The 57,401-nt window shown below is 70.3% G+C and carries 44 protein-coding genes, 1 tRNA gene and 1 pseudogene; 22 read left to right on the top strand and 24 right to left on the bottom strand.

Annotated elements, in window-relative coordinates:
* The 9 genes from rho to argS all read right to left on the bottom strand — a co-directional run.
* The coding region (gene rho / locus BKH28_RS00215) for a transcription termination factor Rho (RefSeq protein WP_075416940.1) at nucleotides 1-1,921 on the bottom strand (1,921 nt) is incomplete at its 3' end.
* 377 nt (nucleotides 1,922-2,298) lie between these two features.
* Nucleotides 2,299-3,084, bottom strand: a complete 786-nt coding sequence (locus BKH28_RS00205; protein WP_081379969.1) for a CE1759 family FMN reductase — start codon at nucleotides 3,082-3,084, stop codon at nucleotides 2,299-2,301.
* Between the two features lies 1 nt (nucleotide 3,085).
* Nucleotides 3,086-4,234, bottom strand: a complete 1,149-nt coding sequence (locus BKH28_RS00200; RefSeq protein WP_075416939.1) for a CE1758 family FMN-dependent luciferase-like monooxygenase — start codon at nucleotides 4,232-4,234, stop codon at nucleotides 3,086-3,088.
* Nucleotides 4,235-4,462: 228 nt separating this feature from the next.
* The gene (thrB, locus tag BKH28_RS00195) at nucleotides 4,463-5,365 is read right to left on the bottom strand and encodes a homoserine kinase (RefSeq protein WP_075416938.1); all 903 of its coding nucleotides are present in this window, start codon (nucleotides 5,363-5,365) and stop codon (nucleotides 4,463-4,465) included.
* Between the two features lies 1 nt (nucleotide 5,366).
* Nucleotides 5,367-6,695, bottom strand: a complete 1,329-nt coding sequence (locus tag BKH28_RS00190) for a homoserine dehydrogenase (RefSeq protein WP_075416937.1) — start codon at nucleotides 6,693-6,695, stop codon at nucleotides 5,367-5,369.
* 268 nt (nucleotides 6,696-6,963) lie between these two features.
* Entirely contained in the window at nucleotides 6,964-7,131 is a 168-nt protein-coding gene (locus BKH28_RS13485; RefSeq protein ID WP_178388793.1) for a hypothetical protein, read from the bottom strand.
* A gap of 255 nt (nucleotides 7,132-7,386) precedes the next feature.
* Nucleotides 7,387-9,240: a DUF5979 domain-containing protein gene (locus BKH28_RS00185; RefSeq protein WP_075416936.1), complete on the bottom strand. Its 1,854-nt coding sequence runs from the start codon at nucleotides 9,238-9,240 to the stop codon at nucleotides 7,387-7,389.
* 482 nt (nucleotides 9,241-9,722) lie between these two features.
* Nucleotides 9,723-11,183: a diaminopimelate decarboxylase gene (gene lysA / locus BKH28_RS00180; RefSeq protein WP_075416935.1), complete on the bottom strand. Its 1,461-nt coding sequence runs from the start codon at nucleotides 11,181-11,183 to the stop codon at nucleotides 9,723-9,725.
* Between the two features lie 6 nt (nucleotides 11,184-11,189).
* Nucleotides 11,190-12,866 (bottom strand): arginine--tRNA ligase, encoded by a 1,677-nt coding sequence (gene argS, locus BKH28_RS00175; protein ID WP_075416934.1) that lies wholly within the window; start codon nucleotides 12,864-12,866, stop codon nucleotides 11,190-11,192.
* Between the two features lie 132 nt (nucleotides 12,867-12,998).
* Here argS and BKH28_RS00170 point away from each other — a divergent pair.
* Nucleotides 12,999-13,074: transfer RNA gene (locus BKH28_RS00170), tRNA-Arg, on the top strand.
* Nucleotides 13,075-13,215: 141 nt separating this feature from the next.
* Here the strand turns inward: BKH28_RS00170 and BKH28_RS00165 are convergent.
* The 5 genes from BKH28_RS00165 to BKH28_RS13605 form a co-directional block, all read right to left on the bottom strand.
* Nucleotides 13,216-13,971: a glycerophosphodiester phosphodiesterase family protein gene (locus BKH28_RS00165; protein WP_075416933.1), complete on the bottom strand. Its 756-nt coding sequence runs from the start codon at nucleotides 13,969-13,971 to the stop codon at nucleotides 13,216-13,218.
* A 12-nt stretch (nucleotides 13,972-13,983) separates the two neighbouring features.
* On the bottom strand, nucleotides 13,984-15,831 hold the full coding sequence (locus BKH28_RS13095) for a peptidoglycan DD-metalloendopeptidase family protein (protein WP_256695402.1): 1,848 nt from the start codon (nucleotides 15,829-15,831) through the stop codon (nucleotides 13,984-13,986).
* A 737-nt stretch (nucleotides 15,832-16,568) separates the two neighbouring features.
* Complete coding sequence (locus tag BKH28_RS00155; RefSeq protein ID WP_075416932.1) at nucleotides 16,569-17,648, bottom strand: hemolysin family protein; 1,080 nt, start codon at nucleotides 17,646-17,648, stop codon at nucleotides 16,569-16,571.
* Nucleotides 17,645-18,988, bottom strand: coding sequence for a hemolysin family protein (locus BKH28_RS00150; RefSeq protein ID WP_075416931.1), 1,344 nt, complete (start codon nucleotides 18,986-18,988; stop codon nucleotides 17,645-17,647). Before BKH28_RS00150 ends, BKH28_RS00155 begins: the two co-directional genes overlap by 4 nt.
* Nucleotides 18,985-19,125 carry a hypothetical protein gene (locus BKH28_RS13605; protein ID WP_171971959.1) on the bottom strand — a complete coding sequence of 47 codons (141 nt, stop codon included), beginning with the start codon at nucleotides 19,123-19,125 and terminating at the stop codon, nucleotides 18,985-18,987. The genes BKH28_RS00150 and BKH28_RS13605 overlap by 4 nt, the downstream gene beginning before the upstream one ends.
* A 224-nt stretch (nucleotides 19,126-19,349) precedes the next feature.
* Between BKH28_RS13605 and BKH28_RS00145 the strand changes: the two genes are divergently transcribed.
* Complete coding sequence (locus tag BKH28_RS00145) at nucleotides 19,350-23,177, top strand: multifunctional oxoglutarate decarboxylase/oxoglutarate dehydrogenase thiamine pyrophosphate-binding subunit/dihydrolipoyllysine-residue succinyltransferase subunit (protein ID WP_075416930.1); 3,828 nt, start codon at nucleotides 19,350-19,352, stop codon at nucleotides 23,175-23,177.
* Between the two features lie 132 nt (nucleotides 23,178-23,309).
* Nucleotides 23,310-23,903 (top strand): GDSL-type esterase/lipase family protein, encoded by a 594-nt coding sequence (locus tag BKH28_RS00140; protein ID WP_003785741.1) that lies wholly within the window; start codon nucleotides 23,310-23,312, stop codon nucleotides 23,901-23,903.
* An 18-nt stretch (nucleotides 23,904-23,921) separates the two neighbouring features.
* Here the strand turns inward: BKH28_RS00140 and BKH28_RS00135 are convergent, their stop codons facing one another.
* The 4 genes from BKH28_RS00135 to BKH28_RS00125 all read right to left on the bottom strand — a co-directional run bounded on the left by BKH28_RS00135 (nucleotide 23,922) and on the right by BKH28_RS00125 (nucleotide 26,266).
* Complete coding sequence (locus tag BKH28_RS00135) at nucleotides 23,922-24,656, bottom strand: YczE/YyaS/YitT family protein (RefSeq protein WP_075416929.1); 735 nt, start codon at nucleotides 24,654-24,656, stop codon at nucleotides 23,922-23,924.
* 293 nt (nucleotides 24,657-24,949) lie between these two features.
* A complete protein-coding gene (locus BKH28_RS13970; protein WP_370538935.1) occupies nucleotides 24,950-25,024 on the bottom strand; it encodes a 50S ribosomal protein bL37 in 75 nt (24 codons plus the stop codon).
* Between the two features lie 139 nt (nucleotides 25,025-25,163).
* Nucleotides 25,164-25,601, bottom strand: a complete 438-nt coding sequence (gene rsrA, locus BKH28_RS00130; protein WP_075416928.1) for a mycothiol system anti-sigma-R factor — start codon at nucleotides 25,599-25,601, stop codon at nucleotides 25,164-25,166.
* A complete protein-coding gene (locus BKH28_RS00125; RefSeq protein WP_075416943.1) occupies nucleotides 25,598-26,266 on the bottom strand; it encodes a sigma-70 family RNA polymerase sigma factor in 669 nt (222 codons plus the stop codon). Before BKH28_RS00125 ends, rsrA begins: the two co-directional genes overlap by 4 nt.
* A gap of 344 nt (nucleotides 26,267-26,610) precedes the next feature.
* Here BKH28_RS00125 and BKH28_RS00120 point away from each other — a divergent pair, with 344 nt between their 5' ends.
* The 5 genes from BKH28_RS00120 (at nucleotide 26,611) to BKH28_RS00100 (ending at nucleotide 33,160) form a co-directional block, all read left to right on the top strand.
* Nucleotides 26,611-27,111: a DoxX family protein gene (locus tag BKH28_RS00120; RefSeq protein WP_075416927.1), complete on the top strand. Its 501-nt coding sequence runs from the start codon at nucleotides 26,611-26,613 to the stop codon at nucleotides 27,109-27,111.
* 206 nt (nucleotides 27,112-27,317) lie between these two features.
* Nucleotides 27,318-29,594, top strand: a complete 2,277-nt coding sequence (locus BKH28_RS00115) for an NADP-dependent isocitrate dehydrogenase (protein ID WP_075416926.1) — start codon at nucleotides 27,318-27,320, stop codon at nucleotides 29,592-29,594.
* Complete coding sequence (gene aroA / locus BKH28_RS00110; protein WP_075416925.1) at nucleotides 29,591-31,045, top strand: 3-phosphoshikimate 1-carboxyvinyltransferase; 1,455 nt, start codon at nucleotides 29,591-29,593, stop codon at nucleotides 31,043-31,045. Before BKH28_RS00115 ends, aroA begins: the two co-directional genes overlap by 4 nt.
* Nucleotides 31,045-32,169 carry a ribosome small subunit-dependent GTPase A gene (gene rsgA, locus BKH28_RS00105; RefSeq protein WP_075416924.1) on the top strand — a complete coding sequence of 375 codons (1,125 nt, stop codon included), beginning with the start codon at nucleotides 31,045-31,047 and terminating at the stop codon, nucleotides 32,167-32,169. The genes aroA and rsgA overlap by 1 nt, the downstream gene beginning before the upstream one ends.
* Nucleotides 32,170-32,428: 259 nt before the next feature.
* The gene (locus BKH28_RS00100; protein WP_075416923.1) at nucleotides 32,429-33,160 is read left to right on the top strand and encodes a helix-turn-helix transcriptional regulator; all 732 of its coding nucleotides are present in this window, start codon (nucleotides 32,429-32,431) and stop codon (nucleotides 33,158-33,160) included.
* Nucleotides 33,161-33,297: 137 nt separating this feature from the next.
* Here BKH28_RS00100 and BKH28_RS00095 read toward each other — a convergent pair whose 3' ends face one another.
* Genes BKH28_RS00095 through BKH28_RS00085 form a run of 3 tightly spaced genes read right to left on the bottom strand, consistent with a single transcriptional unit; the run spans nucleotide 33,298 to nucleotide 37,555 of the window.
* Complete coding sequence (locus BKH28_RS00095; protein ID WP_075416922.1) at nucleotides 33,298-34,977, bottom strand: multicopper oxidase domain-containing protein; 1,680 nt, start codon at nucleotides 34,975-34,977, stop codon at nucleotides 33,298-33,300.
* Nucleotides 34,974-36,329 carry a hypothetical protein gene (locus BKH28_RS00090; RefSeq protein ID WP_075416921.1) on the bottom strand — a complete coding sequence of 452 codons (1,356 nt, stop codon included), beginning with the start codon at nucleotides 36,327-36,329 and terminating at the stop codon, nucleotides 34,974-34,976. The genes BKH28_RS00095 and BKH28_RS00090 overlap by 4 nt, the downstream gene beginning before the upstream one ends.
* Complete coding sequence (locus tag BKH28_RS00085) at nucleotides 36,326-37,555, bottom strand: hypothetical protein (protein ID WP_075416920.1); 1,230 nt, start codon at nucleotides 37,553-37,555, stop codon at nucleotides 36,326-36,328. The genes BKH28_RS00090 and BKH28_RS00085 overlap by 4 nt, the downstream gene beginning before the upstream one ends.
* Nucleotides 37,556-37,784: 229 nt before the next feature.
* Between BKH28_RS00085 and BKH28_RS00080 the strand changes: the two genes are divergently transcribed.
* The 3 genes from BKH28_RS00080 to BKH28_RS00070 all read left to right on the top strand — a co-directional run bounded on the left by BKH28_RS00080 (nucleotide 37,785) and on the right by BKH28_RS00070 (nucleotide 39,765).
* Nucleotides 37,785-38,081: a DUF2249 domain-containing protein gene (locus BKH28_RS00080; RefSeq protein ID WP_003785642.1), complete on the top strand. Its 297-nt coding sequence runs from the start codon at nucleotides 37,785-37,787 to the stop codon at nucleotides 38,079-38,081.
* 121 nt (nucleotides 38,082-38,202) lie between these two features.
* Nucleotides 38,203-39,432, top strand: a complete 1,230-nt coding sequence (moaA, locus tag BKH28_RS00075; protein WP_075416919.1) for a GTP 3',8-cyclase MoaA — start codon at nucleotides 38,203-38,205, stop codon at nucleotides 39,430-39,432.
* A 24-nt stretch (nucleotides 39,433-39,456) separates the two neighbouring features.
* Nucleotides 39,457-39,765, top strand: coding sequence for a MoaD/ThiS family protein (locus BKH28_RS00070; protein WP_075416918.1), 309 nt, complete (start codon nucleotides 39,457-39,459; stop codon nucleotides 39,763-39,765).
* Between the two features lie 120 nt (nucleotides 39,766-39,885).
* On the opposite strand, the gene BKH28_RS00065 is transcribed toward BKH28_RS00070, so the two are convergent.
* Entirely contained in the window at nucleotides 39,886-40,353 is a 468-nt protein-coding gene (locus BKH28_RS00065; protein WP_256695401.1) for a molybdenum cofactor biosynthesis protein MoaE, read from the bottom strand.
* A 181-nt stretch (nucleotides 40,354-40,534) separates the two neighbouring features.
* Here BKH28_RS00065 and BKH28_RS00060 point away from each other — a divergent pair, with 181 nt between their 5' ends.
* The 3 genes from BKH28_RS00060 (at nucleotide 40,535) to mobA (ending at nucleotide 43,105) form a co-directional block, all read left to right on the top strand.
* A complete protein-coding gene (locus BKH28_RS00060; RefSeq protein WP_081379967.1) occupies nucleotides 40,535-41,860 on the top strand; it encodes a molybdopterin molybdotransferase MoeA in 1,326 nt (441 codons plus the stop codon).
* A gap of 89 nt (nucleotides 41,861-41,949) precedes the next feature.
* Complete coding sequence (gene moaC / locus BKH28_RS00055; RefSeq protein WP_075416917.1) at nucleotides 41,950-42,444, top strand: cyclic pyranopterin monophosphate synthase MoaC; 495 nt, start codon at nucleotides 41,950-41,952, stop codon at nucleotides 42,442-42,444.
* Complete coding sequence (gene mobA, locus BKH28_RS00050; protein ID WP_075416916.1) at nucleotides 42,431-43,105, top strand: molybdenum cofactor guanylyltransferase; 675 nt, start codon at nucleotides 42,431-42,433, stop codon at nucleotides 43,103-43,105. The genes moaC and mobA overlap by 14 nt, the downstream gene beginning before the upstream one ends.
* Nucleotides 43,106-43,148: 43 nt before the next feature.
* On the opposite strand, the gene BKH28_RS00045 is transcribed toward mobA, so the two are convergent.
* Nucleotides 43,149-43,682, bottom strand: a complete 534-nt coding sequence (locus tag BKH28_RS00045) for a MogA/MoaB family molybdenum cofactor biosynthesis protein (RefSeq protein WP_075416915.1) — start codon at nucleotides 43,680-43,682, stop codon at nucleotides 43,149-43,151.
* A 319-nt stretch (nucleotides 43,683-44,001) separates the two neighbouring features.
* Here BKH28_RS00045 and BKH28_RS00040 point away from each other — a divergent pair, with 319 nt between their 5' ends.
* The 8 genes from BKH28_RS00040 (at nucleotide 44,002) to moeB (ending at nucleotide 57,078) form a co-directional block, all read left to right on the top strand.
* A complete protein-coding gene (locus tag BKH28_RS00040) occupies nucleotides 44,002-45,330 on the top strand; it encodes an MFS transporter (RefSeq protein ID WP_075416914.1) in 1,329 nt (442 codons plus the stop codon).
* Nucleotides 45,331-45,538: 208 nt separating this feature from the next.
* Nucleotides 45,539-49,315 (top strand): nitrate reductase subunit alpha, encoded by a 3,777-nt coding sequence (locus BKH28_RS00035; RefSeq protein ID WP_075416913.1) that lies wholly within the window; start codon nucleotides 45,539-45,541, stop codon nucleotides 49,313-49,315.
* Nucleotides 49,315-51,009, top strand: a complete 1,695-nt coding sequence (gene narH / locus BKH28_RS00030; RefSeq protein WP_075416912.1) for a nitrate reductase subunit beta — start codon at nucleotides 49,315-49,317, stop codon at nucleotides 51,007-51,009. The genes BKH28_RS00035 and narH overlap by 1 nt, the downstream gene beginning before the upstream one ends.
* A gap of 1 nt (nucleotide 51,010) precedes the next feature.
* On the top strand, nucleotides 51,011-51,772 hold the full coding sequence (narJ, locus tag BKH28_RS00025; protein WP_075416911.1) for a nitrate reductase molybdenum cofactor assembly chaperone: 762 nt from the start codon (nucleotides 51,011-51,013) through the stop codon (nucleotides 51,770-51,772).
* 1 nt (nucleotide 51,773) lies between these two features.
* Entirely contained in the window at nucleotides 51,774-52,562 is a 789-nt protein-coding gene (gene narI, locus BKH28_RS00020) for a respiratory nitrate reductase subunit gamma (protein ID WP_075416910.1), read from the top strand.
* Nucleotides 52,563-52,589: 27 nt separating this feature from the next.
* A complete protein-coding gene (modA, locus tag BKH28_RS00015; RefSeq protein WP_075416909.1) occupies nucleotides 52,590-53,552 on the top strand; it encodes a molybdate ABC transporter substrate-binding protein in 963 nt (320 codons plus the stop codon).
* A gap of 42 nt (nucleotides 53,553-53,594) precedes the next feature.
* On the top strand, nucleotides 53,595-55,712 hold the full coding sequence (locus BKH28_RS00010) for an ABC transporter permease (protein ID WP_075416908.1): 2,118 nt from the start codon (nucleotides 53,595-53,597) through the stop codon (nucleotides 55,710-55,712).
* 40 nt (nucleotides 55,713-55,752) lie between these two features.
* Nucleotides 55,753-57,078: a molybdopterin-synthase adenylyltransferase MoeB gene (gene moeB, locus BKH28_RS00005; protein ID WP_075416907.1), complete on the top strand. Its 1,326-nt coding sequence runs from the start codon at nucleotides 55,753-55,755 to the stop codon at nucleotides 57,076-57,078.
* 231 nt (nucleotides 57,079-57,309) lie between these two features.
* Here moeB and BKH28_RS13650 read toward each other — a convergent pair.
* Nucleotides 57,310-57,401 (bottom strand): annotated as a pseudogene (locus tag BKH28_RS13650) (zinc transporter); the annotation flags it as partial.

Here is a 57,401-nt window from a genome sequence, read left to right as displayed (position 1 = left end):
TGAGCAGCTCCTCACGGCGGGTGCCGGAGGCGGCCACGTCCACGGCCGGGAAGATGCGCTTGTCGGCGAGCTGGCGCGACAGCCGCAGCTCCATGTTCCCGGTCCCCTTGAACTCTTCGAAGATGACCTCATCCATCTTGGAGCCGGTCTCCACCAGGGCCGTGGCCAGGATGGTCAGGCTGCCGCCGCTCTCCACGTTGCGGGCCGCCCCGAAGAAGCGCTTGGGCGGGTAGAGGGCGGAGGCGTCCACACCACCGGAGAGGATCCGGCCGCTGGCCGGGGCCGCCAGGTTGTAGGCGCGCCCGAGGCGGGTGATGGAGTCCAGCAGCACGACGACGTCCTGGCCCAGCTCCACGAGGCGCTTGGCGCGCTCGATGGCCAGCTCGGCCACGATCGTGTGGTCGGAGGCCGGGCGGTCGAAGGTGGAAGCGATGACCTCACCTTTGACCGTGCGCTGCATGTCGGTGACCTCCTCGGGGCGCTCGTCGACGAGCACGACCATGAGGTGGGCCTCGGGGTTGTTGACGCTGATGGCGTTGGCGATCTGCTGCAGGACGATCGTCTTACCCGCCTTGGGCGGGGAGACGATGAGTCCGCGCTGCCCCTTGCCGATGGGCGAGACCAGGTCGATGATCCGCGGGGTGACGGCCTTGGGGGTGGTCTCCAGCCGCAGCTGCTCCTGGGGGTAGAGGGGGGTGAGCTTGGCGAACTCGGGGCGGCGCTTGGAGCGCTCGGCGTCCATGCCGTTGACGGTCTCGACGCTGACCATGGGGTTGTACTTGACCCGGCCGGCCCGGTTCTGACGGCGGTTGTTGCGCCCACCTTGGTGGGGCGTGGAGGACTCGGCGCCCTCGCGGACCCAGCCGGTCACGGCGTCGCCGGCGCGCAGCCCGTTGTCCTTGATGAGCTGGTTGGAGACGTAGACGTCCTTGGGGCCGGGCAGGTAGCCGGAGGTACGCAGGTAGGCGTGCTGGTTGTCGGAGACGTCCAGGATGCCGGCGACCGGCAGGAGGACCTCGTCCTCGCGTGGCTGGTTGCGGTTGCCGCGTCCGGCGTTGCCGTCGCGGCCCTCACGGCCGGAGTCGCGGTCATCGCGGTCGAAGCGGTCGCGTCCACGCTTACGGCCCCGACGACGTCGCCCACCGCGCTCGTCGTCGTAGCCGTCGGAGTCATCATTGCCGTCACGGCCCCGACGCGAGCGCTCCTGGGACTCGACGACGGAGGTTCCGGTGGCATCGGCCAGGTCCCGCATGAGGGCGGCCTTGGCGTCGGCATGATCCTCGGGCGAGTCGGTGCGGGGCTCGCGCGAGGCGCGCTCCTGGTTCTCGGGGGCACCTGCGGAGGCCTGGGCGCGCCGGCGGCCGCGGCGAAGCTGATCGCGCGAGGAGCGCTCGCCCCGCTCCGAGCGGCCGTGGGAGTCGCGGTCATCGCCACCCTCAGCGGCCTCGGAGCGCTCGGCGCGCTCACGCCAGCGGCTGCGTGCGGGGCGCTCCTCGTCATGGCCGGAGCCTTTGGCCGAGTCGCCGCTGGAGGAGTCGGAGCGCTCAGGCAGATCGAGGCCCAGGTCGAGGACCGGCGCGGACCGGCGCTCCTCAGGGGAGCCGGAGGCGGCAGTGGCACGACGGCGGCGGGAGCGCCCTGAGGCGGCGGCCTGGGGCTGCTCCGATGAGGGCTCACCGGTCGAAGAGGAGGAGGAAGAGGAGTCGGCGGCGTCGGTCGCCCCGGCATCGGGCGAGCTGTTCGACGCGCTGTGGGAGTCGGGAGTGGAGGCGGAGGAGCCGCGCGCCTGACGGATAGCGGCAACGAGCTCACTCTTGCGCATACGGGAGGTGCCCTTGAGGCCCATGGAACCGGCAAGCGACTGAAGCTCGGCCAGACGCATGGTGGAAAGCGAGGGCTGGGCGCTGGAGGTCTCGGTCACGAGTGTCCTAACGGTGTGATGACGCTCCGAAGAAGGAGACGTTCAACTGGGGAGACTCCCCCGGAATCGTTCACGGGGGTGGGTCATGCACTGCCGGTTCCTGCTGAGACCTGAGCCTCAGGTCCGGGGCTGGTGCGGTCAGCGGCGTGGTGCGATCCGCGCGGCTGACGGCGCCAGCATAGCAGCCCCTTCGCGCAGTGCCTAACGGAACACCGGCGCGCAACGCCGGGTATGCCGCCGTTATTCCACCTATGACATCTCTCGCCGCCGCCTTGACACCGATGGGGCCGACCATACGCGCGATCGGCCCCACCTGGATGATCGACTCGGGCGCACCCGAGTCGGCTCTTGCCCTTCGAGCCCCCAGGCTCACGGCCTCAGCGACCTGCGAGAAGCACCCCCATGGGCGCGAAGTCGGCCAGCGGGTCGACCGGCGCCTGGCGCGGGAAGCGCTCCATGAGTGTGGCCAGCTCCCGCCCCGCCCGGGCCATACGCTCGCTCAAGGGCGACTCGGGCCTCTCAGAGGATGACGGCGTCTGCCAGGCCGCGCCAAAGTCCTCACTGGCCGCGAAGACAGCGGTCTGCGTCGGCAGGGCCTTCATGTAGGCAACCAGCGGCCGCAGCGCCATCTCGGTGACAAGACTGTGCCGCGCAGTGCCGGCCGTCGCCCCCAGCAGGACGGGGACGCCCTCAAGCGTGCCGGCCGGCAGCACATCCATGGCAGACTTGAACAGTCCGGAGTAGGAGGCCTGAAAGACCGGGCTGACAAGGATGACGCCGTCGGCGGCGGACAGGGCGTCGATCACCTTCTGCAGGTCGGCAGACACCAATCCGCCCACACTGGCCAGGGCGATGTCCTTGACCAGGGGCCTGAGCCCGATGACCTCGATGCTGGCGAGGCGGGAGTCGGACTCCAGGGCCTTGCGAGTCGACTCAGCCAGCCGCTCGGCGAGCATCTGGGAGGTCGAGGGCTCCGAGACCCCGGCGTGCAGAGCCACGATCCGGCTCAGACGCCCCATCTGGGTATTGGCGTAGGCATCATAGGTCGGCGATCCGGCCAGGGACTGGGTGCCCCCGAACGGGGCGACGGGCGCAGCCGTGCCAGTGGTCATGTCGTCCATCTCCTGCTTGTCACTCGTCGTGTCAAAGGTTTCCCGGGCCATCTCAGATACTCACCTTCCGGCCCGTGAGCGGGTCGAACTCGTTGGACAGGGAGAAGGGCTCCTCAGCCGGGGGCTCGGCCCCCTCCAGCAGGGCCCGGTGGCGCGGGTGGAGCGGTGCCTCCGGAACACCCTCGGGCTTGGTGGGCTCCAGCTCGGCGCGCAGTGCCGGGACGATCTCGGAACCCAGGTACTCGATCTGCTTCATGATCTCCTTGTGCGGGACGCCGCCCAGGTCCACGTTGAAGGCCTGACGCTGGTAGTCGCCGATCGCGTCCCGGTAGGTCAGGTACTTCTCCACGATCTGCTCGGGCGTGCCAACGGCGAGAGGCGTGTGCTGCGTCATCTCCTCCAGAGCCGCACCCTGGTAGACGTAGGTGTTGCGGAAGTAGGGGGTGTAGCGCTCGATGGCCTCGGCCTCGCTCCTGGCAGCGAAGATCTGGCCGCCCAGGCCCACGATCGCCTGCTCGGGCTCGCCATGGCCGTAGAAGGCGAAGCGCTCGCGGTAGAGGTCGACCATCTTCTTGACGTGGTCGATGGGCCAGAAGATGTTGTTGTGCAGGTAGCCGTCTCCGTAGTAAGCAGCCTGTTCGGCGATCTGGGGCGAGCGGATGGAGGCGTGCCACACGAAGGGCGGGACGCCGTCGAGCGGGCGGGGCATGGAGGTGAAGTCCTGCAGCGCGGTACGGAACTCGCCCTCCCAGTCCACGTTGGTCTCACGCCACAGGCGGCGCAGCAGGTCGTAGTTCTCCACCGCGAGCGAGATGCCCTTGCGGATGTCCTTGCCGAACCAGGGGTAGACCGGTCCGGTGTTGCCGCGCCCCATCATGAGGTCGACGCGTCCGTCGGAGAGGTGCTGGAGGTAGGCGTACTCCTCGGCCAGACGCACCGGATCATTGGTGGTGATGAGGGTGGTGGCGGTGGTCAGGAGCAGCTTGTCCGTGCGTGCAGCGATGTTGGCCAGCAGGGTCGTGGGCGACGACGGCGCGAAGGGCGGGTTGTGGTGCTCCCCGGTGGCGAAGAAGTCCAGGCCCGCCTGCTCGGCCAGAACCGCCATCTCGACAGTGTTCTTGATGCGCTGGTGCTCACTGGGGGCCTTGCCTGTGGCCGGGTCGGTGGTGATGTCTCCAACCGTGAAGATTCCGAACTGCATGCGACGTCCTCACTGTTCCTGCACTGGTTCTACGTGATCTCTTGTGTACCGATGGAACCGGAGACATATATAGTTTATTTCTCAACTACTTGAGTGTGACGCGCTTCCCACCTGGGAATGTGGCACGCCCACCCCACCGGGGCTCCAGGGCGGACACAGATCGCGGACGCCCCTGGACTCGGGGACGCCCGCGATCAAGGAGGCGGATGAAGAAGCCGTTAGCGCGGATCAGGAGGTCAGGACCGCCCCACGAGTGTCGATCCCGGGGGTGAGCACGCTCCAACCGTGGCTCTCCAGGGCGAAACGGGTCTGGTCGGCCAGGGTGGACAGGACCAGCACCGTGGGGCCCGCGCCGGAGATGACAGCCGGGTAGCCCTGCTCACGCAGGGAGTCCATGACCGCCATCGAGGCGGGCAGGACCCCACGTCGGTACTCCTGGTGGAGCCGGTCCTCGGTCCCGGCCATGAGCAGGTCGGGGCGTCCGGCGAGTGCCAGCATGAGAACGGCGGCACGTGAGGTGTTGAACAGGGCGTCCTCGCGCGGCACGGAGACCGGCAGGACCTGGCGGGCCTCCTTGGTGGACAGGCGCGTCGTCGCCGGCGGGATGAGCAGGCTGACGCCGAGGGAGGCGTCCACGGGCATGGGGGCCATACGCGGGTGTCCCCCACGCTCGACCCAGGCGACAGTGGCGCCTCCGAAGACGGCGGGTGCGACGTTATCGGGGTGGCCCTCGAAGTCGGTGGCCAGGGCGAAGATCCGGTCGTCGCTGAGGGCCTCGGGCTCGGAGATGAGACCGCGCGCCAGCATGAGCCCGGCGACCGCGGCGCTGGCGGAGGATCCCATGCCTCCGCCGTGGGGGATCCGGTTGACGCAGCGCATCTCGAAGCCGGCCTGAGGCGCGCCGACGGCGTCCAGACCGGCCCGCAGGGCCTGCACGACGAGGTTGTCATCGTCAGTGGGGACAGTCTCTGCGCCGACACCCTCGACGATGACGCGGGTGGTGCCGGTGATCGGCCGCACCGAGGCCTCGTCGTAGTAGCGGAAGGCCATGCCGAAGGAGTCGAAGCCGGGGCCCATGTTCGCCGTTGTTGCCGGGACCCGGACGGCGGCGCGCTCGTAGACGATGCGCATGTCACTCACCCTCGACGCGTTGGATGGAGACGATCTCGGCGACCCGCTCCGAGGCCCGCAGCCCCTCGACAGCGGCGTCGAGGTGGAAGACGGGAGCCGGGTGGGTCACGAAGGTGACGACGGCCTGGTCCTCGCTGCCATCGGTGGTGACGTAGGCGCTCTGGCGCACCGAGTTGATGGAGACGCCGTTGTCGGCGAAGACCGTGGCCATGGCGGCCAGCGAACCGACGGCGTCCTCGGAGCGCAGCTGGATCTGGTACCGGGTGACGGCGGCCTCCGGGCCGAGGACCGTCAGGCTCGCGTAGGAGGACTCACGGGGCGCCTGACCGCCATGGACCCGGTGGGCGGCGGCGGCGACGACGTCGGACAGGACCGCGGATGCCGTCGGGGCTCCCCCCGCGCCCTGTCCGTAGAACATGAGGCGCCCGGCGCTCTCGGCCTCGACGAGGACGGCGTTGTAGGCCCCGTGAACACTGGCCAGCGGGTGGTCACTGGGCACGAGAGCGGGGTGGACCCGCACGGAGACGCCTTGGGCGTGCTCGTCGTCGCGGCGCTGGGCGATGGCGAGCAGCTTGAGCTCGCAGCCCGAGGCGTGGGCCTCGCGGATGTCGTCGGCGGTGACCGCGCGGATGCCCTCGACGGAGACGTCGTCGAGGCCCACGCGGGTGTGGAACGCGAGCGAGGCGATGATGGCGGCCTTGGCGGCGGCGTCCAGGCCGTCGACGTCGGCGGTGGGGTCGGCCTCGGCGTAGCCGAGCTCCTGGGCGGTGGCCAGGGCGGTCTCGAAGGACAGGCCCTTGGTACTCATCTCATCGAGGATGTAGTTGGTGGTGCCGTTGACGATGCCGAGAACGCTGGTGACGCGGTCGCCGGCCATCGACTCGCGCAGCGCATAGACGACCGGGATGGCGCCGGCGACAGCGGCCTCGTAGTAGAAGTCGGTGCCGGCCGCCGCCGCAGCGGCGTAGAGCTCGGGGCCGTGGGCTGCGATGAGGGCCTTGTTGCCGGTGATGACGCTGGCCCCGGCCTTGAAAGCGGCCAGGATGAGGGTGCGGGCCGGCTCGATCCCGCCGATGAGCTCAATGACCAGGTCGTTCCCGGTGGCGACGGCGGTGGCGTCATCGGTGAGAAGGTCCCGGGGGACGGAGGCGTCACGCGGCGCGTTGACATCACGGACGGCGACGCCCGTAATCTCAAGACGTGCACCGGAGCGGGCGGCGAAGTCGTCGACCTGCTCGGTGAGGAGGCGAATGACCTGGCTGCCAACGGTCCCGGCGCCAAGGACGCCGACTGTGAGTGTGCGTTGGGCGGGTGAGAGGTCCTGAGCCACGGGATGACCACCTTGCTGTGTGTGCTGTGTTGCGTGCCGCGCGTGGGCACTTCGACTGCGTCATGCGATGAGGCCAGTCACGGCGGGCACGGTCAACCGGCCGCCCACCCGCGCTGGCCATCGCTGCGGGCCAGCATAAGGGGCATCGGCCGTGGAGCGCTTGCATGTCCGCCTGTGGACACACGGCCATCCTGTGCTCCTTGGTCCGATGAGGCCAGGAGAGGCACCTCCAAAACCCGTCAGAGACCGCGCGGACGGAAGGGCGCGCTCAGCGGCGCCAGATGATCTGCTTGAGCAACCGAGCGATCACCCGTCCCAGGCCCATGGACATCGGGGTGGTCGCACCGTCGGAGTACCCCCAGGCCGGGGGCGGCTGCTCCAGGGAGGAGACGAAGGACGTCAGTGAGGACGGAGAGGAGGAGGTCGTTGCGCTCATGCCTTCAGGTTAGAAAAGCATCGCACCGCCTAGCGCCCCCCAGGAGAACGATTAGCGAGGAGAGGGGCCTCCTCCTCATGGCTGAGACGATCCCATGGGTTGTCCTGCTTTCGGCAGGCCTCGGAGCAGGGCCGGCGGAGTGCTGGCGGCCCTGGGCAGAGATGACCAGTGGCCCCGCCCCGGTTGAACCGGGGCGGGGCCACTAGGTGGGCTCTGATGACAGAGTGCTCAGACCCGAGAGGCGGTTACCCGCATTCAGGAGGCCTTGCGGCGACGAGCCACCAGGAGGGCACCGCCACCCAGGCCGGCGCCGGCGAGCAGCAGGAGCGCAACGGCGTTAGCACCGGTGTGCGCCAGCGGCGGGGTACCACCGTTCGGCGTCTTCGGGGTGGAGGTGGGCGGTACCGGAGCACCCGGGGTGCTCGGCGGCTGCTGCGTGGTCGTCGGCGGGGTTGCAGGCGGGTTGGACGCCGTGGGCGGGGCCTGCGTGGTCGTCGGCGGCGTCGCGGTGGTCGTCGGCGGGGTGTCGACCGGCGGGGTCGCAGGCGGGTTGGACGCCGTGGGCGGCATCTGCGTGGTCGTCGGCGGCGTCGCGGTCGTCGTGTTGGTCAGGGAGACCTTGACGAGCTCCTGGTCGCGGATGGTGAAGGTGTTGGTCTTCTGACCGTCCACGGTGAAGACCGGCTCGCCCCAGCTGAAGCCGGAGGCGGCGGGCTGAGCCTTGGAGGTGTCCTCGGTGAGCGTGATCTTGGTGCCCACGGGGAAGGTGCCGTCGAAGGCGACCGGCTCACCCGGCTTGACCGTGACGGAGGAGGTTCCGGAGCGGCCCTCACCGGTGGCCTTCTGGCCCTCGGGAGCCTTCCAGTCCGGGTAGGAGCTGGCTGCGGCCGGCAGCTCGTAGGCGACGTCGACGACGAAGCTGGAGCCGGCGGCCTGTGCGGCAGCGTCACCCTCGACGACCTTGGTCACGTTGAAGCCGCCGAAGCCGGGCTCCATCTGGACCGAGATGTCGAAGTACTGGACGTAGGACTGGCTCTGAGTGCTGGTCAGGTCCGTGCCGTTGAGGTTCACGGTGTTCTCGTAGGAGGTGCCCCGGGAGGCGGCGACGGCGTTGCCGTTGGCGTCCACGAAGGAGACGGGGTACTCCAGGGTGAAGTTGGTGCCGTTCTGGAACGGACCAGTGACCTCGTAGGTCGCAGTGCGGCCGTCCTGGGAGTAGGTGGCCTTGACATCGAAGTCGCCGTACTGGGTGGTGGCGTCCTGGCCGGCGGCGTTGGTGACCGGGATGGACTTGCCATCCGCAGGACGCAGGTTGAGGACCGTACGGGTGGCGTCAGCCTGGTTGAAGGTCATGCCGCCGCCGAGGGTATCGGTGAAGACGATGCTCTGGCGGGAGCCGTCGAAGGTCTTGCCGAGCTTGTCACCAGTGGTCTGGTTGGTCCCGAAGTTCACACCCCAGGTCAGCTCCTTGTAGTTGTTGTAGAAGCTGGAGGCCCACTTGGTGAGCTCCCAGTCGCTCTCCTTGGGGCCGTCGATGCCGCCGCCACCGGGCAGGGTGACGGTCGTGGTCACGCCGTTGACAGTGAAGTCAACGGTCTGCACGTCGGTGGCCTTGGCAACGGCCACCAGGGCGGAGCCGGAACCCTTGAAGTTGTGGAAGCCGGCGGCCTTCAGCTCGTCAACCTTGGAGTTGAAGGTGCAGGTGACGTCCTTGACGGTCAGGGTGCAGGTACCGACCTCGACATCCTTGCCGCCGTACTCGACGGTCATCGGGTGGGACTCGCTGTTCTGCAGGTTGGTGAAGTACTCACCCAGACCGATCGTGAAGGAGTCTCCGGCCTTGAGGTTGGCGTCGACGCCGCTCCAGTCGAAGCTGAGGCGGGCGAGGTCGTAGGTGTTGAGCTTTCCGTCCTGCTCAACGTTGTTGCCGTCCACACGTGTCAGAGACAGGTTGGTGACGTTGACGCTCTTGTTCTCCTCGGCGCTCGCCTGAGGGGCGAACTGAGACATGATCGCGACAAGGAAGAGAGCGAGGATGGCGGCGGCCCCCCTCACCGCCCCTCGCGAGAGGGCCGGCCGAGAGGCGGCGCCCGTGGACATTGTGTTCATGGGTTCTCCGGATTCCTGGCATAGATGACAAGGGTCTGCCTTGTGAAACATCACCGAACGTTCCCACCGTCTGTTCAGGAGAGGGAAAGGTCGCCCCGTGATGACCAAGACCACTGTGTCACAAACCGACTGATTGGGAACAGCGAACACCCAAAACACGCGCGACCTCACAGTCTCATCACATTCAAAACTTACGTTTAATACAATTTATCCCGCAGATGTTTGTAGGTACTACACAAGACTCGCCTCGCTAGACTGTGCTGACGCTGTGCTTCCCCTATCAGACGGACCGCGCTTCAGTTGTGTCGACCCTCCAAAACAATCGGTCGTCAGCCTCGTTTCAGGGCAACCTCACTCAGGCTTCTTTCAGGTTGTCATTGCCTTCAGAACTGACTCACGCTTTCATCAGATTGCATACAGGAGCGCCGTCGTTCCAGGAATTGTTCCTGGAACGACGGCGCTCCTGTGAGGTCCGGGAGGTCTCAACCCTCGAGGCGTAGAAGGTCCTCGATGGTCTCAGGACGCAGGACCCACCCCGACTCGCTCTCACGCACCCAGCGCACACCGGGGCGGGTGAAGAGGTTGTAGTTGGAGGCCATGGAGCGCCCATATGCCCCTGTGGCAGGTACGGCCAGTACGTCGCCGACGGCCAGGTCCGCAGGCAGGTCTACGTCACGCACGACGACGTCGCCGGACTCGCAGTGCTTGCCCACCACCCGGCTGCGCACTAGCCCGACCTGCGGACCGGGTCGGCGGTTGGCGACCAGGGCCGTGTACGCGGCCTCGTAGAGGGCGGGGCGGATGTTGTCACTCATGCCGCCGTCGACGCTCACGTAGAGGCGCGAGGCCCCCTCCCCCAGCTCGACTCGCTTGAGCCCGGTGACCGTGTAGAGCATGACGGTGCCCGGTCCGGCGACGCTGCGCCCGGGCTCGACGGACACGTGCGGGACCGTGTCACCGAGCTCCGTGCACAGCTCGCGCACCGTCTCGGCGAGGGTCCGGGCGACCTCCGCCGGGCTGGGCGGCACCGGGTCCGCGCCGGTGTAGGCGATGCCGTAGCCGCCGCCCAGGTCGACCTCCGGGCATAGGTGCCCCGTGTCCGTGGCGACCTCGTGGCGCAGGCTGAGGACGACGCGGGCGGCCTCACGGAAGCCGGCCAGGTCCATGATCTGGGAGCCGATGTGGGAGTGCAGCCCGTGCAGCTCGAGCTCGGGGGCGGCGATGATCGCGTCGATGGCCTGCCGGGCAGCGCCTCCGAGGACTGAGAGGCCGAACTTCTGGTCCTCGTGGCCGGTGGAGATGAACTCGTGGCCACCGGCGTGCACACCGGTGGTCAGGCGCACCATGACCTTGCCGGTCTCCTCGGGCCCGTAGACGCCGCTGGCGCGCAGATCGCGCACAGCGCGGACGGCGAGCTCGACCTCCTCGAGGGAGTCGAGGACGAGGTGGCCCACGTGGTGGGTGAGGGCGACGGCGATCTCGGCCTGCGTCTTGCCGTTGCCGTGCAGGCCCAGACGGGTGGCGCTGGTGGTGGCCTCCGCCCCGTCCACCTCCTGCAGGGCGGCCAGTCCCGCGGCGAGCTCGCCGCGGCTGGCGGTGTCGATGCCCATGCCCTCCTCGAGGACCCACTGGGCGACCTTGGTGGTCAGGAAGGCCTTGCCGGCGTAGAAGGCCTCTCCCCCGGCCATGCCGTAGCTGGGCCAGAACTCCTCGTGCATGGCAGCGCTCCAGGAGGCGGCGCGGCCACGCAGGTCGGCCTCGTCCAGGACGAAGACGGGGCTGGGGGCGTCGGCGAGGATCTCGGAGACGGTGAGCCCGCCCAGGGCGAGCTCACCGTCGACCGTGCGCCGTGCCGTGGTGGGCCACAGGTCGGGACGGTCCTCGGGCTCGGGGCAGGTCAGAGCCCCCAGGGGCGGCTCACCGGCGGGCACGTGGTCGGCCATCGTCTGTCACATCCTCTCCGGTGCGGTCACGCCCAGCAGACCGAGCCCGTTGGTGAGGACCTGACCGACGGCGTCGTTGAGCCACAGGCGGGCCACGTGCCCGGACGTGACCGGGTCGTCTCCGCGGGGAGTGACGCGGGTGGCGCCGTACCAGGCGTGGTAGGCGGCGGCCAGCTGCTCGAGGTAGCGGGCCACCCGGTGCTGCTCGCGCAGCTGCGCCGCCTGGGTGACGATCGCCGGGAACTGGGCGAGCACGCCGAGCAGTGCGGAGTCCGCCGGGTCGTCCAGCGCCGCTGGGAGGAAGCCGGCCGAGCGGGACACGCCGTGCTCCGCGGCGTTGCGGGCCACGTTGCGCGTGCGGGCGTGGGCGTACTGGACGTAGTACACCGGGTTCTCGCTCGAGGTGGAGGCCAGCAGGTCCAGGTCGATATCGATGGCGGAGTCCATGGACGAGCGGGCCAGGGCGTAGCGGGCGGCGTCCACGCCGACGGCGTCAACGAGGTCACCGAGTGTCACGATGGTGCCGGCGCGCTTGGACATGCGCACGGGCTGACCATCCTTGACAAGGTTGACGAACTGGCCGATGACAATCTGCATGTTGACACCGGGCTCGTCGCCGAAGGCCGCGCACATGGCCATCATCCGGCCGATGTAGCCGTGGTGGTCGGCCCCGAACAGGTAGAGGGCGCAGTCGGCGCCGCGCTCGCGCTTGTCCAGGTAGTAGGCGAGATCGGCCGCGAAGTAGGAGGTGTTCCCATCGGACTTGATGAGGACCCGGTCCTTGTCGTCCCCGAAGTCGGTGGTGCGCAGCCAGGTGGCGCCGTCGCGTTCCTCAATGACACCGCGCTCGCGCAGACGGTCGATGGCGCGCTCGACGGCGCCGGAGGTGTGCAGGGAGTCCTCGTGGAAGAAGACGTCGAAGTCGGAGCGGAATGCGTGCAGCTCGGCCTTGACGGCGGCGAACATGAGGTCGACGCCGCGGGCTCGGAAGACCTCGACGGCCTCGGCGTCGGGCAGAGTGGCCGGGGCGGGGCGGCCGGCAGCGAGCTCGTCGGCGGTCACCTGCTGGGCGATCTCACTGATGTAGGCGCCGCCGTAGCCGTCCTCGGGGGTCTCCTGGCCACGGGCGGAGGCCAGCAGGGAGGCGGCGAAGCGGTCGATCTGGGTGCCGTGGTCGTTGAAGTAGTACTCCCGGGTGACCTGGGCGCCGCAGGCGGACAGGATTCGGGCCAGGGAGTCGCCGACGGCGGCCCAGCGGGCGCCACCCAGGTGCACCGGGCCGGTGGGGTTGGCGGAGACGTACTCGAGGTTGATGTGCTGACCGCTCAGGGAGTCATTGCAGCCGTAGGCCTCTCCGGCCTCGACGATGGAGCGGGCGAGCTCGCCGGCGCTGGCGGCGTCGAGGCGGATGTTGAGGAAGCCGGGGCCGGCGACCTCCACGGAGGCGATGCCGTCGAGGGCCTCGAGACGCGGGACGAGCAGCTCGGCGAGATCGCGCGGCTTGGTGCCCGCCTTCTTGGCCAGCTGCATGGCCACGTTGGTGGACCAGTCGCCGTGGTCGCGGTTGCGGGGACGCTCGACGCGGGGGTCGGGGATCTCGGCGGCGGGCAGGGCGAGGGATCCCTCGGCAGAGGCCTCTTCCAGGATGGTGCGGATGGCTGCGGCAAGCTCTTCTGGAGTCACGCGCGTCAGCGTACCGTCAACGGGCGGGCCGGATCACGAGCGAGACCGGAAACCGCAGGGCATCGTGGGACATGTCGCAGTCTCGCGCCGGTTTCGCTCCGGGGCCAGGACACTGGTACAGTCACGCCTCGGGCCCCGGTAGCTCAGTGGATAGAGCGTCTGCCTCCGGAGCAGGAAGTCGCAGGTTCGAATCCTGTCCGGGGCACCACCTCTGAGCCCCCGCTGCCACCCGCGGCGGGGGCTCGCTCATGCGTGTTGCGGCACAATTCTTCTGGCCAAGGCGGGGCCGAGCGGTTTCCACCGGGTTCCACCAGGCCGTCCGCCGACTCCGGGCTGTTGACGGGTTTCTTCAGCTGAGGGTCTGGACGGCGAGACTGGGTACGTCGGTCATGATGGCGTCCACGTTGAGGTCGGCCAGGCGACGCATCCGCTCGGGATCGTCCACCGTCCAGACGTGGACCTCCAGGCCCGCGGTGTGCGCGGAGGCGACGAAGCGGCGGGTGACCACCGGGACGCCGTGATAGCTCTCCGGCACCTGGACGGCGTCGACCCTGCCACGTGTCCAGCCCCAACGAGTCTGGGGCAGGGGGACGGCCGCCTCACTGCGCAGCATGAGTCCGAGCACGTCGCTGACCCCTAGGGAGGTCATGGCCCGTGGCTCCTGGCGGCGCAGCACGGCCAGCCTCCGGGCGGAGAAGGAGGCGAAGCGGACTCGCTCAAGGGCCTGGGCGTCTCGCACCGTCTGCAGGGCGGCCTGGACGACGCAGGAGTCCTTGAGATCGACGTTGAACTTCATCGTCGGGTGGGCGTACAGGGCGTCATCGAGTCGGACGAAGCCGCGCCCGTCGCCGGAGTCGAGGTCGGCCATCTCGGCCCACATGACCTCTCCGACGGTGCGGGGGTCATTCGCGGTGCGGCGCAGGTCCTCGTCATGACTGAGCACGACGATGCCGTCGGCGGTCAGCCGCAGGTCGGTCTCCATCCACTCCAGCCCGAGCGCTGCCACGTGCTCGACGGCGCTCCAGGTGTTCTCAGGAACCTCGCGTCCCCCGCCGCGGTGGGCGATGACGGCGGGACGGCGGGTTCGTGACGCGGCAGGCGGCACAGTTGGTCTCCCTCAGCTGCAGTTGGTGGTGAGCTCGACGGCGTTGTGCTGCTTGAGCCAGCCCCACGGCTCCACGGTGGACTCGTCGGCGGTGTCGTCCTTGGTGCGCACCTCGAAGTGCAGGTGAGAACCGGAGGACCGGCCCGTGTTGCCCACTCCGGCGATCATCTGACCGGCCGTGACTTTGTCACCGACCTTGACGTGGATGCCGTCCTCGTACATGTGCAGGTAGCTGGTGTACCAGACCTGGCCGTCGATCTCGTGCTTGATGGTGATGGTTCCGGTGCCATCGACCATGCCGGCGGTGGTGACGGTGCCGGCGGCGGCCGCGTAGATGGGCGTCCCCACGGGGGCGGCCATGTCCTGCCCGGCGTGCAGCTTGCGGTAGCCGAGGGTGGGGTGGGTGCGGTAGCCATACTCCGAGGAGATCTCGTAGGTGCCCGGAAGCATCGGGTAGAACAGCTGCGGCTTGGAGCTGAAGGCGCTGGTGTCGCCGGAGGCGCCGGTCGCCGAGGAGCAGGTCTTGGCGGCGTTCTGGAAGGCCTCGCGGATCCTGGCCCGGGTGGCGGCGTCGGGAACGTTGGACAGCTGGGTGTCGGAGGCCGACTCCAGGTCGTCGCTGCCGAGTACGGCGCTGGCCACGGACGAGGACTTCGTCCCGCTGGCGGCCGGGCCCTGCGTGGGGGAGCCGCCGGAATGCATCTTCATGGAGGCCGAGGCCAGCGGGGTGTTGTCGAGGTGACTGGACAAGGGGGCGAGCACTGTGGCCACGGCCAGGACCGACAGGACGGCGGTGCGCCCCAGAATCCCGGAACCGGTGCGACGGCGGACGGGACGCACGGGGGCGGGTCCGGTCGAGGAGTCACGGTGGGTGTCCGGCTTCGATGTTGCCGTGGTCCTGGCCGACGACGTCGGGGCGGCAGCCTCATCTGCGGCCCTGCTCCCCTTGGTCTCGGCGGCCGTCGTCTCGGGCTTGGCCTTCTTGGTGCTCCGGGCGGCCTTGATGGCACGAATGGCCGCTTCGTCTGCCAGCGGCACCCCGGCCTTGCGGGCAGCCATGATCTTGCGGACCTCAGGGACCTCGATGGTCTCAGCGCCACGGAAGTCCGTGATCCGCTGTGAGAATCGGATCTCATGAGGGGCTTCGGGAGCGAAGGGAGTCGCGGTCGCTTGCTCCGTTGGCGCTGACGGTTCGGCCTGGGGTGTCTGGGCGGCGGCGCGGTCCGCCTGCGTGCCGGGGGCTCCGAAGAGGGCGGCATGGTGGGTGGTGGAGGCCACGACAGACTTGGCCGAGGCCGCTGAGGCGGCCGAGACGCCGGTGGGAGCCGCAGCGGCGCGTTGCTGGCGGCGGCCCCCAGAACGGGAGGCAGTCTCCGAGACCGTTCCGGCCTTCGGCTCAGCAGCGGCGGTCTGTCCGGCCGCGTGACGGTGGCGCTGTGTGCTGCTGGGCGAAGCAGAAGCCGTGCCGCCTTCGGCCCACCACGGAGTGGTGCCGGTGGGTTGACTGGCTGTCGGTCCGAGAGCCGAGGTGGACTCGGCCAGTGAGGCCGCGACCAGGGGCGTCAGAGCCGAGGGCGTTGATGGTGCGGCCGAGGGCGCGGCCTGTTCGCCACGATGAGAGCGGTGCTGGTCGTGGCGGTTCCCCGAGCGGACCTCGGGTCGGTGGGACTGGTGCTGCGGTGTGCTCTCGACGGCGGGGTTCTCCCACGTCTGCTGGGTGTCCTCAGGAACCTGGGCCGAGCGCAGGTCCTTGCGGGAGCGCCGGGTGGGACGGGTGTCGTCGGAGCTCTGCGATGAGGAGGAGAAGACGGACGGGGCCGCAGACGCGGCGTTCTGACGCCGGCGGGCCATGCGGCTCATCGGCGCAACGGGCTGCGACTCCGCCGGGGCTGTGGGAACCGAGCGCGACGATCCTCCACCTGGGCGTGTTCCCGTCCGGGCGCCCGATACAGATCCCGGAGGGACCGCCGCTGCCACGGGCCGCTGCGGATGGTTCTGCTTCTGCGGGGCGAGTGGAACGTCCGGCAGAGCCGATGGACTCGGAGCGGTGACGGGACTCGAGGCGGCGCCGCTCTCGGCACGGTGAGCGTGAAGGTCGCGACGTGAGCGGCGAGTGGCACCTGCGACGTGAGTGGTGTGCGTCGTCGACGGTGACGACGGGGCGGCTCCGACCTGCGCCTCAGCGACCTGGCGAGCGGCTTCGGCAGCACGTTCCGCCTCGCGACGCTGGCGTCGACTCATGGGCTGCGGGGTCACGCGGGAAGCCTCCAGGTGGCTGTTGTCATAGGGAAGTCGTTGCTGCCGGCAACCCGGCGATCACGACGTGGCGGCTGCCAGGGCGACAGCCTGGGTTGTACTCGGTTAAAACAGTAGCGGTCTCCTGTGGGTCTCGCCAGGAGAACCAGCACACCTTTGTGTGACCTGTACTTCTCACACAAATATCAAGGTTCCGTCCACAGAGCCGTCCTTGAGCCAGAAACACGTGTCATCCGAACGAATCAGCACCTGGTCACCACTGCCTGCGCAGCGGTCGACGATAGTCTCCCGAGGCGGCCCGAGTTGTGGGTACCCGCTGACTTCACCGCCTAAATCACAATTTAATCACGGCGCTGGTACTCCTCGCGCTGCATGGCGTCGTTGACCTCGCCGACGAGCTCTTCGAGGATGTCCTCCAGGAAGAGGACCCCGACGAAGCGTCCCTGCGCATTGCGCACGTGCCCGAGATGGGCCCCTGAACGTTGCATGGCTGCCAGCGCCTCCTCGACCTCATCGTCGTATCCGACGGGCACGAGTGCGCGTGCGCGCCAGGCGGGTACCGGCTCGGTGCGGTCGGCGCCGTCGGCGTAGAGGATGTCCTTGAGGTGCAGGTAGCCGGTGATGGCCGGTTCCTCTCCCCCGTCGGCTGCGGCCTGATCGGCCACGAGCGGGAAGCGGGAGAAGCCGGTGGAGGCCACGGCCCGTTCCACGTCCTCCGGGGTACAGTCCTGGGGCAAGGTGACGAGCTCACTCAGGGGCACCATGACGCTGCCGGCGGTCTCCTCGGAGAACTCCAGGGCGCCGCTGAGCAGGCCGGTGGAGTCCTCCAGGACGCCTTCGGCCGTGGAGCGCTCGACGATGGAGGCGACCTCCTCGGCGTTGAAGGCGGCGGAGATCTCCTCCTTGGCCTCGATGCCCAGGACTTTGAGGACCCCGTTGGCGAAGCCGTTGAGAGCGTTGACCACGGGGCTGAAGACGCGCGAGCACCACACCAGTGGCGGGGCCAGCCAGCGCACAGCCTTCTCCGGGGAGGCGATGGAGATGTTCTTGGGCACCATCTCCCCGGCGACGACGTGCAGACCCACGACGATGACCAGGGCGATGACGACGGCGACGGCGTGGGAGCCGGCGTGCCCGACGCCGACGGTCGCGAGCAGGGGCTCCAGGGCATGGGCGATGGCCGGCTCGGCGACGACGCCCAGACCTGTGGAGCACAGGGTGACGCCGAGCTGGGCGGTGGCCAGCATGCGCGAGACGTTCTGCAGGGCCCACAGGGCGGTGGCCGCACGGGCGTCGCCGGCCTCCGCCAACGGCTCGAGCTGGCTGCGGCGCGAGGAGGTGATGGCGAACTCGGCGCCGACGAAGAAGGCGTTGCCGGCCAGGAGGATAACGGTGACCACCAGGGCCAGGGGCGTGCTCATCGGTACTCCCCCTCAGTTCCTTGGTCCCTGGGGGCGGCTTCGGGGTCCTTGGGGCGCACGTGGAGGCGGGTGACGCGGCGCCCGTCCATGGCGTCGACGGTCAGGGAGGCGTGAGTCAGCTCGACGACGTCGCCGACGACGGGGATGCGGCCGAGCTCGGTCATGACCAGGCCGCCGAGGGTCTCGTAGGGGCCGTCGTCGGGGACCTGGATGGCGGTGCGGGTGGCGAGCTCGTCGGGGCGCATCCACCCCGGGACGACCCAGTGGCCAGAGGGGTCGAGGTGGGCGCCGGCGCGGCGGCGATCGTGCTCGTCGGCGACGTCCCCGACGACCTCCTCGACGGCGTCCTCAAGAGTGACGACACCGGCGGTGCCGCCGTACTCGTCGACGACGATGGCCATCTGGGAGCCCTGGGCGCGCAGCTCGACGAGCAGGTCGGCCAACGGCATGGTCTCGGGGACTCGGGGTGCGGGGGTCATGAGGGAGGTGGAGGCCACCGGCACGTCGGCGCGCCGCTCGTAGGGGACGCCGATGGCGCGGCGCAGGTGGACGATGCCCATGACGTCGTCGACGTCGCGGCCGATGACGGGAAAGCGGGAGTGGCCGGTGGCGCGGGCCAGGTGCACGACGTCCTCGGCGGAGTCGTCGGCCTCGAGGGTGTGGAGGCGACCGCGGTCGGTCATGACGTCGACGGCGGTCAGCGCCCCCAGGCCGATGGAGCGGGTGAGCAGGGTGGCGGTGGAGGCGTCGAGGGTGCCCTCCTCGGCGCTGTGGCGCACGAGGGAGGCGAGCTCGCCGGCGCTGCGGGTGCCGCTGAGCTCCTCTGCGGGTTCGATGCCCATGGCGTGCAGGACGGCGTTGGCGGCGCCGTTGAGCAGGACGATGAGGGGCTTGAGGAGGGTGGTGAAGCCCATGAGGAAGGGGGCCACGAGGCCGGCGGCGCGCATGGGGTCGGCCAGGGTGGCGTTCTTGGGGATGAGCTCGCCGATGACCATGGAGAAGGCGTTGACGACGATGAGGGCGATGACGACTGCGGCGCCGGTGGCCACGGAGACGGCCATCCAGTGGCTCATGAGGTCGGTGAGCAGATTGGCCAGGGCGGCCTGCATGGTGTAGCCCAGGAGCACCGTGGTCAGGGTGATGCCGACCTGGGCGCCGGACAGGAGGGTGGACAGTCGGCCCAGGGCGCGCCGGACGGTGGTGGCGCGCCTGTCCCCGGTGGCGGCACGGGTCTCGACGGTGGAGAGGTCGAGGGCGACCAGCGAGAACTCGCCGGCCACGAACAGGGCGGTGCCCACGGTGAGGACCACGCCGACGGCGATCATGAGCCAGTCGGTCATGCGGGCCACTCCCCCATGTGGAGTACGACGTGGGCGCCGGAGGCGGACGAGTCGGGGTGGGGGTGGTCAGAGGCGGGCGAGGAGGCGCGGTGCGTGCGGGTGCGGCGCCTGCGGGCCCGGCGGAAAGCCGATCGCATAGTGACCGAACGGTACCACCACGGTCCTCCTCTGAGACTGTCGCAACCCGGACGCAGGGAGGTGTCACAGCCGGGACACGCATGTGTCCTTGGTCCCGCATTTGCTCGCTTGAGACACCCTTCACCTTCTAGGATGTCCGGTGAACACCGCCGTTCCTCCCCGGGGTCCCGCTAAGGCTCCCAGTGCCGGAACGGGAGACTGACGAGCTCCGAGGAGACCCGACGTGCCCACGCAGGACCAGATCAGCCCAGGTTTCGGTGCCAACGAGTGGATGGTGGAGGAAATGCGGGCCGCCTGGTCGGCGGATCCCTCCTCTGTGAGCCCCCAGTGGCGAGAGCTCTTCGAGACCGACCCGAATGCTGGCCTGCACCACCCGAGTCACGGCCCCTCGAACGGCTTCGCGCCGGCAGCCGCCGGTGGTCCGCGCCGGGCCACCATCACGCCTCAGGCCGCCTCTCCCCTGCGCCGTTCCTCCGCCGTCCAGGACGTCACGCGCTCCGACCTCCCGCCGGCCCCCCCGTCGGACACTGCGCCCCCGACCTCCCCCTACGCCCAGCGCCTGGCCGCACACCCCGCGCACGACCAGGACGGTGACACCTGCGAGGACAGCACCACCAGGCTCAAGGGGGCGTCCGCCCGCACCGCCAAGAACATGGACGACTCCCTGTCCATGCCCACGGCCACCTCCGCCCGGGCCGTGCCCGCCAAGGTCCTCATCGAGAACCGCGCCGTCATCAACAGTCACCTGGCCCGCACCCGCGGCGGCAAGGTCTCCTTCACCCACCTCATCGGCTGGGCGGTGGTCGAGTCCCTCTCCGAGATTCCCTCGATGAACGTCTCCTACGGGGTCGACGAGGCCGGCAAGCCGGTCCTGCACGAACCCGCCCACGTGGCCTTCGGCCTGGCCATCGACGTGCCCGGCGCCGACGGGCAGCGCCGCCTGCTGGTGCCCTCCATCAAGCAGGCCGACCTCATGGACCTGTCCCAGTTCGTGGAGGCCTACGAGGCCCTCGTGGCCAAGGCCCGCGACAACAAGCTGGACCTCGACGACTTCCGCGGCACCACCGTGACCCTGACCAACCCCGGCATGATCGGCACCCTGCACTCGGTGCCACGCCTCATGCCCGGTCAGGGACTCATCGTGGGGGTCGGCAGCATGGACTACCCGGCCGCCTTCGCCGGCGCCAGCCCCGACACCCTGGCCCGCCAGGCCATCGGCAAGGTCGTCACCCTGACCTCCACCTACGACCACCGCGTCATCCAGGGCGCCGCCTCAGGTGAGTTTCTGCGCCTGGTGGAGCGCAAGCTCCTGGGACTGGACGGCTTCTGGAACCGGGCCTTCGAGTCCCTGCGCATCCCTCTCGAGCCGGTCACCTGGATGCGAGACACCACCTACGACCCCGAGCTGGAGACCGGCAAGCCGGCACGCGTGGCCGAGCTCATCCACGCCTACCGTCAGCGCGGCCACCTGGCCGCCGACAACGACCCGCTCACCTACCGCCTGCGCCGCCACCCCGACCTGGACATCACCTCCTACGGGCTGAGCCTGTGGGACCTGGACCGCTCCTTCCCCACCCGGGGGCTGGGCGGGCGCGATCGGGCCACCCTGCGCGAGATCCTCAAGATGCTGCGCGACGCCTACTGCCGCACCGTGGGCGTGGAGTACATGCACATCCAGGACCCGGCTCAGCGCGCCTGGTGGCAGGAGCGCCTCGAGCGGGACTGGGAGGACATCGGTGACGAGGAGCGCCGTCGGATCCTCACCAAGCTGGAGCAGGCCGAGGCCTTCGAGACCTTCCTGCAGACCAAGTACGTGGGCCAGAAACGCTTCAGCCTCGAAGGCGGGGAGTCCCTCATCGTGACCCTGGACCGCCTGCTCGACGCCGCCGCCCACGACGGCCTCGACGAGGTCGTCATCGGCATGGCTCACCGCGGCCGCCTCAACGTGCTCACCAACATCGCCGGCAAGTCCTACGCCCAGGTCTTCGACGAGTTCGAGGGCAACGGCGTCATCGAGGGCGCCGGCACCGGGGACGTCAAGTACCACCTGGGCACCGTGGGCGTCTTCTCCGGGACCGACGGCGTGTCCACCCGCGTCTCCCTGGCCGCCAACCCCTCCCACCTGGAGACGGTCGACGGCGTCGTCGAGGGCATCGTGCGCGCCAAGCAGGACCGCATCGGCCTGGGCGAGAAGGGCTACACGGTCATGCCGGTCCTCGTCCACGGTGACGCCGCCTTCGCCGGCCAGGGCGTGGTGTACGAGACCCTCAACATGAGCCAGCTGCCCGCCTACCGCACCGGCGGCACCGTCCACATCGTCGTCAACAACCAGATCGGCTTCACCACCGGCTCGGCCTCGGCCCGTTCCACCATCTACGCCACCGACCTGGCCAAGGGCCTGCAGGTGCCGATCTTCCACGTCAACGCCGACGACCCCGAGACGGTGGCCCGTACCGCCCGCCACGCCTACGAGTACCGACGCACCTTCCACAAGGACGTCATCATCGACCTCATCTGCTACCGGCGCCGCGGACACAACGAGGGCGACGACCCCTCGATGACCCAGCCGCTCATGTACCGGCTCATCGACTCGCTGGACTCCACCCGCGGGGTCTACACCTCCGCCCTCGTGGGGCGCGGCGACATCACCCCGCAGGAGGCCCAGGAGATCGCCAAGAGCTATCAGGACGAGCTGGAGAGGATCTTCACCGAGGCCCGCGTCCAGGTCACCGGGGGCACGGGCTCCGGCGACGCCGGGGAGGCCACCGACGCCTCCGCGCAGGACCTGTCGGACCCCACGAAGGTGGGCATGCCCCTGTCCTCCCTGGAGATCCCCTACTCCCAGCAGGCGGGGATCGGCATGATGCTCGGCTGGACCTCGGCCGTGCCGCGCGACGTCGTCGAGCGCATCGGGGACGCCCAGGTCGCCTGGCCCGAGTCCTTCACCGTCCACCCCAAGCTCCAGGCCATGCTCGCCAAGCGCCGCGAGGCCACACGCGAGGGCGGCATCGACTGGGGGCTCGGAGAGCTCATCGCCCTGGGGAGCCTGCTCATGGAGGGCGTGCCGATCCGTCTGGCCGGCGAGGACGCCCGCCGCGCCACCTTCGCCCAGCGTCACGCCGTCCTGCACGACCACACCTCCGGTCAGGAGTGGACGCCCCTGAACTTCCTCACCCCGGACCAGGCGCCTCTGGAGATCTACGACTCGCTGCTCAGCGAGTACGCCGCCCTGGCCTTCGAGTACGGCTACTCGGTGGAGCGCCCCGAGGGACTGACGATGTGGGAGGCCCAGTTCGGCGACTTCGCCAACGGCGCCCAGTCCGTCATCGACGAGTACGTCACCTCCGCCGCCCAGAAGTGGGGGCAGCGCTCCGGCCTGGTCATGCTGCTCCCCCACGGCCAGGAGGGGCAGGGACCGGACCACTCCTCGGCCCGCATCGAGCGCTACCTGCAGATGTGCGCCCAGGACAACATGCTGGTGGCCCAGCCCTCCACACCCGCCAGCTACTTCCACCTGCTGCGCGAGCACACCTACCGCCGCCCGCGCCGCCCGCTCATCGTCTTCACCCCCAAACAGCTGCTGCGTCTGAAGGCCGCCTGCTCGCCGGTGGAGGACTTCACCTCCGGCACCTTCCAGCCGGTCATCGGGGAGACCGACGACGCCGTCCTGGCCGCGGCGCAGAAACAGGGCGTGGACCGGGTACTGCTGTGCTCGGGGCGCGTCTACTACGACCTGCTGGCCCACCGGACCAAGACCGGGGACACGAGCACGGCCATCGTCCGCCTCGAGCAGCTCTACCCGCTTGAGACCTCGGCCATCGCCGAGGCGCTGGCGCCCTTCAGCGGGGCCGAGCTGGTGTGGGTGCAGGATGAGCCCGCCAACCAGGGCATGTGGCCCTACCTGGCGCTCAACCTGCCAACCGAGCTGACCGGTGGTGTCCTGCCCACGCTGGTCTCCCGGCCCGAGGCCGCCGCCCCCGCGGTGGGCACCGCCGGCGACCACCGCGCTCAGCAGGAGGAGATCCTCCACCAGGCCTTCGCCCGCGACTGAGACGAGGCCGGTCATCACCGGTCCGTCCCCGGTCAGCCCCTCCGAAATGCCGTCAGCCTCCACCGTTACAACCCAAGGTCACGATAATGTCAAGACAGCATGAGGGATCATGAGGCATGAGGAGGCGCTGTCATGCGTGAGACGAGGCTGAGCTTCATCGGCGACGAGCTGGTGGCCGGTCATGGTGACGGGCGCGCCCTGGGATGGACGGGCCGGGTCATGGCCCGCACTCCGCGGGACGCCGACATCCTGTGGACCTCGCTGGCGGTTCCCGGTGAGACAACAGCGCAGATGTCCGACCGCTGGGGTCCCGAGGTGGCCCGGCGCTCCACGCACACCGGCATCAACCGGCTCGTCGTGGGGCTGGGCGTGGCCGACGTGCTCGCCGGCATCTCCTACGCCCGCTCCCGCCTGGCCCTGGCCAACATCCTCGACACCGCCGCCTCCGACCACCGCGAGTGCTTCGTCGTCGGTCCCCCTCCCCTGCCGGAGGCCGATCCCGATGCCACCGCCCAGCTGTCCCAGGCCGCCGAGGAGGTGTGCCTGCGGCGCAACGTGCCCTACGTGGACGCCTTCGAGCCGCTGCGCAACCACGAGCAGTGGACGGCCGACGTCGCCGCCGCCGGCGGCACGCACCCGGGCCAGGCCGGCTACGGTCTGCTGGCCTGGCTGGTCCTGCACCGCGGCTGGTACGAGTGGCTCGGCGTCGAGCGCCCCGAGTCCTGAAGCCTCGATACCCGCCGGTCAGGCAGGCGCCGGGGAGCCTTCGTCAGACGACGACTCGGAGACGGCGAAGATGTCGCCGCTGATCCCCACCAGGCGGTTGGAGACGTGGTTGTTGAAGAAACCGACGATGGGGCCGATGAAGAAGCCCATGATGACCGTGCCCAGGGCGACGATGCCCAGTGAGAGGTCGAACCTGATCAGGAGCAGGGCCAGGAAGATCGTGATGATGTCCTGGACCAGCCGGTAGGCGCGGTAGCTGTAGCGCGGGAAGTGCCGCCTGAGCGAGGGAGCGATCCCGTCATAGGGGCACTGGCCCAGGTCGCAGGTGATGTACATGGAGACTCCCAGGCAGAACAGCGGCAACCCGATCGCCAGGTGGAGGAGCATGCTGCCGACGGAGTACTCGACGTGGAAGAAGCTGCGGTAGATCGGGCGGAAGTGGTCCACGAGGACACCCACGACGGTGAAGTTGATGACCGTCCCCAGGCCGAAGATGGACCGGTCGAAGGGGAAGACGAGGATCAGCATGATGATGTTGACGATCGGGACGATCGCCGCGAAGGAGATCCCAGAGACGTGGGAGATGCCCTGGAGGAAGGCGGTGAACGGGTCGACGCCGCTCTTGCCCTCCAGGCAGATCGCGATCCCGACTGCCGTGATCACCTCCCCCAGGAAGCACACGAGGATGCGCCGCAGGAGCGAGTTGTCAGAGAGTGTCCACTGGTCTGGTGCTGTCAGGGTCCTCAGGTTCATGTCACACCGCCGTCGTTGAGGAGGAGCCGGCAAGGCCATACCTACGAGACACCACCGGGTTCCTCGATGAGAGGTTGAACAGTGCCCCTCACCACGAATCAGGCTGTGTTCCGCGGCTCACACCTCAGCGTCTCATCACCGTCAAGGCCGTAGGCCCCAGGCTGGGAGCGCAAACCGGCGCCTGACCAGGGCGGTTCCGGAACGGCTCAAGAACGACGTCGGCCGGTCACCGCAGTGGTGACCGGCCGACGTCTGTTATGTCTCAGGGCGTTGCGCTCGGCGCGCTACCCGGCTCAGGCGTTGGGACGCTTGCCGTGGTTGGCGCTGGACTTGGCGCGTGCACGACGCTTACGACCGCGCTTGCTCATCACTGCCTCCTCGTGTCTTGACTCGCCCCACGAGGGGGCACGGAACGCCGCTGATTCTCGCACACGGCGACGCGCCCCGGCCAGTCTCGTGCCGCCGACCAGCCGGTGAAGGCGACCACACGTCGCTGCCGCCGCACCCTCAGTCGCGCTCGAAGCGGACGGTCCGTGAGGACTCGACCCGGGACTCCACGACACGCACGACCTGCCCGGAGGCGGAGGCCTGGGTCCGGGTCGTGGTCGACGTCGTCGTCACGCTCACCGCGGTGGTGCGCAGGGCCGACAGGCGCCCCAGGACCCGGGCGCGCAGCTCGGGAGGGGCCTGCTCGGCACACCGCGAGCGCAGGATCTCCCGCAGATGGGTCTCGGCGTCGGCGAGGCGCGAGCAGTGCGAGCAGGAGGCCACATGCTGGGCGAGGCGCTCGGCGAGGTCGGCGGTGCACTCGCGGTCGAGGAAGGCCTCCAGGTGGGCGCGGGCCTCGGCGCAGGAGCAGTCCTGGGAACCGTCTGCTGTCTGGGGGTTCTTGGTGGGCTCGGCGCTCTTGCCGCCGTTGGCTCCCGGTTCCATGCGGTCTCTCATTTCTCCTCCTCCCCGTATCCGTACTCTCGTGCGTAGTCGGCCAGCAGGTCACGCAGCTGGCGGCGCCCTCGGTGCAGCCGGGACATGACGGTGCCGATGGGCGTGTCCATGATCTCGGCGATCTCCTTGTAGGAGAAGCCCTCCACGTCAGCCAGGTAGACGGCCAGGCGGCGGTCCTCGGTGAGCTGGCCCAGGGCGTCCTTGATGTCGGAGTCCGGCAGGGAGTCCAGGGCGAGGTTCTCCGCACTGGGCAGGCCCACCGAGTCGTGGGAGGCGGCCCGGTGCAGCTGCCAGTCCTCGACCGCCTCCGCGTCGGACTGGAGCGGCTCGCGCTGCTTCTTGCGGTAGGAGTTGATGAAGGTGTTGGTCAGGATCCGGTAGAGCCAGGCCTTGAGGTTGGTGCCGGGCCGGTACTGGTGGAAGGAGCCGAAGGCCTTGGCGTAGGTGTCCTGCACGAGGTCCTCGGCATCGGCCCGGTTGCGGGTCATGCGCAGGGCGGCACCGTAGATCTGGTCCAGGTAGGGCAGGGCCTCGGCCTCGAAGCGGGCGGCCCGGGCGGCCTCGTCCTCACCGGCCGGAGCCCGGTCCAGACTGTGCGCGCCATCGCCCGGATCGATCGCCTCGTCCAGGGCGATCTCATCTGTGTGGTCGTCGATGTCCGTCATCATCCATGAGCCTAACGTGCTCCAGGGGTCCTCGGCCTCACCTGCGCCGAGAGCCTCGGTCATCGTTCTGGTCATCGTGGCGGCTCGCCCCGGCAGGCCGCGGTGCCGACGGTGCCCGTCCTGCCGGCCGGGTCGCTCATGGCGACCTCGTGGCCCGCTCGGCGGTGCGCCCCGCCGGCGGGCGGTCCGGCTCAACGACGACGCGGTCGGCTGCTGAGTGCTCATGTCCCGGCCAACACGATGGCGCCCCGGATTCATTCCCCGTCGGCGTTCAGCGAGGCACGCGCCACGTTCGAGCGCCGATATTGCTGGCCCGAGCCGCCCACGTAGGTCAGGATGGGGGCATGAACATTCTGCGCTCCTTCGCCCGCCCCATGCTCGCTGCGCCCTTCATCGTCGATGGACTCGACGCCCTGGTGCGCCCGTCGCGCCACGTGGAGAAGTTCGAGAAGGTCGCCCCCACGCTGGAGCGGGCCGGTCTGCCACCGGTGCTGACCTCCGACGCCCGGCTGCTCACCCGCGCCTCGGGTGCCGTGAGCCTCGTGGCCGGACTGGGGCTGGCCGCCGGCCGGGCCCCCCGGACGAACGCCACCATCCTGGCCGCCCTCAACGTGCCTCTCACCGTGGTCAACAACCCCGTCTGGGCGGTCAAGGGGACGCAGGCCCGCAAGGAGGCCCTCTCCGGGCTGCTGCGCGGGGCCGCTCTGGGAGCCGGGCTCGCGCTGGCCGCCGTCGACCGCCAGGGCAGGCCGTCCCTGGCCTGGCAGGTGCGTAACGCCCGCCAGCAGCGTGAGGCGCTGCAGGCAGCTCAGCAAGCCGTCCAGCAGCGCTACGTGACCGCCTGAGTCGCCTGAGTCGGAACCCGTCGGCGCCAGGCCCGGGTCCGCCGTCGGCCCGTCACCATTCCAAACGCCCCGGCAGCCGTCACCTGGGCGTCACAGGCGGCGGCTACTCTCACCCCGGTCGACCGCCGACCGGTCGCGGCGCCCTGACGCGCCCGCACCACCTCACCACCACGCGCAGACACGTCATCGACACGCAGGGAGCACTCATGACCGTCCAGTCCGCCCAGCAGGCTCAGGCCAGCCAGTCGACCCAGTCGGAACAGACTGCGGAGCCCGACATCGTCTACACCTGGACCGACGAGGCCCCGATGCTGGCGACCCACTCCTTCCTGCCGATCGTGCGCGGTTTCGCCCAGCGGGCGGGCGTGAGCGTGGGCACGGCGGACATCTCGTTGGCGGGACGCATTCTGGCGGCCTTCTCCCTGGCCGACGACGACCTGGCCCGCCTGGGTGAGCTCACCCAGTCGCCGGCGGCCACGATCATCAAGCTGCCCAACATCTCGGCCTCCCTGCCTCAGCTCAAGGCCGCCATCGCCGAGCTCCAGGCCCTGGGCCACGAGATCCCCGACTACCCCGACTCCCCTGCCACGCCCGCCGAGCAGGAGGCCCGCGCCGCCTACGACGCCGTCAAGGGCAGCGCCGTCAACCCCGTCCTGCGCGAGGGCAACTCGGACCGGCGCGCCCCGGCGGCCGTCAAGGCCTACGCCCGCTCCCACCCGCACTCGATGGGGGCCTGGTCACCTGAGTCGCGCACCCGCGTGGCCACGATGGGATCGGGCGACTTCCGGCGCAACGAGCGCAGCGTCGTCGTCCCCGAGGCCGGCACCCTGCAGATCCGGTTGCGCCCGGCCGACGGCGGCGAGCCGCTCGTCCTGCGGGAGTCGCTGCCGGTGACGGCCGGGGAGGTTGTGGACGCCACCTTCATGAGCGCCGCCGCCCTGGACGAGTTCCTCACCCGACAGGTGGCCGCCGCCAAGGATGAGGACCTGCTGCTGTCGGTGCACCTCAAGGCCACGATGATGAAGGTCTCCGACCCGATCATCTTCGGTCACGCGGTGCGCGCCGCCCTTCCGGGCGTCTTCTCCACCTACGGGCGGGTACTGGCCGAGGCGGGTCTGCGCGCCGAGGACGGGCTGGCCTCGATCCTGGCGGGCCTGGACTCGCTACCCCAGGGTGAGGAGATCCGCGCAGCCATCAAGGCCGAGCTCGCCGCCGGGCCCCGTCTGTCCATGGTGGACTCCGACCGCGGCATCACGAACCTGCACGTGCCCAGTGACGTCATCATCGATGCCTCCATGCCCGCCATGATCCGTGCCGGCGGCCACCTGTGGGGACCGGACGGCCAGACCGCGGACACGCTCGCCGTCATCCCGGACTCCTCCTACGCCGGGGTCTACCAGACCGTCATCGAGGACTGCCGCACCCACGGGGCCCTGGACCCGGCCACCATGGGCTCGGTGCCCAATGTGGGCCTCATGGCCCGCAAGGCCGAGGAGTACGGCAGCCACGACAAGACCTTCCTCATCCCGGCCGACGGCACCGTCGAGGTCGTCGTGGTCGAGGGCGCGGGCGCCGAGCCCGGTGCGGTACTGCTGTCCCACGAGGTGGCGGCCGGCGACATCTGGCGGGCCTGCACCACCCAGGACGCCCCCATCCGCGACTGGGTGCACCTGGCGGTCACGCGGGCCCGGGCCACCGGTGCCCCGGCCGTCTTCTGGCTGGACCCCGAGCGTGGCCACGACGCCGTCCTCATCGACCTGGTGCACCGTTACCTGGCAGAGGAGGACACCGAGGGCCTGGACATCCGCGTCCTGGACCCGGTGGCGGCCACGCGCCTGTCCCTGGAGCGCGCCCGCCGCGGCGAGGACACGATCTCGGTGACCGGCAACGTGCTGCGCGACTACAACACGGACCTCTTCCCCATCCTCGAGCTGGGCACGAGCGCCAAGATGCTCTCGGTGGTGCCGCTGATGAACGGCGGCGGCCTGTATGAGACCGGGGCCGGGGGCTCGGCACCCAAGCACGTGCGCCAGCTGCTCGAGGAGGACTACCTGCGCTGGGACTCCCTGGGCGAGTTCCTGGCCCTGGCGGAGGCCTTCCACCACGTGGCCCAGGTCAGTGGCAACGAGCGCGCCGAGGTCCTGGCCGATGCCCTGGAGGCCGCCACGGCCCTGCTGCTGGAGGAGAATCGTTCACCGGCGCGCCGCCTGGGACAGATCGACAACCGCGGCTCGCACGCCTGGCTGGCCCTGTACTGGGCCCGCGAGCTGGCCGGGCAGGAGACCAGCCCCGAGCTCGCCGCCGTCTTCTCCCCGATCGCCCAGCAGCTCGAGGCCTTCAACGACACGATCCAGGCCGAGCTCCTGGACGTCCAGGGCTCCCCGGTGGACATCGGCGGCTACTACCGTCCCGACCAGGCCCTGACCGATGCCGCCATGCGCCCCTCGACCACCCTCAACGCGGTCATCGAGGCCCTCGTATGACCCACGCCCCCGGCACCACCCCGGCCTCCTCAGGTAGATCCGCCGAGCCGTGGCGGGCACCGGTGGCGACCGGGGCGCTGGACGCCGTCGTGGAGCTGCCGGGGTCGAAGTCGCTCAGTGCCCGGGCCCTGCTCCTGGCCGCCGTTGCCGACGCGCAGATGACGCTCAGCGGGCTCCTGCGCTCGCGCGACACCGAGCTCATGCTCGCCGCCTTGAGCGTGCTCGGCGCCCGCTTCGAGGACCTTGACGAGACCGGCACGCGGCTACGCGTCACGCCGGCTCCCCTGCCGCTGCGAGTGCAGGCCGGACCCGACGGCGTCGGCCGTATCGACGTCGGCCTGGCCGGGACCGTCATGCGTTTCGTGCCCGTGCTGGCCGCCCTGGCCGACACCCCGGTCGTCTTCGACGGGGACGAGGCCGCCCGGCGCCGCCCCATGGCGCCTCTGCTCGACGCGCTGGCCGCCCTGGGCGCGGAAGTGACCCACCTCGGTGAGCCCGGCTTCCTGCCTGTGCGCATCGGCCCCGGCGACGGCGCACTCCTGCGAGCCCGGAACACCCGAGTGACGGTCGACGGCTCGGCCTCCTCCCAGTTCGTCTCCGCCCTCCTGCTCCTGGGCGCCCTCCTGCCCGGCGGCCTGGAGCTCACCCCCACCGGGCCGGTGCCCTCGCTGACTCATGTGGCCATGACGGTGGCGACACTGCGCGAGCGGGGCATCGCCGTTGACGAGCCCGCCCCCGGGGCCGGCGACGGCGAGCGCACCTGGCGGATCCACCCCGGCCGCCCCCGCGGCGGGCAGGTGACGATCGAGCCGGACCTGTCCAACGCCGGGCCCTTCCTGGCGGCCGCCCTCGTGGCCGGAGGCCGGGTCAGCGTCCCCCACTGGCCGGCGGCCACGACCCAGGCCGGGGACGCCTGGCGCGAGCTCCTCCCCCGTCTGGGTGGCGAGGTGACACTCGCTGACGGGGCGCTCGAGGCCCGCGGCACCGGGCGGCTGACCGGGATCCACGCGGACCTGTCCGACGTCGGCGAGCTGGCCCCCACGGTGGCGGCTCTGGCCACCCTCGCCGGGGCCCAGGGCCATACCAGCAGCCTCACCGGCATCGCGCACCTGCGCGGGCACGAGACCGACCGCCTGGCGGCCCTGGCGACCCAGATCCGCCTCCTGGGCGGGGACGCCGAGGAGAGCGACGACGGGCTCATCATCCGCCCCGCCCCGTTGCACGGCGCCGCCCTGCACTCCTACGCCGACCACCGGATGGCCACCTTCGCCGCCATCATCGGCCTGAGCGTGGACGGGGTGAGCCTGGACGACGTCGAGTGCACCTCCAAGACGCTCCCCGGCTTTGAAAGCCTGTGGGCCGCCATGCTGGCCACCGCCGCCGGTGAGGGCGGCACCGGACCGGCCCCTGAATCGCGCCTTGAGCCGACCACTCCGGGAGATGGCGCCTGATGGCCCGCCGCGACATCGGCACCGACGACCCGCGCGTGAGGGTCCGCCCCGGTCGGGGCTCGCGCCCGCGCACCAAGCAGCGCCCCAGCCACGCCGACGCGGCGCTGGGCATGGTCACCCGCATCGACCGCGGCCACTACCGCATCCGCCTGGACGAGCCGGGCCTCACCGAGGACTCCAGCGGCAACATCACCGCCATGAAGGCCCGCGAGCTGGGTCGGGGCAAGGTCGTCGTCGGCGACCGGGTCGCCGTCGTCGGAGACACCAGCGGCCGCAAAGGCACCCTGGCGCGCATGGTCCGCATCGAGGAGCGCACCACCCTGCTGCGCCGCAGCGCCGAGGACGGGGACGCCGCCGGCACCGAGAGGGCGATCGTCGCCAACGCGCACAAGCTCGTCATCGTCACCGCCGTGACCGACCCCGAGCCGCGCCCGCGCATGATCGACCGCTACCTCGTGGCCGCCTACGACGCCGGCATGGAGCCGCTCATCGTGCTCACCAAGACCGACCTGGCCGACGCCGCCCCGTTGACGAGTCTCTACAGCCCCCTGGGCGTGCGCTGCCTGGCCACACGACTGAGCCCCCACGGCCCCGGGGCCGGCCCCTCCCAGACCGGCGCCGACGACGAGCGACCCGACGACGGCGTCGAGGCGGTCCGCCAGGCGCTCAACGGCGCATCCTCGGTCCTCGTGGGCCACTCCGGGGTCGGCAAGTCCACGCTCATCAACGCACTCGTGCCCGGAGCCGACCGCGCCACAGGACACGTCAACGAGGTCACCGGCCGAGGCCGCCACACCTCCACCAGTCTTCAGGCCCTCGAGCTGCCCGGGGGCGGTTGGGTCATCGACACCCCCGGCGTGCGTTCCTTCGGGGTTTCCCACGTCGGCAGCGCCGACGTCCTGCGGGGCTTCCCGGATCTGGCCTCCGTGGCCGAGGACTGCCCGCGCGGGTGCACCCACGAGGACGGCGTCGTCGACTGCGCCCTGGACAGGTGGGCGAGCGCGGCAGATGGGCCGGCCGCATCGGGAACCTCCGCCACCCCCGAGGAGCGGCGCGCGCGGGTGGAGTCCTTCCGCCGGCTGCTGGCGCCCTCACTGGAGGCCGAGGACCCCACCCGCCCCTGAAGCACGCCTGGGCACGGGCGTAGCCCTTCCGGGAGCGTCACGGTTTCGTCGACAGCGCGATCCTTAACTCTGAGGGTCGTTTGCCCCGACAACGGGCGACGACCCGGCAGAAACGGCGTCAGTACTGGGTTTTTTCACGTTTCAACGGACTCGCTATTGGACACCGTGTGCTAAAACTCACATCACAGAGCCGTTGCAGGATTCAACTACAGACCGATTTTGACGGTTCCCACAAGCGAAAGCGCGTTAGTCTCATGACATGCACAACCGTCCGACTCCTCCGCTCCCACGCCCCGCCCTGGGCGACCTGTCCGCACGCGCCAACCTCTCTGCGGCGCGCCGGCGCGTCCTGGAGGTCGTGGAGGCTTCCAACGACGCGATGACGGCCGTTCAGGTCGCCAGCGCCCTCAACCTGCACCACAACACTGTCCGTGAGCACCTCGACGCCCTGGTTGACGCCGGATTCGTCACGGTGTCCACCAAGCCGACGGGCAAGCGGGGCCGCCCGGCCCTGCGCTACGCCTCAACGGCACCCGACCCCCAGCAGATGGTCGACGCCTACCTGCTGCTGCTCGACGCGATCGCCGACACCCTGGGCGAGGGCGAGGAAGCCCGCGCCACCGCTCTGGAGATCGGTCGTCGCTGGGCAGAGCTGACCCCCGGAACCGTTGCCGAGCCCACGGTCGACGGCGAGCAGGTGGACCGGGTCACCGCCCTGATCCCCTACCTGGCGGTCATGGGCTTCGCCCCGGAGGTCTCCGGCGACACCGTCGTCCTGCGCTCCTGCCCGCTCATCACGCGCAACCACCGGCCGCGCGACCTGGTGTGCACCATGCACGAGGGTTTCCTACGGGCCGTCGTCGGCCCCGACCCGGCCGCCTACGAGCGCCTCAAGTTCCTGCCCAACGGGCCTGACGGCTGCCAGATCGGCTCTGCTCAGCCCATCCACGAGGAGCCTGACCTCAAGGTTGTCCACGCCGACGTCGCCTGACCGCGCGGCTCCGACAGCACCATCCGTCCATCCATCCACCACTTCTGAGATCGCAAGGCTTCGGCCCCGGGCACAGTCGCCCGGGGCCGAAGCGGCGTTCAGTGGCGCTCCAAGCCGTGGACTGAGGTGTCCGCGGCTCAGGCACTGACCTCCAGGACGCCGTGAGCGCCCTTCTCCATGTCGGCGAAGGAGTGCGTCACGAACACGTAGTGGCCCGGTTCGGAGGCGACGCACTCCACGAATCCGCCCTGCGCCGGCTGCAGGCCGAGGGCCTGGGAGCCACCGGACCAGGCGTTGCCGATCCGGCTCGGGCCGCCGAGGGTCCAGGCCCCCTCGAAGAAGACCTGGTCGAACTGCAGGCCAACGGCGTGGAACGACGTCGGCAGGGAGGGCCCGGCAGCCATGACCCAGAAGCGCACGCGCTCACCCACTTTGGCCTTGAGCGGCTGCTGGTGGTACTGGAAGGCCACCCCGTTGAAGGTCATGAGGTCGGGGGTCTTGGCTGCGATCTTGTCAGTGCTGGGCTCGCCGCCCTCGGGACCGAGGTAGACCTCGGAGGCGACGATGACGTACTCGCGGTCCACGGCCGGCAGTCCCGGCGGATCGATGATGACGGCCCCGTGCATGCCGGCGGCCAGGTGCAGACTCATCGGCGAGGTGGAGCAGTGGTAGAGCCAGATCCCCGAGTGCTGGGCCTTGAAGGTGTAGACGAGGGACTCCCCGGGGTTGATCGAGCGCATCGCTTTGTCGGGCGGGGTGATCCCGGCGTGGAAGTCGAGGGAGTGGCTCATCGTGCCGTCGTTGATCAGGGTGATCTCGAAGGTGTCCCCCACCTTGCCGCGCAGGACGGGGCCGGGGACCTGCCCGTTGAAGGTCAGGCGCCGTTGGGTGACACCGGCCCCGACCTGCATGACCTGCTCCTTGACGGTGAAGGTGTGCCGGTGGGTCATGGGGCCGCCGTCGGGGCTGCTCGGGGCGGGCGGCAGAGCGGCGTCGAAGGCCTTGAAGTCGGCGGGCAGATGGGCGGAGTAGTCGGGGACCGCGTCATTGCCGGAGCTGACCTGCCTGCCCTGGCCGCCGCCGTGCTGGTGGCCGCCGGCGGCCGCCCCGCCTGCGGTGACGTGGAAGACCATGCCCTGGGCGCGGTGGCCGGCGATGGAGCACCAGCCCTCGATCGGCCCGGAAACGACGCCGGCGTCAAGAGTGCCCTTGGCTCTGGCGGCGACGCGGCCGGTGGTCTGGCCGGTGGCCAGGACGAGGTCATGGACCTGGTCGGCGGTGTTGTCCAGGGTGATGACGAGCCGGTCGCCGGGGGTGACGTCGACCGTGTCCGGTACGAACCGCAGCCCCTCCACCTTGATGGTGGCGTTGACGGTGTTGCCGGTGGGCGCGACGTCCTGAGTGCCTCCGCCCTGGCCCCGGTTGCCGATGACGCTTCCTACGACGACGGCCGCTCCCGCGGTGAGCAGTCCCATGAGGATGCCACGGCGGTCGGCGGACTGGAGCAGGCCGCTCGACGACGACGCGGTGGCCCCGCCTCCCGCCGTCGAACCGGCCCCACCAGGCAGGGGGCGTCGGCTGCGGTCGATGGCGGGGGCCGTACCGGCCGTCACCGCGCGGCGGTGGGCGGCCTCGGGCTTGTCGGTGCTCGTCCCGGCGTGCCCGGCAGCGGCATCGCCTAGAGCCGGAGAAGCACTGCTGGCGTCACTGTTCGCGGTTCCGTTGGCAGCGGTGTCCTGAGGGGCGCCTGCAGCAGCGTCCTCAGAAGCGGCGGCCTCATCGGGGGATGGTGCCTGCGCGTCGGGCGTCTTCGTCATCGGGTTCCCCTTCGGGGCTGGGCGGACCGGCGGTCCGCGGGGTCGGAGGTGGGGGCGGCGTCGGCCGGGGTGCGTGGCGTGCGCTTGCGGCGGGAGAGCTCGTGCAGGCTGAGGATCATGCCCACCAGCAGGTAGGAGGTCACCAGCGCGGCCAGGGCTCCGGCGACGACGCGCACCTGCCAGGGCACGCCCGGGCTGAGCGCCAGCAGGAGGCAGGCGTTGGCGGCGGTGACCCGGTAGGCGGCGCAGCGGTCCATGATCGCGTTGGTGGCCCGCGTGGCCGCAGGGCCGCCGCCGAGCATCACCGGGGTGAGGTAGCTCAGGGCCGCCACGAGGATCTGGAGGGCGAAGCCGGCCCCCAGGGGCAGACGCAGGGCGTGAATGACCTGGCGGGCGGCGGCGGCGTCATCGGCCAGTGCCATGCGGGCCCCCAGGACGGCGACACAGCCGACGAACCAGGCCACCGAGGCCGTGGCGGAGGCCGTGGCGAAGGAGGTCGGCGGGACCCGGCGCGCGGTTCGGTACGCGGGCACGAGGACTCCGCAGGCACCACCGAGGTAGACCAGGGTGCCCAGGCCCGCCAGGGGCGGCCACAGCCCGCAGGCGGCCACGAGCGCGGTGCCGCCCACGAGGTAGGGCAGACCGCGGGTGGTCCAGCGCGGCGCGACCGGCTCCATGGGGGTGCGCAGCATCGTGGGCCACAGGACGGTGAGCGTGCCCAGGACCGTGGTGCCCACGAAGCCCAGCAGCATGGTGGTCGTGTGGGCCAGGTAGAAGCCGTCGGCCAGGCCGGAGCGTCCGCGGGCGTTGGACCAGGAGATGAGGAAGCCAAGGAGCGCACCGGTGGCCAGCAGGACCAGGGCGACGGCGTAGTGGACGGCCAGGGCCGCCAGGCGTGGGGCGATGGCGCGCCGGTACTGCACGGTGATGGCCACGACACCGGCAATGGCCTGGGCCATGACGATGACCGCCCCGATGAGCGCCACCACCTGCTGGCCCATGGTGATGCCGGTGAGTACGACGGCGGTGCCGAGGCTGTGGGCGTAGAGGCGCGCGTCCAGGAGGGCTGCGCCGCCCAGGGCCGGGCGGTGCAGGAGGGTGTCGGCGAAGTGGGCCGACCAGATGGTGATGGCGCTGCCGATCCCGCCCAGGAGCAGGGCGTGCAGGGGCAGCCAGGTGCCCCAGGAGGACAGGGGGCCCACGATGGTCAGGGCCGCCAGGACCGCAGCGGTGAGCAACCAGGCCATGACGAGGGCGTTGCGACGCACCTGGGTGGTGCGCCGGGAGGGCTTCTTGGCGGGGCGGCCCGGGCTGCCGGACCGGGCCGCCGGGGAGCCGACGGACAGAGTCATGGCGTCACGGCCTTTCCCCGCTCAGGCTGTGGGCGCCGGCGCCCAGTGGCCTGGCGGATGCTGCCGGAGGTCAGGACGCGTCCCAGGGTGAGGACCATGAAGACGAGGATCGCCGCCACCCCCACGGCACCGCCGACCTTCCAGATCACGGAGGCCTCCGCCAGCAGGCCCGCGACGCGCACCACCAGGCCGGCGTGCAGCAGAACGTAGGGCAGCCACATGAGCCGGTGGTAGGGCAGGGAGCGGTGGACGATCGCGGGGATGATGACCGGGGCGTGGGCCAGGATCATGGAGAAGGCGAAGCCCACCGTGATGCAGTGGATGACGATCTCGTAGGCGGCTCCGTTCAGCCCCTTCAGGCCCCACAGTGACCAGACCGCCCCAGCGACGGCGAGCCACACATAGCCGGCGAGCATGGAGGCCGCCATGAAGCGCACCCCGCCGCCGGCACGGACGGTGCGCCGGGCGACGTCGTAGTAGGCCATGACGACGGCAAGCCCCAGCAGGGCCGGGCCGACCACGAGGTAGGAGCCCTGAGCGATCAGCATCAGGCAGGCGCCCAGGACCGCCGCGCCGGACAGTGCCTCGACGACGGTCTCCACCATCTCATCGAGGAAGGCGATGCGGGCCAGCTCCAGGCGCTCGCCGATGATGGTGAGCGTGGGGAACAGCAGCCACAGCGGGACGACGTCCTCGATGCCGCGGCCACCCAGCCACAGGACGTCTCCCAGCAGGAGGGCGGACGCGCCCATGGCCTCGACGTCGACGGCGGCGCTGGGGGCTCGCCGGTGAACCCGCAGGTAGATGGCGCACAGAATGCCGGCGGCACCGGTCATGAGTCCCCGGCCGACGACGTCGGGCGCGCCGGCCATGAGGGTCAGGCAGCCCGCGGCACTTCCCAGTGGGGCGAGGAAGGCCCAGGGGGCGCGGGCGGCGACCGCCCGCTCCAGGGCGATGACGGTCCCCAGGAAGCCGACGAGCATGAGGGGGCCGTGAAGCGCCGCCAGCTCGGCCCCGTCGATGGGCGCCGGCAGGTTGAGGCGCAGGAGAGCGGCGTTGAGTCCCATGAGGATGCAGGCGGCGCCCAGGGCCAGGGCCACCAGGCGCGGCGCCACCCGACTGGTCAGCGCCCGACCGAGCCGGCCGGCTGCGTTGTCAGCCGCGTCGTCGGCGGCGTGCGCCTTGACCTGCGCATGCGCGGTCGCTGCCAGCTTGTCCGTCTCCACGGCCCAACCGTATCCAACCGCGCTGGAAACACCCGCACTCATATCAACAAAAACGTCACAGACGACACGGTTCCGCGTCGTTGATGAAGTTTCGGTAGGTTTGAGGAGCGCAGGTCGCGCCGCTAGAGGCGGACGGCCGTGCCGGTGGAGATGGACGGCCGTTCCTGCTGGCCCTGCGGTGGTAGTAAGGTCACGCCCACCAGTACGAAACACTCCGAAGGAGACCCCTATGAGCGAGAGCCCCGAGCTGCTGCCCGTCACTGAGAAGAAGTCCAGCTGCGGCTGCCACGAGCACAGCGATGAGCGCCTCACCCTGGACGCGCGCGCCATCCCGCACCGTCTGCGCCACGCCGCGGTCATCGGTGCCGCCTCCTCCCTGAACCCCGGTGAGGGCTTCGACCTGGTGGCCCCGCACGTGCCCACCCCGCTGCTGGCCCAGATCGATCAGCTGCCCTTCACCTTCCAGCACACGCTGCTGGAGCAGTCCGAGGGCTTCGCCCGCGTCGAGATCCTGCGCACCGCCTGATCGGTGCCTCATCACGGCCGGTCGGCGGGAGGTACGCGCGGCTCTGAGCCCTGGGCCATGGGCTCAGGGCCTCATCGGGCCTCACTCCGTGCCACCGGCGCGCTCCCGATATGCTCGACGCATGACGCCAGCACCGCTCGATGCCGCGGTCGTCGGTACGGGCAGGATCCGTGGGACCTCCACGGACCTGCCCATGCCGACGACCCGGTCGGTGCTACCCGAGCCACCTGGACGTCCCGGTCCGCCGGGCTCGGTCCTCCCCGAGGAGACGGCCCCGGTACCGCCGGCCCTGGCTGACGACGACGTCCCCCAGCAGCTGATCGACCGCTACGGGCGCACCGTGCGCGACCTGCGCCTGTCCATCACGGACCGCTGCAACCTGCGCTGCACCTACTGCATGCCCGCGCAGGGGCTCCAGTGGTTGCCCACCCCGGATCTCCTGACCACTGCCGAGCTCACCCGTCTGGGGCGCATCGCCGTCGAGCGCCTGGGGGTGGAGCGCATCCGGCTGACCGGTGGTGAGCCGCTGCTGCGTCGGGACCTGGAGGAGATCATCGGCTCACTGTCCGCGCTCCGGACGTCGACAGGGGTCAAGCCGGACATCGCCCTGACCACGAACGGCCTGGGGCTGGAGAGGCGGGCCGCCGGACTGCGTGCAGCGGGCCTGGACCGCGTCAACGTCTCCATCGACTCCCTGGACCCGCAGGACTACGCCGCCATCACTCGCCGAGACCGGCTCGCCGACGTCCTGACGGGGATCGCCGGCGCCCAGGAGGCCGGCCTGGCTCCCATCAAGGTCAATGCCGTGGCCGTGCCCACCACCGTGGAGCACCGCGCGCCACGGCTCCTGGCCGAGTGCCTGCGCCGTGGCTGGCAGCTGCGGTTCATCGAGCACATGCCGCTGGGACCGCGCGAGACCTGGAGCAGCCAGGACGTCGTCGGCGTCGATCAGATCCTGGAGGTGCTGCGGGAGGCCGGATTCACCCTCACCGAGGTGGGCCGTCCGGACCGTCGTCCGGCTGCGCTGTGGCGCGTCGCCGCCGGAAGCGCGTCGGGCCAGGACTACCCGGCCGGGACGGTGGGCGTCATCGCCTCAGTCACCGCCCCCTTCTGCTCGGACTGCGACCGGACCCGCATCACGGCCGACGGGCGCCTCATGACCTGCCTGTTCTCCAGCACCGAGACCGACCTGCGCGGCCCCATGCGCGCCGGGGCCGACGACGACGAGCTCATCCGCATCTGGGCCAGGGCCACCTGGGGCAAGCCCCGCGCGCACGGCTCGGACAGCCCCCAGACCGAGAGCGACGGCTTCGCCCGCCCGCAGCGCACCATGTCGGCCATCGGTGGCTGACCCGAATCGTAAGGAACCACCACGATGAGTCCCTCCCCCGAGCTGTCCCCCAAGACGGGCGCGCATGCGGGTCCGGAACAGATCTCCGTGACCCTGCGCTACTTCGCCGCGGCCGCTGAGGCCGTCGGGCGCCCTGAGGAGCGTCTGGACCTGCCCCGGGGCACAACGCTGGCGGGTCTGCGCGAGCAGCTGGCCGGGAGGGGGCTGGAGATGGCGCGAGTCATCCCGATCTGCAGCTTCTTGGTCAACTCGGTCTCCACCCCGGCGGACTCGCTCACGCCCTTGACCGACGGCGACGCCGTCGACGTGCTCCCTCCCTTCGCCGGAGGGTGAGTCTGCGACCACGATGCCGCACCGCGCCCGCATCGATCCGGGCAGGTTTCGCGTCGCTCGACCGTTCTTCTTCCCGGGTACGCGAGGAATGCCGGCTCGGCGAAGAAGAAGGAGGGGCGATCAGGCGATGTTGCTCCACTGGGTCGAGCCGTCGGTGAAGGTCTGGCGCTTCCACACCGGCAGGCGCTCCTTGACCTCCTCGACGATCTCGCTGCACACGGCGAAGGCCTCAGCGCGGTGGTCGGAGCTGACTGCGACCGCGAGCGCCGCCTCCCCGACGCTCAGGTCGCCGACACGGTGGACGACGCCGAGGGCGCGCACCCGACCCCGCTGGGCCACGTCCTGGGCGATCTGCTCGACGATCTGGCCGGCCGTGGGGTGGCAGGAGTAGCCGATGCCGGTGACGGCGCGCTCGGCGTCGTGGTTACGGACCACGCCCTCGAAGGTGACGACGGCGCCGGCGGCGGCGTCCTGGACGGCGTCGGCGAGCTCGGTGACGCTGATGGGGGCCTCGGTGACCTCGGCTCGTACCACGCGGGCCGTGGAAGCCGGGAGTGGCCGGCTGGGCTGGTCGGGGCTGGGCGTCACGGGTTCTCCTCGTCCTGGGCACCGGGTTGGGCGTCATCGGGTGGTCGGCCGCGAGCATACCCATGTGGGAGCCTCCGGCTGAACGGGCATGATAGGCCCAGGACGTTCGGGCACTGCCCCGCCCGCGACCGCCCACCCTGAGGTCGCGACTCCCAGGTCAGCTCGTCGAGAAAGGACCGCTATGGCGCAGATGATTCCCCTGGAGGACTATGTCGCCCAGGTGCTTGAGGCCCTCTCACCCCTGGAGGGGGGCCGCCTGGCGCTGGGGCGGGCCCACGGCCGGGTGCTGGCCGAGGACGTGACCGCCGCCGTCCCGGTGCCGCCGTGGACGAACTCGGCGATGGACGGTTACGCGGTGCGCGCTGAGGACACGACCGGCGCCTGCCCACAGACGCCCGTGGTTCTGCCGGTGAGTGGGGATGTTCCGGCCGGTGCCGCACCGCATCCCCTCGCGGCGGGAACCGCCCAGCGGATCATGACCGGGGCGATGCTGCCCGAGGGTGCGGACGCCGTTGTCAAGGTGGAGGACACCGACCAGAATCCCGGCCCGCACCCGATTCCGGAGCGCGTCGAGATCCGCGCCGCGGCGAGTCCCGGTCTCAACGTGCGCCGAGCCGGGGAGAACGTGGCCTCAGGCGACCCGGTCATGGCGGCGGGGACGAGGCTGTCCGCCGCGGCCCTCTCCGCCCTGGCCTCCGTGGGGCTCGGCTCCGTGCTGGTGAGGGCGCAGGTGCGCGTGGCCGTGGTCTCCACCGGGGCCGAGCTGCGTGACGCCGGCCATGCGCTGGAGCCCGGAACGATCCCCGACTCCAATTCCCTGCTGCTGGCCGGGCTGGTCGCCGAGCACGGGGCCGTGTGCACGAGCGTGGCCCGCAGCGGAGACACGGCCGAGGCCCTGGCCGAGGTGCTGCGGCAGGCCGCGGCCGGCGCCGATCTCATCGTCACCTCCGGGGGCGTGTCCGCGGGGGCCTTCGATCCTCTGACGATGCTGGCGCAGGCTCAGCGGGGCGAGGAGGCCTCGGTGCGTCTGGACTTCGTCAAGGTGGCCATGCAGCCGGGCAAGCCCCAGGGGCACGGCTGGGTGCTCGCCGACGACGGTCGGCGGGTGCCGATCATCTGCCTGCCGGGCAACCCGGTGAGTGTCCTGGTGTCCTTCACCACGATCGTGGCCCCGGCTTTGGCCCGTCTGGCCGGGCAGGACACGGCGGACGGCGGTACCGAGCCGCTTCCGGGCCGGCCTCGCCCGACGGCACGTGCGGCGGTGGGCTGGCGGACCCCGCCGGGGCGGCGCCAGCACGTGCCGGTGCGTTTCACTGACGCCCCCACCGGCTCCGACGTCGGCGACGATTCGGGTCACCTCTGGGCCACTCCCACCCACCGGCTGGGTTCCGGCTCGCACCTGGTGGCCTCACTGCACGCCGCGCAGGCGCTGGCGGTGGTGGACGCCGAGGTCGAGGCGGTCGAGGTCGGCGACGAGCTGCCCCTCATCCCGTTGTCCGCCTCGTAGAGCTCGCGGACAGCCGCTTAGGAGCCGCCCGCGAGAGCCCGGACCGCGTCCACGACATGTGATCCCACACCCCATTGAAGGAGCCTCATATGACTACCCGCCCCGAGATCACCCTCACCCACCTGGACGAGGCGGGCGCCGCTTACATGGTGGACGTCACCGCTAAGACCCCGACCGTGCGCGAGGCCCGTGCCAGCGCCTTCGTGGCCTGCTCGGAGGTGATCGTCGACGCCCTGCGCGGGGGTTCGGTACCCAAGGGCGATGTGCTCGCGGTGGCCCGCGTGGCCGGGATCGCGGCGACGAAGAAGGTCCCCGACCTTCTCCCGCTGGCGCATGTCATCGGCGTGCACGGGGCGCGCGTGGATCTGGAGATCGTCGACGGCGGCGTGCGCATCGAGACCACGGTGCGCACGGCCGACCGCACGGGCGTGGAGATGGAGGCTCTCACCGCCGCCACCGTGGCGGGACTGGCGATCGTCGACATGGTCAAGGGAGTGGACCGGGGCGTCGAGCTGCGCGAGGCCAGGGTGGTGGCCAAGTCCGGGGGACGCTCAGGGGACTGGGTGCGCGGTGACGGCGCCTGAGCAGGCGGCCGGCGCCGCTGTGAGCTCCGCGGACTCGGCCGATATCGCTGATGTCGCCGACGTCATCGTGCTGGCCGGGGGGACCGGCAGGCGGTTGGACGGAGTCTCCAAGCCCGACGTCGTCGCCCGGGGGGCGCGTCTGCTCGACCACGTGCTGGCCGGTGTGGAGCGGCTGCGGGAACAGGGCCTTCCGCTCGGGCGCGTGTGCGTTGTCGCCCCGGCGGAGGTCGTGCTGCCGGGCGGCGTCCTGCGGGCGCTGGAGGACCCTCCCCTGGGAGGGCCTGTCGCCGGGATCGCGGCCGGGCTGACGCTCCTGGGAAGGAGCGATCCGGTTGCGGGACTGGCCGGGCTCCTCACCTGCGACGCGCCCTTCTCCTGGCGGGCGCTGCCGGCCCTGCACCGGGCGCTGGCGCAGGCTGGGCCGGAGCTGGACGGCGCCTGCGCCCGCGACGGCGAGCACACCCAGTACCTGCTGGGCCTTTACCACCGCCGGGCACTGGCCGCGGCCGTCGCCCCGGGCGGCGTGCCTCTGCGGGACACCGCCGTGCGCCGGGCCCTCGGGGCGCTCCGTGTCACGGCGATACCCACGACTCGGGACGTCGTGCGGGACCTGGACACCTGGGCCGAGGTCCGCGCCTGGGACGCGGGCGACTCTGAGTAACGGGCCCGCTCAGGCCGATTCGCTCCGTAGCGCCCGGTGGCGCTCAGTGGTCTCCGCCGCCGAGCTGCTCCAGGACGTGGGGCACCAGGGGGCCGACGACGGCGACGGTGTCCTTGACCCCGCCGCGCGAGCCGGGGGCATTGACGATCAGGGCGCCGTCGGCGCCGCGAGAGGTCACTCCGACCAGGCCGCGGGACAGTCCCGCCAGCGGCGTCTTGGTCAACCCGTGGGCGCGGATCTGCGCCTCAATGCCCTCGATGCGGGTCTCCAGCAGTGGCGCCGTGGCCTCCGGGGTGAGGTCTCGGGGGGTGACCCCGGTACCGCCCGTGGTCAGGACCACCCGCGCGCCGGCGGATACCGCCCGCCTGATCGCCTCGCGCACCGGCTCGACGCCGTCGGGCACGAGGTCCACCGTGTCGACGATGACGTCGTGCTCGGCCAGGAGGCGCTGGGCCAGTGGGCCGGAGAGATCCTCGCGCTCACCACTGACGCAGCGGTCGGAGACGGTGATGACGGCGCCCTTGACGGGCTCGGGCAGGGCCGCCAGGCCCTTCTGGACGATGGGGGTCTCACTCATGGGCCCACCGTAGTCCGCATACACCCCGCGCGGCTCCTCCGTCTCCCACCCGGAGTTTCAAGGGCAACACGTCCCGATCCAACCGGCAACCTCAATTAGGCAACTAACATTGAACCTAATTCACCGCCCTTAGTCACCTCTGAGATGTCGGTTTCGCCTCGCATTGCTCAGACATTCGTCCCATGCATGAAGATCTGACCAGTTCATTGCATCATTGAGCACGGTGTGAGTCCGCAGGCTTTCACCGACTCTCTCCAAACAGTCTCAGGTCCAGGGCGCTGTCGCCCAGCGGACCGAGCCCCACAACAGCAGGAGCCCTATGTCCACGCTCGACACCTCCGGTCGCGTCCTCACAGGCTGGAACCCCGAGGAGCCGGAGAACTGGTCCGCGAAGATCGCCTGGACCACCCTGGCCATCACCACCTTCTCCCTCATGCTCGGCTTCACCGTCTGGTTTCTGCCCAGCGCGGTGGCCCCCAGGCTCAACGACATCGGCTTCCACCTGACCAAGAACCAGATCTACTGGATCACCTCGATGCCGGGCCTGTCCTGCGCCGCCCTGCGCCTGATCTACATGTTCCTGCCCGCCACCATCGGCGCCCGCAAGATGATCGGCTGGTCCTCGCTGCTCTACATCCTGCCGATGCTCGGCTGGTTCGTCGCGGTGCAGAACCACAACACCTCCTTCGGTGTCCTGCTCGCCCTGTCCTTCGCCTGCGGTATCGGGGCCGCCACCTTCTCCGGCTACATGCCCTCGACCGGCTTCTACTTCCCCAAGCGTCTGGCCGGCACCGCCCTGGGCCTGCAGGGAGGCCTGGGCAACATGGGCATGAGCATCATCCAGCTCGCCGCCCCCTTCCTCATGAGCATCAGCCTGTTCGGGCTGACCTGGGTCGCCCCCCACCACGAGGGCGCCCCCATAGTCGTCAACGCCACCGTCTTCTTCCTGCCCTGGTCCCTCATCGCGGCCTTCCTGACCTTCCGTTACATCAAGGACGTCCCGCTCAAGGCCAACATCAAGGAGCAGATGGACATCTTCGGCAACCTGGACACCTGGCTCATGACGGTCCTGTACATCATGACCTTCGGCGTCTTCTCAGGCTTCGCCGCCCAGACCGCCAACATCATCAACAACAACTACGGCGCCGCCTCCGACCTGGCCGACCACTTCGCCAAGGGCGACCTGCCCCAGGGGGCCTCCTACGCCTTCATCGGCACCCTCATCGGCTCCTTCCTGCGCTTCGCCTGGGGCCCCCTGTGCGACCGCTTCGGCGGAGCCATCTGGACCTTCGTCTCCGCCATCGGCATGGCCATCACGATGGCCTGGTGCGGCTACCTGGTGGCCGCCGCGGACGACCCGGCCGACTTCACCATCTTCATAGTGGCGCTGCTGGCGATGTTCTTCTTCGCCGGCGTCGGTAACGCCTCGACCTTCAAGCAGATGCCGATGATTATGCCCAAGCGCCAGGCCGGCGGCGCCATCGGCTTCACCGCCGCCGTGGCCTCGCTCGGCCCCTTCCTGGTCGGCATCGCCCTGACCCTCATGCCGACGCACGTCTTCTTCTACAGCTGCGCCGTCTTCTGCGTCGTGTGCGCCGTCATCTGCTGGGTCCGCTACGCCAAGCCGGGCGCCAAGCGTCCGGGCTGATCCGCCCCTCCGGCCCCGGTCGGGATCACCCCGTCGGGGCCAGCATCCGCAACCGACTGACCAGCTCGACGGCGGACGCGACCAGCATTGTGGTCGCGTCCGCCGAGAGCAGCCGGAACCACTCAGGGCCCACGCCCACCGGCTCCTGGCCACCATTGGTCACCAACCACCGCAACAACCATCAGCTTTACGGACCGAAGGACCATTGATGAGCACCACCGGCTCCCAGACCACCGGCCCCGGGATCGTTCCTGGACCCGACCAGCAGGTCGAGAACGCCCCCGGACTGCTCACGCTGGGCTCGTACCTGCGTCGAGGACAAGCCTCTGCCGACGCCCGCCGCCTGTTCCTCACCGGAGGGCGCGAGGCCGACACCTTCTACCGCCACCGGTGGAGCCACGACAAGATGGTCCACTCCACCCACGGGGTCAACTGCACCGGGTCGTGCGCCTGGGAGGTCTATGTCTCCGACGGCATCATCACCTGGGAGAAGCAGATCACCGACTACCCCACCACGGGGCCGGACATGCCCGAGTACGAGCCCCGCGGCTGCCCGCGTGGCGCGGCCTTCTCCTGGTACACCTACTCCCCCACGCGCATCCGCTACCCCTACGTGCGCTCGGTCCTCCTGGACGCCTTCCGCGCCGCGAAGGCCGACAACGACGGCGACCCGGTCGCCGCCTGGGCGCAGGTCACCGGTGACCCCGCCACCGCCAAGGCATACAAGTCGGCCCGAGGCAAGGGCGGCATGGTCCGCGTGGGCTGGGACGAGGCCATGGAGATCGTCGCGGCCGCCTACGTCCACACCATCCGCGCCTGGGGCCCGGACCGGATCGCCGGCTTCAGCGTCATCCCGGCCATGTCCCAGGTCTCCTACGGAGCCGGCGGCCGCCTCCACGAGCTCATCGGCGGCACGATGCTCTCCTTCTACGACTGGTACGCCGACCTGCCGCCGGCCTCACCGCAGGTCTTCGGTGACCAGACCGACGTCCCCGAGGCCGGCGACTGGTACAACGCCCAGTACCTCATGATGTGGGGCTCCAACCTGCCGCTGACCCGCACCCCGGACGCCCACTTCATGACCGAGGCCCGTTACCACGGGCAGAAGGTCGTGGCAGTCTCCCCCGACTACGCCGACAACACCAAGTTCGCCGACCAGTGGCTGCGCGTGGCCCCGGGCACCGACGGCGCCCTGGCCCAGGCGATGGGGCACGTCATCCTCTCGGAGTTCCACGTCAAGCGCGAGGAGTCCTTCTTCCTGGACTACATGCGCCGTCACACCGACTCCCCCTTCCTCATCAGTCTGGACCCCTCCCCCGACGGCACCGGCTACGTGCCCGGGCGCTTCGTGACGGCCTCCGACGTCAACGGCGTCGCCACCGGCGCCCCGAAGAACGAGTTCCGCCCCCTCGTGTGGGACCGCGAGCGCGGCCCGGCCGACCCCGGCGGCACCCTGGCCGACCGCTTCACCCCCGAGGGTGAGGGCAAGTGGAACCTGCTCATGGAGGGTGTCGACCCGGTCATGAGCATCCTGGACCTGCACGGCCAGGGCCCCCAGGTTCAGGCCGCCGAGGTGCTCCTGCCCCGCTTCGACCTACCCGGCTCCTCCACCCCCGAGGGCTCCGTGGGCGGCGGCGTCGTGCACCGCGGCGTGCCGGTCACCCGCATCGGGGAGCGCATGGTCACCACCGTCTACGACCTGCTCCTGGCCCAGTACGCCGTCGAGCGCCCGTCCATGCCGGGCGAGTGGCCCGCGGACTACCAGGACGCCACTGTCCCAGGCACTCCCGCCTGGGCCAGCGAGATCACCGGCGTTCCCGGCCCCGCCATCATCCAGGTGGCGCGCGACTTCGCTCTCAACGCCGTGGAGTCCGGCGGCCGCTCCCAGATCGTCATGGGCGCGGGCATCAACCACTACTACCACGCCGACCAGATCTACCGGACGATCCTGGCGCTGACCTCCATGTGCGCCACCCAGGGCGTCAACGGCGGCGGCTGGGCCCACTACGTGGGTCAGGAGAAGGTCCGCCCGCTCAGCGGCTTCCAGCAGTACGCCTTCGCCCTGGACTGGCACCGCCCGGCCCGGCAGATGATCTCCACCGGCTTCTGGTACCTCACCACCGACCAGTGGCGCTACGACACCACCTCCGCCGAGCGCCTGGCCTCCCCGCTGGGGCCCGGCACCCTGGCGGGCAAGACCACGACCGACGCCATGGTCGAGGCCATGAAGCGCGGGTGGACGCCGTCCTACCCGACCTTCAACCGCAGCCCGCTGCTCCTGGGCCAGCAGGCCGCCGAGGCGGGCATGGACCCCAAGGACTACATCGTCGAGCAGCTGCGCTCCGGTGAGCTGCGCTTCGCCTGCGAGGACCCCGACGCCCCCGAGAACTTCCCGCGCATCCTGTGCTCGTGGCGCACGAACCTGCTGGGCAGCTCGGCCAAGGGCACGGAGTTCTTCCTGCGCCACATGGTGGGTGCGGACAACGACGTCAACGCCGTCGAGACCCCGCCCGAGCAGCGTCCGGCCTCGGTGACCTGGCGCGACGAGGCCCCCACTGGCAAGCTCGACCTCATGTGGACCGCGGACTTCCGCAACACCTCCACCACCCTGCACTCCGACGTCGTCCTGCCGGCGGCCACCTGGTACGAGAAGCACGACATCTCCTCGACCGACATGCACCCCTTCGTGCACTCCTTCAACGCGGCCATCGACCCGCCCTGGGAGGCGCGCACCGACTTCCAGGTCTTCCAGACCCTGGCCGGTCTCATCTCCGCCTGGGCCCCGCGTTACCTGGGCACCCAGACCGACGTCGTCGCCGCGCCCCTGACCCACGACACCCCCGACGCCCTGACGATGGCACACGGTGACGTGTCCTCCCTCCCCCAGGAGTGGGTGCCGGGAGTGACGATGCCCAAGCTGGTACCCACTCAGCGGGACTACACCCAGATCCGGGCCAAGTTCGACGCCCTGGGCCCCCTGGCCGAGAAGCTGGGGCTGCCCTGCAAGGGCATCATGCTCAAGCCCGGGCCGGAGGTGGAGCGCCTGGCCCGCAACCACGGGGTCTCCACCGACGGCGAGGCCGCCGGCCGGCCGCTGATCGACACCGACATCCGCGCCGCCGACGCCATCTTCACGCTGTCGGGCACCACCAACGGGCGCATCTCCACCGAGGGCTGGGACACGCTGTCCAAGCGCACCGGCACCACGCTGGTCGAGCTCAGCGAGGAGGAGGCCGGCAAGCTCATCTCCTTCGCCGACACCCAGGTCAAACCCCAGGGAGTCATCACCTCCCCGGAGTGGTCCGGCTCCGAGCACGGCGGGCGGCGCTACTCGGCCTTCGTGGTCAACGTGGAGCACGCCAAGCCCTGGCACACCCTGACCGGGCGCATGCACTACTACCTCGACCACGACTGGATGCGGGACATGGGCGAGTCCCTGCCGATCTTCCGGCCACCGCTGGACTTCCACGCCCTGTACGGGGAGGCCGCGCCGGGCTCGGTGTCAACGAGCCAGGCGGGCACGGCGGAGGTCGCGGTGCGCTACATCACCGCGCACAACAAGTGGGCGATCCACTCGCAGTACTTCGACAACCTGCACATGCTCACGCTGGGACGCGGAGGCCAGACCATCTGGATGAGCCCCCAGGACGCCGACAAGATCGGCGTCAAGGACAACGAGTGGGTCGAGGCCTACAACCGCAACGGCATCGTGGCGGCGCGCGCCATCGTCTCCCACCGCATCCCCGAGGGCATGGTCTTCATGCACCACGCCCAGGAGCGCACCATGAACACCCCGCTGACCGAGTCCAGCGGCAGGCGCGGCGGGACGCACAACTCCCTGACGCGGATCGTGCTCAAGCCCAGCCACTTCGCAGGCGGCTACGGGCAGCTGTCCTACGCCTTCAACTACATCGGCCCCACGGGCAACAACCGCGACGAGGTCACGCTTATCCGTCGCCGCAGCAACCAGGAGGTGACGTTCTGATGAAGGTCATGGCCCAGATCGCAATGGTGATGAACCTCGACAAGTGCATCGGCTGCCACACCTGTTCAGTGACCTGCAAGCAGGCCTGGACCAACCGCGAGGGCACCGAGTACATGTGGTTCAACAACGTCGAGACCCGCCCGGGTGTCGGCTACCCCAAGGGTTGGGAGGACCAGGACACCTGGCGCGGCGGCTGGGAGCGCACGGCCTCGGGCCGCCTGCGGCCCCGCTCGGGCGGGCGCCTGCGCCGATTGGTCAACATCTTCGCCAACCCGGAGATGCCCACGGTCGAGGACTACTACGAGCCGTGGACCTACGAGTACGACAAGCTGCTCTCGGCCCCCAAGGACTCCCCGGCGATTCCGGTGGCGCGCGCCAAGAGCCAGCTGACCGGCGAGTACATGCCCACCATCAAGTGGGGTCCCAACTGGGATGACGACCTGGGCGGCTCCATGGAGACCCTCCAGCAGGACCCGATCATCGAGGCGATGAGCACGAAGGTGCGCACCGACATCGAGTCGGCCTTCATGTTCTACCTGCCGCGCATCTGCGAGCACTGCCTCAACCCCACCTGCGTGTCCGCCTGCCCGTCGGGCGCCATGTACAAGCGCACTGAGGACGGCATCGTCCTGGTGGACCAGGACGCCTGCCGTGGCTGGCGCATGTGTGTGTCCTCCTGCCCCTACAAGAAGGTCTACTTCAACCACGCCACCGGCAAGGCCGAGAAGTGCACCCTGTGCTACCCGCGCCTGGAGATCGGCCAGCCCACTGTGTGCTCGGAGACCTGCGTGGGCCGCCTGCGCTACCTGGGCGTCCTCCTCTACGACGCCGATCGCGTCTCGCAGGCCGCCGCCGTCAAGGACCCGCAGGACCTCTACATGGCCCAGCGCGAGATCCTCCTCAACCCCCACGACCCGGAGGTCGTGGCTGGTGCGCGCGCCGAGGGCGTCCCGGACAACTGGATCGAGGCGGCTCAGGCCTCCCCCATCTGGGACCTCATCGACACCTACGAGGTGGCCCTGCCCCTGCACCCCGAGTACCGCACCATGCCGATGGTCTGGTACATCCCGCCGCTCTCCCCGGTCGTCGACGAGGTCGCGGCCGCCGGACTGGACGGTGAGAACTACAAGGTGCTGCTCACGGCCGTCTCCGACATGCGCATTCCGCTGGAGTACCTGGCGGGCCTGTTCACGGCCGGTGACACCAACACGGTCGAGCTCGTGCTGCGGCGCCTGGCCGCGATGCGCTCCCACATGCGCGACGTGCGCCTGGGCCGCGAGCCCGACCCGGCCATCGCCGCCGCCGTGGGCCTGGACGGCAAGAAGCTGGAGGCCATGTACCGGCTGCTGGCCATCGCCAAGTACGACGACCGCTACGTCATCCCCACCGCCAAGCCCGAGGTCCCCCGCGGCATGGAGTCCATGGGCAACGACGTCATGACCCTTCTGGGTGAGGGGGCCCCGGCCGGGTGCCACCCTGACGTCGCCTCCTTCCACGGCCAGGGCGGCGGCGCCATGAACGGCGGCCCGGTGAGCCTGCCACTGCCGACCGTGCGCCGCGAGCCGGTGCCGGCCGCAGGTCCGGGCATGCCGCAGGTCGGTGTGCCTGAGCCGGTGGGGCAGGCCCAGGCGGCCGACTCCTCGGCCCGGGCCACCTCGAGCGGCCCGGCGGCCGCGGCCCCCAGGGACCTCTGAGATGGTCTCCTTCGTCCGCGCCCCCCGGGTTCTTCAAGCACCCGCCGAGGTGCAGCTGACACCCTCCCAGCGAGCCACCGTGCACATGGCGGCCTCGCTGCTGCTGGACTATCCGGCCGAGGGCACTCTGGAGACGCATCTGAACGCCGTCGAGGCCGAGCTGGCCACACTGCCGGCGGAGGTGGCCGTCCTCCTGGAGGAGTTCATCGCTCAGGCGCGGCGCCGCGGTGAGCGGGCCATGGCCGAGCACTACGTGGAGGTCTTCGACCGACGCCGGCGCTGCTGCCTGTACCTGACGTACTACACGGTAGGCGACACCCGGCATCGGGGCGCCGCGCTGCTGGCCTTCAAGCAAGCGCTGGCGGCGGCCGGCTACGAGATGGCCGCCGACGAGCTGCCCGACTACCTGCCGGTGGTCCTCGAGCTGTCCGCGCGCAGCGGCGACGAGGTGGCCAGTGCGCTCCTGTCCTCCCACCGGGAGGGCATCGAGGTGCTGCGCAGCGCCCTGGCCGACGCCGCCTCCCCCTACGCGGGGCTGGTGGAGGCCGTCTCGATGACTCTGCCGCAGATCGACGAGGCCACCGCCGAGCGCGTACGCGCCCTCGTGGCGGCCGGGCCGCCCACCGAGACCGTCGGAGTCACCGACACCCTGCCCTTCCCCACCATTCCCGTGCGCAACCCGAGCCTGTCCGGTGCACCCGCCGTGCCGGGCTCCGTACCAGTCGCCGACCCGTCCCCCTCACGAGCAGCCAGGAGAGCATGACATGAGCCCGATTCAGCAGAACCTCATGTGGGTGACCCTGCCCTACGCCAGCCTGGTGCTGCTGGTGGCAGGCATGATCTGGCGGTGGCGCACCGACCAGTTCGGGTGGACCTCCCGCTCCTCGCAGTGGAACGAGTCCCGCATCCTGCGCCTGGCCTCCCCCCTGTTCCACCTGGGCTTCCTCATGGTGATGGGCGGTCACGTCGTCGGGCTCCTGGTGCCCAAGGACGTCACCGAGATGCTGGGCATCTCCCAGCACATGTACCACCTGGGCGCCACCTACCTGGGAACCTTCGCGGCCATCATGACGATCGTGGGCCTGGCAGGGCTCATCTACCGGCGCCTCGTCGTCAAGAGCGTGCGCCTGGCCACCACCCGCAACGACCTGGTCATGTACTGCTTCCTCATCGTCCCGATCCTGCTGGGATCGGCCGCCACGGTCCTTAACCAGCTCGCCGACGCCCACGGCTACGACTACCGCGAGACGATCAGCCCCTGGCTGCGCTCGGTGCTGATCCTCCAGCCTCGCCCCGAGCTCATGGCCGACGTGCCGGTCTCCTTCAAGCTCCACGTCATCGCCGGCTTCCTGCTCCTGGCGATCTGGCCCTTCACCCGCCTGGTCCACGTGGTCTCCGCACCCGTGGGCTACGTGACCCGCCCCTACGTGGTCTACCGTTCACGCGAGGGCGCCACCTCCACTGCACGGACCTCACGCGGCTGGACCCCGGTACGGACCCAGGGAACCGGCAACCAGGGGGTCAACGACGTCACCCCCTCCCAGGGAGCCTGAACCGGCAGCTTCACGAAAGGACACGCATTGGGCATCTCCCGTCGCGCGGCCATCGCCGCCGTCAGCCTGCTCTCCGCCGTCTCCCTGGCCGCCTGCGGCGGCTCCGCCTCCAACAGCTCCACCGGCGCCGCTTCGGGCGCCGCCTCCGCAAGCGCCTCGGGCGGCGTGCAGAAGGCCACCGGCAAGGTCACGGTCCTGGCCGCCGCCTCCCTCCAGAACGCCTTCGAGGAGATCGAGAAGACCGTGGAGAAGGACAACCCCGGCCTGGTTGTCACCTTCGACTTCCAGGGTTCCCAGGACCTGGTGTCCTCCCTGGCGGGCGGTAACAGCGCCGATGTCCTGGCCACCGCCAACAACTCCACGATGAAGACCGCTGCGGACCAGAAGCTGGTCGGGGACCAGACCGAGTTCGCCACCAACGTCCTGACCCTCATCGTCCCCAAGGGCAACCCCAAGAAGATCACCGGGCTGGACTCGTCGCTGGAGGGCGCCAACCTGGTCATCTGCGCCCCCGAGGTGCCCTGCGGTGAGGCCACCAAGAAGCTCGCCGCCGCGCAGGGAGTCACTCTCAACCCGGTCTCCGAGGAGCAGAAGGTGACCGACGTGCGAGGCAAGGTCGAGTCCGGTGAGGCCGACGCCGGCATCGTCTACACCACTGACGCCGCGGCCGCCAAGGACAAGGCGGACAAGATCGACATCCCCGACGGCGGCGTCGTCAACCACTACCCGATCGCCCAGACGGCCGAGCCCAAGAACCCCGCGGGCGCTCAGGCATTCATTGACGCCGTCACCGGCAAGGCCGGTCAGGAGATCCTGGCCAAGCACGGCTTCGGCAAGCCCGGCAGCACCACTGCCAGCGCGAGTGCCGGGGCGAGCTCCAGCGCTGGGGGCGGTACCGCAGCGAGCACCGCCCCGTCCCAGGCCGCGACCGCTGAGGGGTCGTCCGCCCCGGAGGCGAACAAGCCCACCGCGGAGACGACCGCTCCGTGACGGCTTGCAGGCCTGACTCGGCGACCTGGTACACATGATTCTGTGAACCAGATGCCCCCCGTTGCGCTCTCCGAGCAGCAGTCGGTACGACGGCCCGTTCGCGCCCTCCTGGGGCGTGGGCGGGCCGCTCGTTCGCCTTTGCCCGTCCTTGTGACCGCGCTGGCCGTCTTGGGAGGTTGCGCGATCGTTCTGCCCCTGGTGGGCATGGGGACTCGCGTGTCCTGGGGGCAGCTCCCCCAGCTGCTGGCGACGCCGTCGGCGCAGGCTGCGCTGTGGCTCTCGATCCGCACCTGCCTGACCTCCACGGTCATCTGCGTGGTGCTGGGTGTACCGCTGGCGCTGCTGCTGTCCCGCAGCTGGCCGGGTGTGAGGATCGCGCGGATCCTCGCGGTGCTGCCGATGACGATGCCACCGGTGGTGGCCGGTATCGCGCTGCTGTCCACGTTGGGGAACCGCGGCTTGCTGGGAGCGCAGCTGAAGGAGTGGGGAGTTCCCATCGCCTTCTCCACCACTGCGGTGGTCATCGCCCAGGTGTTCGTCTCCATGCCTTTCCTGGTGGTCACCCTGGAGGCGGCGCTGCGCAGCCGCGACAAGCGGGCCGAAGTCACCGCCCGGAGCCTCGGGGCCGGCCCATGGCGGGTTCTGGCGCAGGTGACGCTGCCGCTGGCGACGCCGGCTCTGGCCCGGGGCACCGCCCTGGCCCTGGGCCGGAGCCTGGGCGAGTTCGGGGCGACCATCGCCTTCGCGGGCTCCAAGGAGGGCGTCACCCGTACGATGCCATTGGCCATCTACCTGGAGCGGGAGAAGGACACAGCCACCTCGTTGGCCCTCGCCGCCGTGCTCATCGGGCTGTCCTTCGTCATCGTCGGGGCGACCAACATCGACTGGGGCAGGGTGGCCAGCCACCTGCTGGCCCGCCACGGACACCAGGACCACGAAGCCGCTGCGTCGGAGCCCCAGGGCTCGGAGCCCTCGGCCCCGGGCGGGGATGACCGGACTGCCGAGTCGCCCCAGGGCACCGGGCGTGGCCAGGACCTGCAGGTCGCCTTCAGGCTGCCGGAGCGCGATGTCGCCGTCGACCTGGAGGTGGAGGCGGGGCGCACGACGGCTCTCATCGGTCCTAATGGCTCGGGCAAGTCGACGGTCTGCTCCGTGGTGGCCGGTCTTCTGGATGCTGAGAACGGTCGAGTGGTGCTCGGTGGACGAGTGCTGGACGGCCCTGGGCGCTTCGTGCGGGCGGGGCGCCGCCGGGTGGCGCTGCTCAGCCAGGAGCCGGGCGTCTTCACCCACATGTCGGTGCTGGGCAACGTGCTGTTCGCGCTGCGCTGCCAGGGGGTGAGCCGGGCGGAGGCGACGCGCCGGGCCCGCGCCGAGCTGGCCGCCGTCGGGGCAGGTCACTTGGCCTCCCGTTCGGGTGGCGCGCTCTCGGGCGGGCAGGCGGCCCGTGTGGCACTGGCTCGGGCGCTGGCGACGGGGCCTCGCCTGCTGGTCCTGGACGAGCCGATGGCCGCCCTGGACGTCACCGCCCGCCAGGAGATGCGCCGCCTGGTGGCTCGCCGTTGCGCCGAGGAGGGACTGACCCTGCTGCTGGTGACCCATGACGTCCTGGACCTGACGGCGCTGGCTGAGGCCGTCGTCGTCCTGGACCGGGGCCGAGTGGTGGAGCAGGGGCCGACGGCGAGGGTCCTGTCCGCGCCGCGTTCGGACTTCGTCGCCCATCTGACGGGAACGGCCGTGCTCACGGGGGTCATCGACGGCGGCACCGAGGCTCCGGGGCTGCGGTTGCCGTCGGGGCAGGTCATTCATGGCCGCCCCCGGGAGGATGTGGTTGAGGAACAGGTCGGCAAGCAGGGCCACCGGGACGACCACGACGAGGTCCTTCGCCCCGGAGCGCCGGGGATTGCGCTGGTGCCACCCGACGCCGTCGCCCTCTACCGTCAGGCACCGCACGGCAGTCCCCGCAACGTCCTGACCGGCCGGGTGACGGGGCTGGAGCGCTCGGGGGCGCTGGTGAGTGTGCGCCTGGAGCTGGAGGAGGGGCAGCGGCTGTCGGCGGCGGTCACGGCGGGAGCTGTGGCCGAGCTCGGCATCACTGAGGGCCGGGAGGTCTGCTGCGTGATCAAGGCGGTGCAGGTGCGCATCCTGCCTCGCCGGGGTTGAGGACCACGGTACTGAGACGTTGAGAGAAGAACTGGGTGAGATGAGGGAGGGCGTTGTGAACGCCGTTGATCAAAGCGATCGTGATGGCGTCTGCGGATCGGTGGTCGCCGAGGAGCGTCTACGGCCACTGAGCCGCGATGAGCTGGAGCGCTACCACCGCAACGCGCTGGTACCGCAGGTGGGGGTCGTGGGGCAGCAGCGCATCCGGGCCGCCCGGGTCCTGCTCATCGGTGCTGGTGGGCTCGGGGCGCCGGCGGCCCTGTATCTGGCGGCCGCCGGGGTGGGGACGATCGGGCTCATTGATGACGACGACGTCGACGTGTCCAACCTGCAGCGCCAGGTCATTCATGCCACGGCTTCCGTGGGCCGCCCCAAGGTGGATTCGGCGGCCGAGGCGATCAGGGCACTCAACCCGGACGTTGAGGTCGTCGCCCACCAGACTCGGTTGACCGCGGCCAACGCCCTGGATCTGCTGGGCGGCTGGGACGTGGTCATTGACGGCACGGACAACTTCCCCACGCGGTACCTGGTCAATGACGCCGCCGTCATGCTGGGGCTGCCGCTGGTGCACGGGGCGGTGCTGGGGTTCAACGGGCAGGTGGGGGTCTTCGATGCGCGCCGGGGCCCGTGCTATAGGTGCCTGCACCCCGCTCCGCCGCCCGCAGGTTCGGTGCCCTCCTGCGCGGAGGCGGGGGTGCTGGGGGTGCTGCCAGGGATCATCGGGACGATGCAGGCCGCTGAGGCGCTCAAGCTGGTGATCGGCGGCGGGCAGCCGCTGCTGGGGCGCCTGGCGATGCTCGATGCCTGGGGGGCGCATCTGCGGGAGATTCCGGTGGCGAAGAACCCGGCCTGCCCGGCGTGCGGGGAGAACCCGAGTATCACTGCACTGGTCACGGAGGCTGATGCCTGCGCACTCCCCCGGACTTCTGACGCCGATGCGCAGTCGCAGGCCCACGGTTCCGGGGACGACTCCTGCCGGCGACCAGGGAGTTCCGAGTCCGGCTCCGCTGCGTCCTGCCGGATTCAGCGAGGTGGTGCGGTCCTGGGGTCAGGGGCAGAAAGGGACACTGTCTCCGCTACCGAGCTGAGGAGGCTCCTGGAGGGCGTCGAGCCGCCGGCGCTGCTGGATGTGCGTGAGGACGTTGAGGTGGCGCTCAAGCCGCTGGAGGGCGCGCTGCACATTCCGCTGCGTGAGGTCGTGGTGCGCATGGGTGAGCTCGACCCGGACCGGCCGACGGTGGTCGTGTGCGCCGCCGGGGTGCGCTCGGCCCGGGCCATCGAGGCGCTGAGGGCGGCGGGCTACACCGGGCGGCTCCTCAACCTTGAGGGTGGGATGAAGGCCTGGACGTCTGGCTCATCCGCCTGAAAGGTGCCTGCGGTGTTGGGTGCCTGACTTCTGGGTGTGGAGGGATGCCCGGCTGGATGAGGCCCGCTCACCTCGGCGTATCTGAGACGGCGGGGCTCAAGCGGGGCCAGTAGGGATTCCACCGCGGGGCAGGGACCCACCCCTGGGGGATGGTGTTTTCGGTGTCGTGATGTTTGCTCGCATCACGCGAGTGGAGATGGCGAGATGTGAGTGGAGCAGGCGTGTGGGGGGTTAGTGGCCTTGGGCTTCTTCGGCGTCGTCGGTGAGGTAGGTGATGATGCGGACGAGGTCGTAGGGGGTGGAGGTCTCGGTGGTGGTGATGG

The sequence above is a fragment of the Actinomyces oris genome (assembly GCF_001937665.1).
GTDB classification, from domain to species: domain Bacteria; phylum Actinomycetota; class Actinomycetes; order Actinomycetales; family Actinomycetaceae; genus Actinomyces; species Actinomyces stomatis.
Note: the sequence above shows the minus strand (reverse complement) of the source record. Positions and strands in the feature narration are given on the sequence as shown.

Excerpts from the sequence above, each read along its gene's own strand:
- BKH28_RS00045 (WP_075416915.1), bottom strand. The coding sequence starts at position 43,682 with ATGAGTGAGACCCCCATCGTCCAGAAGGGCCTGGCGGCCCTGCCCGAG.
- narH (WP_075416912.1), top strand. The coding sequence starts at position 49,315 with ATGAAGGTCATGGCCCAGATCGCAATGGTGATGAACCTCGACAAGTGC.
- BKH28_RS00140 (WP_003785741.1), top strand. The coding sequence starts at position 23,310 with ATGCGTGAGACGAGGCTGAGCTTCATCGGCGACGAGCTGGTGGCCGGT.
- BKH28_RS00100 (WP_075416923.1), top strand. The coding sequence starts at position 32,429 with ATGCACAACCGTCCGACTCCTCCGCTCCCACGCCCCGCCCTGGGCGAC.
- moaC (WP_075416917.1), top strand. The coding sequence starts at position 41,950 with ATGACTACCCGCCCCGAGATCACCCTCACCCACCTGGACGAGGCGGGC.
- BKH28_RS00205 (WP_081379969.1), bottom strand. The coding sequence starts at position 3,084 with ATGGCCCGGGAAACCTTTGACACGACGAGTGACAAGCAGGAGATGGAC.
- BKH28_RS00080 (WP_003785642.1), top strand. The coding sequence starts at position 37,785 with ATGAGCGAGAGCCCCGAGCTGCTGCCCGTCACTGAGAAGAAGTCCAGC.
- narI (WP_075416910.1), top strand. The coding sequence starts at position 51,774 with ATGAGCCCGATTCAGCAGAACCTCATGTGGGTGACCCTGCCCTACGCC.
- BKH28_RS00070 (WP_075416918.1), top strand. The coding sequence starts at position 39,457 with ATGAGTCCCTCCCCCGAGCTGTCCCCCAAGACGGGCGCGCATGCGGGT.
- BKH28_RS00185 (WP_075416936.1), bottom strand. The coding sequence starts at position 9,240 with ATGAACACAATGTCCACGGGCGCCGCCTCTCGGCCGGCCCTCTCGCGA.
- moaA (WP_075416919.1), top strand. The coding sequence starts at position 38,203 with ATGACGCCAGCACCGCTCGATGCCGCGGTCGTCGGTACGGGCAGGATC.
- BKH28_RS00135 (WP_075416929.1), bottom strand. The coding sequence starts at position 24,656 with ATGAACCTGAGGACCCTGACAGCACCAGACCAGTGGACACTCTCTGAC.
- BKH28_RS00035 (WP_075416913.1), top strand. The coding sequence starts at position 45,539 with ATGAGCACCACCGGCTCCCAGACCACCGGCCCCGGGATCGTTCCTGGA.
- BKH28_RS00200 (WP_075416939.1), bottom strand. The coding sequence starts at position 4,234 with ATGCAGTTCGGAATCTTCACGGTTGGAGACATCACCACCGACCCGGCC.
- BKH28_RS00060 (WP_081379967.1), top strand. The coding sequence starts at position 40,535 with ATGGCGCAGATGATTCCCCTGGAGGACTATGTCGCCCAGGTGCTTGAG.
- BKH28_RS00125 (WP_075416943.1), bottom strand. The coding sequence starts at position 26,266 with ATGACGGACATCGACGACCACACAGATGAGATCGCCCTGGACGAGGCG.
- aroA (WP_075416925.1), top strand. The coding sequence starts at position 29,591 with ATGACCCACGCCCCCGGCACCACCCCGGCCTCCTCAGGTAGATCCGCC.
- BKH28_RS00095 (WP_075416922.1), bottom strand. The coding sequence starts at position 34,977 with ATGACGAAGACGCCCGACGCGCAGGCACCATCCCCCGATGAGGCCGCC.
- BKH28_RS00090 (WP_075416921.1), bottom strand. The coding sequence starts at position 36,329 with ATGACTCTGTCCGTCGGCTCCCCGGCGGCCCGGTCCGGCAGCCCGGGC.
- BKH28_RS00040 (WP_075416914.1), top strand. The coding sequence starts at position 44,002 with ATGTCCACGCTCGACACCTCCGGTCGCGTCCTCACAGGCTGGAACCCC.
- BKH28_RS13605 (WP_171971959.1), bottom strand. The coding sequence starts at position 19,125 with ATGCGATCGGCTTTCCGCCGGGCCCGCAGGCGCCGCACCCGCACGCAC.
- BKH28_RS00155 (WP_075416932.1), bottom strand. The coding sequence starts at position 17,648 with ATGAGCACGCCCCTGGCCCTGGTGGTCACCGTTATCCTCCTGGCCGGC.
- thrB (WP_075416938.1), bottom strand. The coding sequence starts at position 5,365 with ATGCGCATCGTCTACGAGCGCGCCGCCGTCCGGGTCCCGGCAACAACG.
- lysA (WP_075416935.1), bottom strand. The coding sequence starts at position 11,183 with ATGGCCGACCACGTGCCCGCCGGTGAGCCGCCCCTGGGGGCTCTGACC.
- BKH28_RS13095 (WP_256695402.1), bottom strand. The coding sequence starts at position 15,831 with ATGAGCCGCATGGCCCGCCGGCGTCAGAACGCCGCGTCTGCGGCCCCG.
- rsgA (WP_075416924.1), top strand. The coding sequence starts at position 31,045 with ATGGCCCGCCGCGACATCGGCACCGACGACCCGCGCGTGAGGGTCCGC.
- BKH28_RS00120 (WP_075416927.1), top strand. The coding sequence starts at position 26,611 with ATGAACATTCTGCGCTCCTTCGCCCGCCCCATGCTCGCTGCGCCCTTC.
- BKH28_RS00150 (WP_075416931.1), bottom strand. The coding sequence starts at position 18,988 with ATGACCGACTGGCTCATGATCGCCGTCGGCGTGGTCCTCACCGTGGGC.
- narJ (WP_075416911.1), top strand. The coding sequence starts at position 51,011 with ATGGTCTCCTTCGTCCGCGCCCCCCGGGTTCTTCAAGCACCCGCCGAG.
- BKH28_RS00115 (WP_075416926.1), top strand. The coding sequence starts at position 27,318 with ATGACCGTCCAGTCCGCCCAGCAGGCTCAGGCCAGCCAGTCGACCCAG.
- BKH28_RS13485 (WP_178388793.1), bottom strand. The coding sequence starts at position 7,131 with ATGAGCGCAACGACCTCCTCCTCTCCGTCCTCACTGACGTCCTTCGTC.
- rsrA (WP_075416928.1), bottom strand. The coding sequence starts at position 25,601 with ATGAGAGACCGCATGGAACCGGGAGCCAACGGCGGCAAGAGCGCCGAG.
- moeB (WP_075416907.1), top strand. The coding sequence starts at position 55,753 with ATGAGGGAGGGCGTTGTGAACGCCGTTGATCAAAGCGATCGTGATGGC.